Genomic DNA, 50,036 nt, shown 5'->3' on the forward strand with positions numbered 1-50,036 from the left:
ACCGCCGGTGCCATTTTATGCTTACCGAAGGCTTTACCGGCAAAGTAGGCACCGCTGTCGGCACACCACACCAACACAAACACCAGAAGTACCAGTTTCGCACCGTAATAGGTGGAAAATTGATAGTCTGCGGCGCGTAAAATCAACACGCTCCACATAAAGGGCAATAAGGTCAAAAGACCGAATAGTTGGCGCAATAAGCGACTGTGAGTCCAAAGCGCTCCGGATTTAGGAAAGGCTAAAACCAACCCGGTGGCAAACAACCACCATGCCGCGCCCGCTGCTGCTACCGAAAAGGGCGCCACTGCTAAATGGCTCAGCGCATAGGCACTAAAAGGGAGACTATAAATGGATAGCGCCACTGCCGCCGCCGGAACGATAAAGGTAAGCCATCTTGAAGAGTTGGACACAAACTGTGTCCACTCCCAATGACCGAGCAGCGTGACGGCAGCAATCACCGCAACAAACGCGGGAAAAGGCAAATAAAAGACAGCGGCGACCACCAAAGGGACTAACAAAGCCGCGGTTAATACACGTTGTTTGAGCAAACTGATTCCTCGTGGTTACTTATCAGTGGTTAGCATGGCTTTGATTTGCTCGCCGGTACAGCCAAAACGTCGTTCACGATTAACATACCAAGCGACCGCATCGAACAGACTTTGCTCGTTAAAATCGGGCCAATATTGTTCTGTAAAATACAACTCGGCATAGGCAGCTTGCCACAAGATGAAGTTACTAATGCGACATTCACCACTGGTACGGATCATTAAATCCACATCGGGTAAGTCGGATAGCATCAATTGACGAGCAATATCTTGCTCTGTGATATCGCTGGCTTGTAATTGACCAGCAGCGACCTGCTCTGCGACACGGCGTGCCGCTTGGGTAATATCCCATTGCCCACCATAGTTGGCCGCAATATTGAGCACGAGACGCTCATTACCTGCTGTTAATGCTTCGGCTTCGGCAATTTTTTGTTGTAGCGATGGATTAAATCGAGAGGTATCACCGATCACACGAAGTTGGACACCATTTTTGTTCAAGCGTTTAACTTCACGAGAAAGCACGCTGATGAACAACTCCATCAGAACACTGACTTCATCTTCTGGCCGACGCCAGTTTTCACTGCTGAACGCAAACAAGGTTAGGGCTTTTACCCCAAGCTCCGACGCCGCCTTCACCGTTTTACGCACTGCTTTAACACCGGCTTTATGCCCAAATACACGGGCTTTGCCTCGCGCCTTTGCCCAACGTCCGTTTCCATCCATGATAACGGCAATGTGCTGCGGTAGGGCGGCAGACTCGAGCTGCGCATCAAGAGACTGGGAACTCATGTTTCTCCTTGGCAAATAAAAAGCGCTGTACTGCACGCACAGCGCTTTGACATTGGTGGTAAAGTCTAATGAGATTTAGACTTCCATCAACTCTTTTTCTTTTGCATCAAGAAGCGCATCAACATTCTTAACCGCAGCATCCGTTAGCTTTTGGATCTCATCTTGTGCACGGCGCTCGTCATCTTCAGAGATTTCTTTGTCTTTCAACAGTGCTTTAAGGTCACTATTAGCATCACGGCGGATGTTACGTACCGCAACGCGGCCTTGTTCGCCTTCTGCGCGCACCAACTTGACCATGTCTTTACGACGCTCTTCCGTCAATGGAGGAAGCGGCACACGAATCACTGTCCCTGCTGATGCTGGGTTAAGACCCAAATCTGCAGTCATGATCGCTTTTTCAACCGCTTGTGCCACTTGCTTGTCAAAAACAGTAATCGCCAAGGTTCGTGCATCTTCAGCAACAATAGAGGCGAGTTGTTTCAACGGTGTTGGTGCACCGTAGTATTCAACCGTAATGCCTTCCAACAAGCTTGGGTGGGCACGACCGGTGCGAAGTTTTGAAAGATTGTGTTTAAGCGCTTCTACACTTTTATCCATACGCGCTTTGGCGTCTGCTTTAATATCGTTAATCACTGGAGGTATCCTTGCGATTGAATTTTACTGTCCGATTATGCCACTAAATCGGATTAGCTGTTAGTAATCAGAGTGCCTTCTGTTTCACCCATCACGACACGGCGTAAGGCGCCCGACTTATTCATATTAAACACACGGATCGGCATTTGGTGATCGCGTGCTAACGTAAATGCGGCCAAATCCATCACTTTCAACTCTTTTTCAAGTACATCTTGGTAACTTAAGGTTGAATAAAGCTCAGCATCTGGATTTTTGGTTGGGTCATCACTGTATACGCCGTCGACTTTCGTTGCCTTGATCACCACGTCAGATTCAATTTCAATGCCGCGTAAGCACGCTGCTGAATCCGTGGTAAAGAAAGGGTTGCCCGTTCCGGCAGAGAAAATCACCACACGGCCATTACGAAGCTGGCTAATCGCTTCAGCCCAGTTATAGCTGTCACACACACCATTGAGTGGAATGGCGGACATCACTCGTGCGTTCACATAGGCACGATGAAGTGCATCACGCATTGCCAAACCGTTCATCACGGTGGCCAGCATACCCATGTGATCGCCCACAACACGGTTCATTCCCGCTTCGGCAAGACCAGCGCCACGGAATAAATTACCGCCGCCAATGACTAATCCGACCTGAACACCTAACTCGACCAATTCTTTAATTTCTTGTGCCATACGGTCTAGCACAGTTGGATCGATACCGAATCCATCGTTGCCCTGCAGGGCTTCACCACTGAGTTTAAGTAAAATGCGTTGATATGCAGGCTTAGGATTTGTAGTCATGTCACTACCTTATATTAGGCACTAAGTTAGGGAAGAAGGTTATGGAAAGGCCGCGGCGAATACCGCGGCCTGAATCAGAAAAATTAGCCTTTTTGTGCAGCAGCTACTTCTGCAGCAAAGTCTACTTCTTCTTTCTCGATGCCTTCGCCCACTTCAAAGCGGATGAAGTTAGTCACTTCGGCACCTTTTTCTTTCAGCATTTGGCCCACAGTTTGCGCTGGGTCCATAACAAATGCTTGACCAGTCAGAGAGATTTCGCCGGTGAATTTCTTCATACGGCCAACAACCATTTTCTCTGCGATTTCAGCAGGCTTGCCTGACTGCATCGCGATATCAACCTGGATTTGTTTTTCTTTCTCAACCACGTCAGCTGGTACGTCTTCTGGGTTAACGTACTCAGGCTTAGATGCAGCAATGTGCATAGCAACGTGCTTGATGGTTTCTTCGTCAGCGTTTGCAGCTACAACCACACCGATGCGGTCGCCGTGACGGTAAGAACCTACTTTCGCGCCTTCGATGAATGAAACACGACGGATGTCCATGTTTTCACCGATTTTTGCAACCAGCTCAGCACGCTGCTGTTCGAATTTTTCTTTCAGCGCATCAATGGCTAGGCCTTCTGCCAAAGCCGTTTCAGCCACTTGGTTAGCAAATGCAGCAAAGTTAGCATCTTTAGCAACGAAGTCAGTTTCACAGTTGATCTCAACGATCGCTGCTTTGCCTTCGTTTTCTTTAACCAGAATCACGCCTTCAGCAGCAACACGGCCAGCTTTTTTCGCTGCTTTTGCCGCACCACTTTTACGCATGTTTTCGATCGCGACTTCGATGTCTGCGTTCGCTTCAACCAGTGCTTTTTTACATTCCATCATGCCAGCGCCGGTGCGCTCGCGCAGTTCTTTAACCAGGGCAGCGGTAACAGTTGCCATTGTTCAATCCTCGATTCGAAACTATTTGGGTAAAAAACAGGGGCCCGACTTCGGCCCCTGCTAACCATACTTAGCTTACAGCATGAAAGATGACACGCTGATGGCTAAGAACGCTCACAAGGAGCTGTTGTCTTACTCAGCGACTTCAACCAGCTCGTCTTCTGCTTGCGCAACGATGTCTTGGCTACGGCCTTCTTTGTATGCGTCAGACGCTGCGTTCAGGTAAAGTTGGATAGCGCGGATTGCGTCATCGTTACCTGGGATTACGTGGTCAACGCCGTCTGGGTTAGAGTTAGTATCTACTACCGCAAATACTGGGATACCCAGGTTGTTCGCTTCTTTGATAGCAATGTGCTCGTGATCCGCATCGATAACGAACATTGCATCAGGCAGGCCGTTCATGTTTTTGATACCACCCAGAGACTTCTCAAGTTTTTCCATCTCACGAGTGCGCATCAGCGCTTCTTTTTTGGTCAGCTTTTCAAACGTACCGTCGGTAGACTGGTTTTCCAGATCTTTCAGACGCTTGATAGACATACGAACGGTTTTCCAGTTGGTCAGCATGCCGCCCAACCAACGGTTGCTCACATAAAACTGCTCGCAGTTTTCTGCTGCCGCTTTTACCGCTTCGCTTGCTGCGCGCTTAGTACCAACGAACAGGACTTTACCTTTACGCTCACCGATTTTTGACAGTTCAGCCAAAGAATCGTTAAACATTGGTACAGTTTTCTCAAGGTTGATGATGTGTACTTTGTTGCGAGAACCGAAGATGAAAGGCTTCATCTTAGGGTTCCAGTAACGGGTTTGGTGACCGAAGTGTACGCCCGCCTTGAGCATGTCGCGCATTGAAACAGTAGCCATGATAATTTCCTCTTGGGGTTAGGCCTCCACATATCCCATTTGACCGACCCGCACAGGGCACCCCGGACAATGTGACGATWTGTGTGTGATTTAAAATAAAAAGTGTTTAGTGAAATGCCATCAAGATGAAACCTGACAAAAACAGATTGATCACAATGACGGATTTCGGCGCGCTTTATACCACATAAAGTAGGCAAAAATCCAGATAAATTGCCTAAGCGAAGGTCGGTTTGTCGTATTGCCACGCCACTGCCCAAACGGCGAAAGGTGTGGTTCTGGTTTCCAGAAACCGCCCAGCTTGATACCATGTGCCTACTTCAATGTGTCTGCCCCGCGCTACCGGTGACCAAAGCGTAGCAGGTCAAAGCAGCGCATGCCTGATTTATCAGGGTGTGAGGCCCCTCACGCTCTGACGCTCATTGCCTCGATGAGCGAGACGAATTAAGTGAGAAAGCAAAATGACGATCCCAATTAAAACAGCAGAAGAAATAGAAAAAATGCGCGTTGCCGGTCGGTTGGCCGCAGAAGTGCTGGAAATGCTGGCCCCACATGTAAAGCCAGGCGTTACCACGCGTGAACTGGATGACATCGCGCACAAATATATGACTGAGGTACAGGGCACCACACCCGCTACCTTGAATTACCACGGCTTCCCTAAGTCCATGTGTACGTCTATCAACCACGTGGTTTGTCACGGGATCCCTTGTGACGAAGATGTGCTACAAGATGGCGATATCGTCAATATCGACGTCACCGTCATTAAAGATGGCTATCACGGCGATACATCGAAAATGTTTTTGATTGGTGAGGTCTCTTTGGAAGACAAACGTCTATGCCGTGTGACCCAAGAAAGCCTTTATCATGCCATCAAAAAGGTGAAGCCAGGCGCCACCGTCGGTGACATTGGTACGGCTATCCAAAAATTCATCAAAAGCAGCAACACCCGCTACTCGATCGTAAAAGAGTACTGTGGACACGGTATTGGCGCGAGCTTCCATGAAGACCCACAAGTGGTGCACTACAAAAACAACGACCGAACCATCCTCAAACCTGGTATGTGTTTCACCATTGAGCCTATGATTAACGCAGGCAAATACGGTACCGTACTTGATGAAGACGATGGTTGGACGGTTTATACCATTGATGGCAAGAAGTCAGCGCAGTGGGAGCACACCCTGCTGGTGACCGAAACTGGGGTGGAAATCTTAACGCTTCGTGAAGAGGAAACCATCCCGCGCCATATCAACCACTAAGACTCTGATAAAGGCCGGGCTTGCTCCGGCTTTTTTATGCGCAAAGGAACGCCATGACAGACACAGTGATCACGCCACAAAGTTTGACCCAAGACCAATTGAGCCCAGCGGCACTCAAAGCCCAATTTCAGCACCTCCTTGAGCAACAGAAGCAAGACTTCCTCGCCAATGTCCCTGTGCCTGAGCTGGTCTATCAGCGTAGCGATTACATGGATGCGCTGATGCAGCGGCTTTGGCAGCATTTTGGTTTTGACCAGCACCCTCACCTCGCCTTGGTTGCCGTGGGTGGCTATGGTCGGCGTGAGCTCCACCCTCTGTCTGATATTGATCTGCTATTACTTTGCCAAGGGCCGTTAGACGCGCACCAGCAACAAAAACTCAGTGAATTACTGACCTTATTGTGGGATCTCAAACTTGAAGTAGGCCACAGCGTGCGCACGGTCGAGGAATGCATCAGTGTCGGACTTGACGATCTGACGGTAGCGACCAACCTGCAAGAAGCACGCTTGTTATGCGGCAGTGAGCGGCTATTCAATGCGCTAGAGCAGCGTGTTCATGCGGATGACTTTTGGCCCAGTGAGCGTTTTTATCGCGCGAAAGTGGAAGAACAGAAAGCCCGCCATCGCCGCTATCATGACACCGCCTATAAGCTGGAGCCAGATCTGAAATCAAGCCCCGGTGGACTGCGCGACATCCACACCCTCGCCTGGATCGCCCGACGCCATTTTGGTGCCACCAGCCTTCGTGAGATGAGTCACTATGGCTTTCTTACCGATGCCGAGTATCGCGAACTGAATGAGTGCCAAAACGTACTCTGGCGGATTCGCTTCGCGCTTCACTTAGAACTGCGCCGCTATGACAACCGACTGACCTTCGCGCATCAAACCTCCGTTGCCGAACTGCTGGGCTACCGTGGCGAGGGAAATCGTGCGGTAGAGCAAATGATGAAAGACTTCTTTCGCACGCTCGGTCGGATCGGCGAGCTTAACAAGATGTTGCTGCAAATCTTCGATCAAGTGATTATCGACAATGGCCGTCCGGGCCAAGTCGACATTCTGAGTGACGATTTTCAGCGCCAAGGCAATGCGATCGAAGCGCGCAAACCGGCACTATTTCAAGCACGCCCTGACACTATTCTCGATATGATGCTCCATGTGGCTGACGACACCACCATAGAGGCCATATCGGCGCCGACCCTTCGCCAACTGCGCACTGCACGTCGTCGACTGAATCATTTTTTGTGTCAGCAACAAGACGCTCGCGAAAAATTTATGGCCTTGGTGCGCCACCCCAATGCGCTGCATAAAGCCTTCAGTTTGATGCACCGCCACGGCATTATGTCTGCCTACCTGCCGCAGTGGAGTCAGATCGTCGGACAAATGCAGTTCGACCTGTTCCACGTTTATACCGTGGATGAGCACACCATTCGCTTGCTTAAACACATGCGCCTTTTTGACAATGAGGCCAACCGAGAACGCCACCCCATTTGTTGTGATATTTTCCCTAGACTCGCACGCCGCGAGTTACTGCTAATCGCAGCTATCTTTCATGACATCGGCAAAGGGCGCGGCGGCGATCACAGTGAAATTGGGGCCATCGAAGCCCATGACTTTTGCCTTGAGCACGGCTTATCTCGCCCTGAAGCGAATATAGTCAGTTGGCTGGTGCGAAATCACCTCCTGATGTCAGTGACTGCACAACGTCGCGATATTTACGATCCCGATGTGATCACCGATTTTGCCAAAGAAGTGCGCGATGAAGAGCGGCTTGACCTGTTAGTGTGTTTGACCGTCGCCGATATCAATGCCACCAACCCTGACTTGTGGAATAGCTGGAAACGCACCTTGATTGCAGAGCTCTATTACTCGACGCAAAAAGCCTTGCGCCGAGGGCTAGAGAATCCGCCGGATGTCCGTGAACGGATCCGCCATAACCAACACTTAGCAGCGGCTATGCTACGCAAGCAAGGGCATAGCCCGCGTGATATTGAGCTGCTTTGGCAACGCTTTAAAGCCGATTACTTTCTGCGTCATACACACAAGCAAATCGCTTGGCACAGTGAACATTTGCTCCACCATCCAAGTGATCAACCTTTGGTGTTGGTGAGTAAAAAGGCGACCCGAGGCGGAACCGAGATTTTTGTTTACTGCCCAGATAGGCCCAGTTTATTTGCGCGCGTGGTTGCCGCATTAGATAAGAAAAACCTGAGTGTCCATGATGCACAAGTCATGACTAGCAAAGACGGCCATGCACTCGATACCTTTATGGTCATGGATCAAAATGACGAGGCGATTCCCCTCGACCGTCACCCTCGGATCATCGAGGGAGTCGCCAAGGCCATTGAAGAAACGGGCAAGATCACCATTCCGCGTCGTCGAGCGCCGCAAAAACTCAAACACTTTACCGTCAAAACACAGGTGCTCTTCWTGCCAACTAAAAATGGCCGCCGTACCTTGATGGAGTTAGTGGCCCTGGATACTCCGGGGTTACTGGCTCGCGTTGGAGCTGTGTTTGCGCGACAAGGTGTCAGTGTTCATGCAGCGAAGATCACGACCATTGGTGAGCGGGCAGAAGACTTTTTTATTGTAACGGACGCCCAAAACCAAGCTCTGACATCTGAACACCAAGCGCAACTAAAAACCGCGCTAGAGAAGACGTTATCGCAAGCAAAATAGCCAAAGTGGTCACGGTAATTGGTGTGGCTGACGGGCTACACTGAGCCCTGTATCGAAACGCTGGCTCACAGCGTCTACGACGTCAACTTATGAGGTGGTTATGTACCAACAGTTAAAAAATATCGGCGTGGAGCATCCAGAGAAAATCGAGCGTTATTCACTGCGCCAAGAAGCCAGTTATGACACGCTGAAGATCTATTTTGAAAAGCAAAAAGGCGAATTGTTCGCCAAGAGCATGAAGTTTAAATATCCACGCCAGCGTAAAAATGTGGTCGTGGACAGTGGCACCGGGCGCTTTCGTGAAGTCACAGAGATCAATCGCAGCTTATCGCTGGTGATTGATGAACTGGACCAAATCGTCCAGCAAGAACAAGCCGAACATGATGTAAAACAGAAGATCCTGACCGATCTACGTCATCTTGAGAAAGTCGTCGCCAGTAAAATTGCTGAAATTGWATCTGAGCTGGAAAAACTCTAAATCACACCGACAACCCAAACGCTAAGAAAGTCCAACAATGCGTCGTGCTGTTCGGCACGACGCCCTGCTAATTTCCCATTAGATCCGCGTTATCAGGCCACTGCCACGCAAACGCCTCCATCAGCGCTTGCCACTGAGTGTCAATCGGCGCCGTCACCGTTAGAGACTCACCAGACACAGGGTGTTTAAAACGCATCTGGCTTGCGTGCAACAGTAGACGGTGACAATCAAAGTGGTGACGAAAAACTCGGTTGTGTCGTCCATCGCCATGAGTGGTGTCGCCAATGATCGGATGGCTGAGATGATGCATATGTCGACGTAACTGATGTTTGCGACCGGTATGCGGCTGTATCGCCACTAAACTATACCGGCTGGTCGCATAACGCCCCGTCGCAATGGGTAACTCTATCTTCGCTAATGGCTGATAGTCGGTGATCGCCGATTTCGCTTCCGGCGCTTGGCTGGCATGCTTATCGGCAATTTTGTCTTGCTCTTCCACCAGCGGATAGTCAAGCTGGCCGGCGTCTGCAATCCAGCCTCGGACGATGGCATGATAGCCCTTTTTAATCTGGTTATTGGCAAACTGTGGCATCATCGCCGAGGCAACATCACTGGATAGGGCAAACACCAAGACGCCAGAGGTGGGTTTATCGAGCCGGTGGAGTGGATAGACATGTTGACCAATTTGATCCCGTAAAGTTTGCATCACAAAACGGGTCTCACCTTTGTCCAACCAAGAGCGATGAACCAGCATGCCGGCAGGCTTATTGACCACCACCAAGTGATCGTCTTGATATAAAATACTAAGCGGTAGGTCTGTCATTGATCGGCAAACAAGCTATCAATCCGCACAACCACAGCGACCACCTCACGATGCCCGGCCTGCTCTTTCATTGCTTCTTCCACATAAGGTGAAATTTCAAAGTTACGCGGTAAGGTCTGCCCAGCGTCAATCAGTGCACGCATCTTAGGTACAAAAATCCATTGCAGCCATTCGTGACATGCCAAGGTATCGACAGCAAAAGGCTCAGTGCTCGCAAGACGCTCAGCCGACGGTGGCGTCGTTTGCCATAGCGCGTGATCATTTAGCACTTGCTCCAACTCATCAAGAAGTTGGATACATTGAAAGTGAAGACTCATTGATACCCTCATCACTTAGTGTTTATGGAAACCGCGAAGCATACCATGATCAAGCGAAAGACAACACGTACAAGGCAAGCATCTGCTGGGTGAAAACTGATATACTCCCGCCCATCAAGCGAAAACAGCGAGCGGATACCATGGAATCTTTTCACGCGCTGAGCACCCTTTTTGATCATGCCCAGTGTCAGTTTAGCGTCTACGACTTAGGCCGACGTGTTTGCCTTCTCGACGATGCAGAGTTTCGGGCCGTTGAGGCGAACCAACAACCTTACCCTTACCCACTGCGCCATCATGCGCATATGGCTGTCGCGTTCTGGCCAAAAGGCGGCGCACCTTGGGTATGGTTTTTGAAAATGCCACTGGATGAGCGAGGGCTACTCAGTCACACCGCGATGGGCGACTTTCTGCAATATGTCAGCGCGGCCATGGGGGAGAATTTAAGCGCAACGCCGAACAAAGCGCAGCGTGAGAAGCTGGCTAACAACCCTTACACCTTCACCCCAACAGATGACAAGATGGCGATGTTTCACGCTTCGCTCACCTACTCGCTCGGTCGTCCCGCTAGCCAATATTACGAACAGGCTCAACACTATTTAAACGGTGAACTCGGCTGGGATAACTGGCAAGGCGTTGGCCTACAAGGCTTGGCAGATATTTGCGTGCGTATGCACGAGCAAAACAATGCCACGCGAGTAAGAAAAGCGATCGCCAATATGCCAACCACGCCGCAATATGCATTGTTGGGATGCTTGGAGCACTGCGCCTTGAGCGACAAGCTTGCTGCCACCTTGCGCACGCTATTTAGCGATTTGTGTGTGAGCCAAGAAGTCGACCTCTTTTTCGTTAGCGCATTATTGCGCGCCCATGCGGGTGCACCAAAAGCACAGCGCGATCAATTGATCCGTGCCGTATTAGCTAAACGCGCACTCCACCATCAAGAGATCTTTGTCGCCATCGCGGGACGGTGCTGGGATGGATTAACCGATGATACGGTATTGGATGCCTTTTTAATTGCGATTGCCGACCAGCATGACCCGGCGCTATTCCAACAAATCTATGCCGATCTGGTGATGATGCCTGAGCTTCGCGGTGCATTATTAAGCCGCTTGCATGGCAATACCTCTCCGGCACTGACTCAGGCGATGGCTCGTCTGCAATCGGCAGTGAAACAACCCCATCATGATCACTGATCTTGTTACCCTGTTACTCGTCTTTGTCGTCGCGATGCTATTTTGGCAACAGCGCCGGCAAAGCGAGCACGCGCATCGATACATTCAGCATTATTGCCAACATATGGGACTTCAGGTGTTATCCATTGCGCGCGGTAAGCATCGGCTCACACACACCGATCAGGGCTGGCGCTGGGTGACACATTACTGGTTTGAATTCTCATCGACCGGGCAAGATAGCTATACTGGTCATGCGCAGTTGCGAGGATTTCGCTTAAAAAGCATCGACACGCCGGTCCATACCATGCCTGTACAATAAGGCCCATACCCACACAATCGCGCCATATTCGCGCAAGTGGATAAGCTGTACTAGAGTAACAGTATGATGCACACGTCGCGCGACACGCGAGTAGTACGTGACAGGGAGTCACCGGAAAAGATGGGGTAACCGCTCATGTTTACCGGCTACAAAAAGGAAGGGCGCAGCTTGCGCCGCGCCCGAGAGTTTTACTTGCAGCTATCCTGCTACTAAAAGGTGCTCCCTGCATCATTCCTTGATCAGTCGCCGATTCCTTCAGCGTCGTTCCATATCTCTCCGTCTTGGAGGTGTCCTTTCGTCATCCTGACAAACCGAAATTCCCGTTTTCGATAAGCTATCCATCCTGGATGGTGTCCATGACTTCGTCCTGAAGTGTTCCTTAAGCCCCCATCCTGGGTTGTCCTAAGTCTTCCTGACGTACAAGCTTCCTGCTTGTAGAGAACGGTTCCATCCGATATCCTTCTGCAATCCTTGCCAGCGCTTCATCCTGAAGTACTGCCTCATCCTGAGGTACCGAGTCCGTGGTGATTCCTGTTCCCTGTGTCAGTTCCCTTCCGACACCGATAAGATTACGCGACTGAGGATTTGGCACAAGGCATCACAACGTGCGCGATGTCTCAATTTTATCCCAATCATATAAAATAAAACATAAGCTATTGTTTTTATTGAATTAAAAACCAAACCCTTCTCGTTTAACCCGGTACGATTCTGCTTTTCTCCCACGCCCTTGTAAGAGATATCTCACAAGCGAACCAGCACTTTGCCCCTACCAGAGCACAAGGCAAGCTGTCTAGAGGATTGCTATAGTCAAATAACGGATGCATAGACTAGGTTTGAGGAGCAACAATGGAAACTTTCCAGCACGATTTAACGCACTTGTTTGAGCAATTAGGCCTAGCAAGCGATCAGCAGGCCATCGAGCAGTTCTTAACCAACCATTGTCTGGTCGATGGTCAATCTTTGGTAGATGCGCCGTTTTGGAACCCCGCGCAACGGGCTTTTATCCATGAGGCGTTACAAGAGGATGCCGATTGGGCCGAACAAGTCGACACCCTTGATGCTTTGTTGAGAAAATCTTAGATTACGACAAAGTCAGCGCGGCAGCGAGTTAGCCAAGCGCACGTATTAACGAGATTGAGAATCACGATGAGTTATCAAGCGGCACTAGAACGCGCAATCAACACCTTGGTCCAAAAAGGGCAATCTGTCACCGTGGCAAAGCTGAAAGCACAGCTTGATACCCCGGTGCCGTTGCCCCTCATTATTCAAGCGGTAAAAAGTGCCAAATCTCATTCACCGTTACCCGACATGGCCGAGGCTGAGACTGCTCCCTCAGAGGCAATGCGGATTACGGCGCTCGAACAGCAAGTCTCCCAGCTGACGGCTCGTCTGAGCGAACTGGAAGAGCGCTTAAGTGAGCTTGAAGTCCCACGAAAGGTTTGAGACCAGACGACAAGCCTCGCACTTGAACAGGAAAATATCGTGTAGTGGTGTTTCCAATCGCCACTGTCCACCACATTTAGGACAAGGGCGCGCTAACTCACTGTCCTTATCTTTGCCACCGACACGGTATTGATAGTAATACGTGGGAATACCCGTGAGGTATTCAATCCGTCCACGCAAATCCCAGCCACGTTGGAACAATCGAGTTTGCGGGTTTTCTAGCTCGTTGAGCCCGGCAAACTCCGCATCACTGGCACCCGCCATCTGCAATTCATCACACGCTTGCCATTCCGTTTGCCACTTGATCACTGACTTGTGGTCGCCATTGAAAGTTGCGGGTAAGCGATATAAAGGGATCGGCAATAAGGTATCGCCACACCGTAATGGCGAGCAGGTGTGCACAAAGGTGGTGTATAGCACCTGCCAGCTCGGCGAGGTGCTCGGCGCCGCTTGTTCGGAGTTAAGGTCTCGACCTAAAAGACGTACCTTAGGCTGAGTCAAACAGGCCTCGGACAGTTGATTCAATGCTCGCTTGACTTGAGGGCTATGAAATTTTGGCTGCAACGCATCTTCATCCGGACAAACAACCCGAAGCTGAAACTGCCCTTCTTGCATCAGTATCGGAAATTCACGCCCCAACACCTGACCGTTGTAACGCAACGCATCCATCAGGCCATTAATCGCTCGGTCAACCGCGCTTACCGTTGTATTGTCGAAGCACTCGAAGGTTAGCTCGGTGAGGATCATGATACATCAACCTCTAACGCCTCAATGAATTGCTCAACATCGTCTGCCAACACCTCTCGTGAGCCTTTATTGAGTACTTCTCTCACCACTTGGCCCGTCACATTATCAATAGCAACAATCGTCATTTCATCATCAGTGGTCGCAATAAATACACTCGGGGAGCATTTACGCTGACGCTGCATCATTAAATGCCCAAGAATGTTTTCTTGTAAGCGGGCCAAGTCATCTTCACTCCACACTTGCAGCAAATTGAAGTGCTCACCGCCAAAGTGCACCGGCAAATCCGCGCAGTACATAAAGTTATAAAAGTCTTTAATGTCGCTGTGCAGACGTAACTCAATCGCATTCTCCACGTTGGTGAAGTCTGCCAAGGTATCACGCTGAACCGGTTGCCATTGCACTTGGTGGGCATTTTCGCTCTCCACACACGGTGACGCTAAGCCTAAATACGCGTCCGTGCACGGCAAGCACTGCTGCACCTTTCGCCATTTGGCAACATATTTCTGGGCTAGCGCCCAAAGGGCGTTATGTAATGTGTTCTCCATTAGCAACCTATAGCAAGATTCAGTAAACTTTACCCATTCTACTTGAATCGATGGCAAATCCGTATGAGCAATTACCAAGATGCCGATGCCCTAGCCGGTCTGTCGCTAGGCCAACACACTGACTACCCGACGCAATACGACCCGTCACAGCTACGCGCGGTCCCGCGTGAGCTGAATCGTCAAGCCATTGGCCTGAGCAATGAGACTGTGCCCTTTACCGGCTATGACACCTGGACGCTTTATGAGCTGTCTTGGTTAAACCAAAACGGCCTTCCGCAAGTGGCTATCGGTGAGGTACGCCTACCCGCTTCGAGCCCAAACTTGATTGAGTCCAAATCGTTTAAACTGTATTTAAACAGCCTCAATCAAACCCGCTTCGAGAGCTGGCAAAAGGTCGCCGATGCTCTACAGAAGGATTTGTCTGCCTGTGCAGGCGAAGAGGTAGATGTGACCCTATCGCCACTGAGCGAGCTTGAAGGCGAGACCATTGCTGGAATGGCAGGTGAGTGCATTGATCATCAAGATATCAGTATTGATGATTATACTTTTAATCCTGATTGGCTCGATGGCGCCGCGCAAGGGGCGATTGTGTCAGAAACGCTGCACAGCCACTTGCTAAAATCCAATTGCCTGATCACCAACCAGCCTGATTGGGGGTCGGTGCGCATTGCCTATAAAGGGAAAAAGATTAACCGCGAGAAGCTACTGCGTTATCTAGTGTCCTTCCGTGAACACAACGAATTCCACGAACAATGTGTGGAACGTATTTTCATGGACATCATGCGTTTTTGTCAGCCAGAAAAGCTCACGGTTTACGCGCGTTATACACGTCGTGGCGGACTCGACATCAACCCTTATCGCACCAACATGGGTAAAACGCCGAGCGAAAATAACCGACTCGCCCGTCAATAACCATGATTCAGCGACGTCTCGTTGCGGCCTATGTGCCGCAACGTTGAGTCAGCGCGCAGACATGGCTGTCTCAAACTGGCAGCCTTCATTTTTGTTCAGACGCATTTTTGAGGATAGCGCATGCGCTTTAGCCGCCCCTTCCTAGGCCTGCTCTTATGGTTAACGTCGTCCATGGCGTTGGCTTCTATCCATTCCTCGCCTGTACTAACCAATGCAGAAGAACTGTTAGCCACCGCGCCTGAGCAATCGTTAGAGATCAGTAACCGTTTCTTAGCGCAGCGACGACTCACTACGGGTGCAAACCGCTCTCACGTCAATAACGATACCGATCGCTCAATTCGCACCCCCTTGCATACGGTGTACGCCTATTTGATCAGTGCTCGTGCTTACGCACACCTTGAGCAACCGCTAGAAGCCAAAGCGGCATTACAAAAAGCCTATCAAGTCGTCGAAGAGCACGAGCTCAAACACACACTGGTGCAAGTGATGCTGACCGAAGCGTCCCTCACTTGGCATTTAGTCGGCGATGATAAACAGGCATTGCATAAACTGGATGAAGTCGATGCGGCATTGAATGCGCTTCCTGATAACAGCCTCAACATCCACGACGTGCGTTTTAACAGCGCCTTGTTGCGCGCCAATATTCTCGCCGCCACGGCAGACAGTGAAACGGCGCTCATCGCTTATGAGCGTGCACGTAGCCAATTATCCACTCATCCGGAAAACCTGCGTGATAAAGTCGAGTTTCAACTTTCGTTGGGGACTTTCCTACTCGATGAAAAACAGCATGAAAGCGCATTGACCGAGTTGCTCAGTGCGTTTTGGATAGCCAGTGAAAATGAGTACACCGCGCTTATTGCTCGCGCTAACATGCAACTTGCGCAATTGTACTTTCAGCAAGGCGTGCTCAAACAAGCCCTCGAGCACGCGAACCAAGCAGCAGCGTTTTTTGAACACTTTTCACTGAGCCGTCAGCTTTCCGCCTCCCAACGTTTATTGGCCGCGATTTACGAACAACAAGCGCGTTATAACTTTGCGTTAGTGCATTACTTTAACGCGCTTGAAATTGAGCAAAACCTGTCCAGACCTAAGCCTCTGGCCGAGGTCCACTTTGCCATTGCAAGAACCTATTTCGAGTTATCTCACTACCCATTAAGCGACCGCTATATTCAAGATACGTTACGCTTAGCCGGTGCAATGCCCAACTCGCAGCTCACAACCCAAGCGATACTGTTGCAAGGGCAAATTCATTTAGCCCTGTCTAAACCCAAACTGGCAGAAAAAGAAATCCAAACTGCGCTTGAACAGGCCCAATCCCAGCAAGACTTCACCACCGTCACACGTGCGTATCAGGCTTTATCCGCGGCGTTGGAAGCACAGGGGCAGTATCAACAGGCACTCGCCATGCAACGCGAGTACGAACGCTTACGCGCACGTCAAACCGAAACAGAGCAACAAAGCCAAGCCGATACGTTCAAACAACAGCAACGTGTGGTCGAACGCCAATTACAAATGGACGAACTACAGCGCCAACTCGATGGTGCGCGTCAAGAGCAGATCCATTTGCAAAAAGTTAACTATTTCTTGCTCGGTAGCCTTGGTGTGCTGCTGGTCATCGTTTATTTGCGCCATCGCGCCGCCGTGATGCGCCAAATCGAGCTTGAGCAATTGCGTGACGATTTTTATGCTCACCCTCGTACTGGACTGCGCAACCTACGGATGCTCAATGCCAAGCTGCCCCGTTCGTTAGAAWAAAGTAATGCTAACTTTGAGCAATGGTACTTAAACGACATGATCCACCAGCCACTTAGTGACCGGCTGAGATTCGCAATGTTTGATGTCGCCTTTTTAAAGGATTTATTTTTGCACCATGGCTATCAATATGCGCAGGATATCGAACGTCAGCTGGGTGAATATCTCTCCGATAAAGTCACGGGAACCGGTCGCCTATACCACTTTGCCGATGCCCTATTTATTTATATTGAAACCAACTGGGAAGAAGATGCCCAACCCGACGCCCTTGCCCATTTTGTTCAATCTTTGATTGAAGATTTTGTCGCTCATTATCATCAGCAACCCGACGACAGTGATCAGGATGATACGCTATCAGCAAATATCAGCCTCTCAACTCAGGTTTGTGTCGGGCTGGCTGAATATCCTTTCTTGCCGCGAGCGTATACCTCGATCAACGATCAGGAATTGATTGAAATTCTCCTCACAGCTACCAATAAAGCATGTGAGCTCGCGGAGCAAAGTGGTGATAGCCATTGGGTACATTTAAGCGCCATTGATACCGCGCCTGCCGCCAGCTTCGTCAATACCAACTTACGACATGCCTGCCTGCGCGGTATTGACTCCGGGTTAGTGAAGGTTAAAACGTCAGCGAACACATCAATTAACTGGCAGACGGATCACGAATCTGATAAAAAGCGAGGGTTAATTATTGATGATCGAAGCAATAAGTCGGTATAGCTAGAGGCGTTTGGCTGGCGAATCCCGCCGCCTGTTGCGTCATCGCAAATGTTGTCAGGTGTATCCCCGAGAAATGAATAAGTCCAATCCACAGCCGGTAACGGCAGGCACCGCGTCTGCGGTCCAAGAAGATACGCCATACGCGTATCGGGACTTGGCCTTAAAATCACGTCGTGAGATCCATATTCTCAAACGCTTGGTGACTCGCTTTGTCGCGACCTGTACCGGAAAAAGCCCGCTACTCGATAAAAAGTTGGCTGAGTTCCGTGAGCTGTTACATGTTACGCAGGATGTCAGCCCTTTGATCCCGCGTTTAGCGATTATAGAACGCATGGTGGGTCAGCACGATATGACACAAAAGAAAGTCGAGTCGCATCTTAGTGAGCAATTTCATGCCAGTGGCGAAACGCTAAAGCGCGTGCCCGGCTTACCGGCACAACTGAAGCGCGACTTGCGCGATCTTTTATCTCAACCGGCGGGCGATCAAACCACCCGCACCCAACAGTTGGTCAAGTTACTCCAACTCTATGAGCGCGCTATCACCTTGCAAGCGGTACGTCCCAGCGCTCGACACTCAGAAACCACCCTCGAACAGGATCAAATTCGCCGTGTTGCCGACGAATTGCAAAACCTAATCACTGAACTTGATCTCGACGGAGAAGCGGGCCAACGCTTGCTCGATATTCGTCAACAGCTACTAGAAGCACTCTCGCCTGCGACCATCATTGCACTCACATTAGAATCGCTCAAGCTCATCCTAGAGGCGACACACGCCGAGCGGCGGGCCTCGCAAGCATTTTTGGCGCAAGTGAATGATAACCTGATTGCGATCAGCCAACAAAATACCCGCGCCTACGACCATGCCCACAGCCTACGCCAAGACCACCAGCGTATTGATACCTTGCTGGGCGGCACTATCGCTAACATTGAACGCGATCTGAGTGCACCTAGCGCCGATGCCACGGCACTGAGTCGCTCGTTAGCGCATGCGCTGGCCGATCTCAAAGCGCTCGCCGACGAGAATGAAGCACTAAAAAATCGCGAGCAGTCTTTGGTTGAGCAATTGGCGCACAATCAGAACCAACTGAACGCGGTTGCCGAGCAAACCATGGATCAAAGACGCCGCTTGGGCGACCAAGAGCGTAAGCTGTTACTCGATCCGCTCACCCGTGTATACAACCGCGCAGCGTTGCACGACCGTCTAGAGCATGAATACCGTCTATGGCGCAAATATCAGCATGATTTCTGTCTCGCGGTGATCGACATCGATCATTTCAAAGAGGTGAATGTCCAATTCGGTCACCTTGTTGGCGATAAAGCCCTCAAGATTATCGCGCGCAGTATTTATCAGTGTCTGCGTGATACCGACTTTATCGCTCGCTTTGGCGGCGAAGAGTTTGTGGTCTTACTGCCTGATGCGGATGAAACCACCCGAACCGACATTTTGGCGAATGTGAGTCATACCATTCGTCAGTTGCCACTGAAATTCAAAAATCAGCGCGTCTCTATTACGGCATCGATTGGTGCCACGCTGTTCTCCGGCTCAGACACCCCAACGCATGTGCTTGAGCGTGCCGACCAAGCCCTATATCAAGCGAAAAACGCCGGTCGCAACCAAATCATTTGGTGTTAATTTTTTCTGGTCAATCTGCCAACCTGTGTGTATTTTTAGTTAACACACTGATTTTTATAGCACCACTCTGCCCTTCCTAATTTGTCTTCAAGAGGTTGTCGCTATGATCACACACATTAGCCCTATCGGCACCATGGACCTGCTTTCACAAATTGAGGTCGATCGTCTTAAAGCGAGTGCAAGCAGCGACTTATATCGCCTTTATCGAAATTGCTCACTCGCCGTTCTGAACTCAGGCAGCCACACCGACAGCTCCAAAGCCTTGTTGGAGAAACATACCAACTTTGAGATCCGCGTATTGCGTCGAGAGCGGGGGATAAAACTAGAGCTGGTGAACCCACCCGACCATGCATTTGTCGATGGCAAAATTATTCGCGGTATTCAAGAACATATGTTTTCCGTCCTGCGCGATATTATCCATGTCAATGTTCAACTCGAGCACAGCCCGACCCTTAACCTTACCAGCTCACCCCATATCACCAACCTGATATTCGGCATTTTACGTAACGCAAAAACACTGCGGCCGCGGGTCGATCCTAACCTCGTGGTCTGCTGGGGCGGCCACTCAATCAATGACATTGAGTACCAATACACCCGAGAGGTTGGTCATGAGCTGGGGTTACGTGAACTAGACATCTGCACAGGATGTGGCCCCGGCGCAATGGAGGGGCCAATGAAAGGCGCCGCGATTGGACATGCGAAGCAGCGTATCTACGATAGTCGCTTCATCGGTCTCACCGAGCCATCTATCATTGCCGCCGAGCCACCGAACCCCATGGTCAACGAGCTGGTGATCATGCCTGACATCGAAAAACGCCTTGAAGCTTTTGTCCGTATCGCCCACGGCATTATTATCTTCCCTGGCGGGGCAGGGACCGCTGAAGAACTGCTCTACATTCTCGGTATCATGATGCACCCAGAGAACCGTGAACAACCACTACCCATTGTGCTAACTGGGCCAAAAGAAAGCGAAGACTATTTCCGCAATATCGACACCTTCATTCGTGAAGTCCTTGGCGACCAAGCGACCCAATATTATGAAATTGTGATTGACGATCCGGCCAAAGCCGCGCGTTTAATGAAAAATGCGATGCCAGCGGTAAAAGAACACCGTAAAGCCACTGGAGATGCATACTCCTACAACTGGTCACTCAAAATCGAGCCAGAATTCCAACTGCCTTTTGCACCGACCCATGCCAACATGGCAAATCTGAATCTGCATATGAACCAACGTCCTGAACTGCTGGCATCGGCATTGCGCCAAGCATTTTCAGGCATTGTGGCAGGTAACGTTAAAGATGAGGGGATCCGTAACATTGAGCAACATGGCCCGTTTAAAATTGACGGTGATAAAGTGCTGATGGCGAAAATGGATAAGCTGCTGCAAAGCTTTGTCGATCAGCAACGAATGAAATTACCGGGCACTGAGTATGTGCCTTGCTATCAAATCGTCTCTTAATCCCATCGGGCGGCTTTGCCCACCCGTGTAAACTGGTACAATGGGCAGCATGCTGCTCATTGTTACCGGTTAAGTCTATGTCCAAGCTTCACGTTGTTATCATTGATGCCATGAACCTCATTCGTCGCGTTCATGCCGCCCAACCCGATACTCATACCCTTGAGGCAACCACACAGACCTGCCTGAAAACACTCGATAAAATCATCAGTCACAGTGAGCCCAGCCATATTGTTGCGATTTTCGATCATACCGGCCAAGACAGAGGTTGGCGTGCCGATATCCTACCTGAGTACAAGCAGGGCCGGAAACCCATGCCCTCCGACCTCGAACAAGGGTTGGACACCATTCAAGATGCATTCTGGCAGCGTGGTGTTGACTCATTGCTCTCACAAGGAGATGAGGCTGATGACATGATCGCAACGCTCGCATTAAAAGTCGCGGCCCATCACGAGCAAGTCACCATTGTTTCCACCGATAAAGGCTATTGCCAACTCTTACAGCCCACATTGCGGGTACGGGATTACTTCCAACATCGCTGGCTTGATTTGGCATTTGTGGAAAAGAGTTTTGGCGTTCGCCCTGAGCAGTTGTGTGACTTCTGGGGGCTCGCTGGCATCAGCAGCAGTGAGATCAGCGGCGTGCCGGGTATTGGCCCGAAAAGCGCAGCCAATTTACTGTCCCAGTATGGCGATCTCGACGCCATACTTTCGGCTAATGATCTGGCTGAAAAGTGGGCGAAGAAGTTAGATGGTCACCACGATCTCGCACGCAAATGTAAGGCCGTGGCACAACTAAAAACGGATATCCCACTGGGCTTTAACCTACAGGATATCCGCTTTCAGCCAACTACAGTCAGTGCCTAACCATTCAGCGAGTGTTGACGTTTTACACGACGTAAGTACACGGTGATTTCTTCACGATCGTGATAAAGGTGTTTCGCCTTCATCTCGTAGGGAATGTTGTGTTGCTTTAAAAACTCACCCAAGGTGTCGAGGTTATAAGAAACCTGCTCATATCGACGGCTCATAGGCAGCTTCAAGTTGAACATGGCCTCTTTCGCCCATCCCGCAATCAACCACTCCCCCATGAGTTGAGCGACGCGGGAGGGTTTTTCGATCATGTCACAGACCAGCCAAGTCACATTTTTTCTCGTGGGCTCAAACTTAAAACCATCTTCGGCATGATGAAACACTTGGCCAGTTTCCATCAAGCTTTCATCCATCGCGCCGTTATCAACCGCATGCACAAACATCGAACGCTTCACCAGCTGGTAAGTCCAGCCGCCGGGACAAGCCCCCAAGTCGACTGCCCATAATCCGGGCGCGAGTCGCGTATCCCACTCCTCTTTAGGAATAAAATGATGGAACGCTTCTTCTAACTTCAAGGTCGAGCGACTCGGTGCATCAGCCGGAAATTTCATGCGCGGGATGCCCATGTAATGCGGTGAGTTATTGGTGGTCAATGAGTAACCCACAAAGCATGTCCCCGGCGCGATAAAGCAAAGATGAATAACTGGCTTTTTCGGATTGTCTTTTGCCAACATCACGCCCTGCTTACGCAGCGCCTGACGCAATGGAACGGTGAACTTACGACAAAATTTCAATAAGGCTTTCGCCTCGTCATTATCAGGCGTCTCCACCCGCAAGTCTCCCGCTTTGGGCAGCGCATCTGCAACAGCCAAAATCGGAGAAATTCGGTCGTCCGGATCCAGATCAGAGAGCGATGCGGTCACCGCAATCATTTGCCGGGCAAAGATCAGGGAGTCGAGCGGCAGATCACGAACAATCTGCTCAGCCTCACCGTCTTGGTAGCATTCAAACAGCACATAGGCGCTGTTGTTAATCACTCGCGGAAATCCGTAAATACCCAGCTCAGTGGTTTTTTGTTGAATTTCCGCCGCACAGTCTTTTTCAAACCCTGCACGACAGTAAAGCAAAACCTGATTCATGACTTCCTCTGGTTTGGGTCACCGTCACGATTACCGTGACAAAAAACAAGCTGCGCATTATATATGCCAAGCGGTTAGGAAAGAAATGCCAACCCTGACGATTTTGGTTTACTGGCGACCTGCGCGCCATGCCCCAAACGCCAATGCGCCCCAGCCGACTAAAAAGCTTAGCCCACCGAGCGGGGTGACAGGCCCGAGCCAAGTCATGTGTGTCAATGCCAAAAGATACAAGCTGCCACTAAAACAAATTATCCCGACCCACCATGCGATACCCGTTGTAACTACACAGCGCTCAGGCAGTTGAGGCGCAACCGCCCCAAGACACAACAACGCCAAACTGTGCCACATTTGATAATTGACGCCGGTTTTAAAAATCGCGAGCTCATAGTCGTTGAGCGTCGCTTTCAGGCCATGTGCGGCAAATGCGCCGAGCGCCACCGCTAATCCGGCACCGAGCGCCCCTGAAATAAGCCAATGCTGACGCCTCATCCGTTTGCTCCTTGTTGGTGAATAAACTGCCACAGATGCGAAACGGCGGTTTGGCGATTTTGCATCTCTGTCAGTCCCGAGGCTTTGCGAGGTTTAAAGCTATGATCGCCATCGGGCAAAAACGCGACATCGACACTGGACGAGAGTGAATAACTCGCCACCTCTTCTTGGCGGCCAAAGGTGTCGCGCTCACCTTGCAAAATCAATACTGGGCGAGTGACTGACGCTAAATGTTCGCCCTTGTATTTTTCAGGTTTGCCCGGCGGATGGAACGGAAAGCCCAGACAAATCACACCTGAGACACTTGGGTTTTCGGTTAAATGACTAGCCATTCTTCCCCCCATCGACTTACCGGCCAGCCATAAACGACTGGTCGCAGGTCGCAGACCGTTAACCTGCTCAATCACAGCTTCAAAACAGCTCAGCAATGCAGGCGCGCGGTCTGGCGGGCGTTTTTTACCATCGGCTTTTCGCTTATCCATGTAAGGGAAATTAAACCGTACCACACAAGTATGCTCGCTCAATCGTGCTGCCATATCGGCCATAAACTCATGATCTTTGTCCGCGCCCGCACCGTGAGCAAAAATAATCCAATCCATTGCAGTCTGCTCACCATCAACCAAAAGTTCTGTCATAAATTCATCTTCTCCTGCTCCTTCGCAGCCGTTTCTAGCATCCACTCTCGAAATGCCGCAATCCGACCGGTTTCCGCATCACGCTGTTGACTGACCAAATAAAAGCCATTGTCACTTTTAAGTACTTGTTCAAATGGATGCACAAGTCGTCCTGACGCCAATTCAGGTTGGGATAACACATTATTACCTAGCGCGACACCTTGGCCGTGGGCTGCCGCTTGTAACACCATGGAAGAGTGACTAAAGATAGGCCCATGTTCCAAATTGATATCCGTCAGTTGATGCGCCTTCGCAAATGCTTTCCACTCTTTGCGTGAGCGATCGTGCAGTAGCACATGGTGTTTGAGATCATCAGGACAAGTCAGTGGCTTACCGGACTCTAACAGTAAGGGCGAGCAAACCGGGAGTAGGCACTCTTGGTATAAAAGATCGCAACGCAACCCCGACCAATTCCCTCGGCCGTAGTAAATAGCCACATCCACATCATCCGTCAGTGATCCGTCTTCCAAATCAACTGCTTTTATCCGAACATCGATATCGGGATGCGCTTTATTGAAATCAGCTAAACGAGGCACCAACCATTGAATAGCAAAACTCGGCGGAAGACTAATGGTGAGCGCCCCTTTGGCACTCCGCTCCAATACTTTATCGGTCGCATAGGAAAGCTCGGAAAAAATATCTTTAATATCAAGAAAGTAACTCTGACCTTCTTCGGTTAGCAGCAAAGATCGATTGCGACGTCGAAAGAGCTTAAGGCCAAGGAACTCTTCCAGCGCTTTGATTTGGTGGCTAACTGCAGCCTGAGTCACAAAAAGCTCTTCGGCAGCCCGTGTAAAGCTTAAATGTCGCGCCGCGGCCTCAAACACTCGAAGCGCGTTCAGCGGTGGGAGACGCCTTGCCATAAACAGCTCACCTCTAGTTATTAGTTTTTCTAATCGTTGCCATTATAAATTGTCGATTGCTGATATACCAGCAACCTCCTATAGTGCACCCCGCATCCACAAGTGACGTCTCTCTATTTAAGACTGTTTCCGTGGTTGCGATGTTGTGTTTGCATTTGTCTAACACTGGTTAGACAGGTAGTCGTATCTACCACTTTTAACTTCCTGTATTTTGACATTGTCTGTCATTACATATTTGTTGGCACTGAGCTTTGCTCAGTGCTTTTTTTTGCCTGTTTGATAACGCCTATCCACGCGATGCGCCCTCTGAGCGATAAAGTTACTTGAGTTCCAGCCAAGAGATAGGGATCATAAGCAAGATTCAGTTTGGACAGCTCGTACTATGACGCAACATTTCGATATTCACGCACTACGCGCCCAATTTCCTGCCTGCGAAAATCCGGATTGGGTGTACCTCGACAGTGCCGCTACGGCACAAAAGCCCCAAGCAGTGATTGATGCCATCAGTGATTTTTATTCATCGCCGTTAGCTAATGTACATCGTGGCCAACATCAAGCTTCCCTCACTGCAACCGAGAAGTTCGAACAAGCACGTCGTGATGTCGCAACATTTATTGATGCCAAACCCAACGAGATCATCTGGACACGAGGCGCCACCGAATCGATCAATTTATTGGCTTACAGCCTGAGCCAACATTTCACTGCGCATGATGAGATCTTGGTCAGTGAAATGGAGCATCACGCCAACCTGGTTCCATGGCAATTAGCCTGTGAACGTACCGGCGCGACCTTAGTCAAAATCCCCTGCTGTCCACACACCGGTCAGCTCGATTTACATGCGTACCAACAAGCACTGAATACTCACACGCGGATTGTTGCCGTCAGCCATGTCAGCAATGTCACGGGCACCCGCCATCCTATCGAAAAGATGACCGCCATGGCGCATCGTTATGGTGCAATTGTGATCGTTGATGGTGCACAAGGTATAGTTCATGACCCCATCAGCATGGCTGAGCTTGATGCGGACTTTTATGCATTTTCCGGCCACAAGTTATACGGGCCAACGGGGATTGGCGTGCTTTATGGCAAACACGATAGTCTCGCCGCACTGCCCGCTTTTCACGGCGGTGGCAAAATGATCACTGACGTAAGCTTTGAGCAGCATACTCTCGCCCCGCTCCCTGCTCGCTTTGAGGCCGGTACCCCAAATGCGGCAGGAGCGATTGGACTTGCAGCCGCGATCAAATGGTTAACGCAATATGACTTGCGCGCGATAGACGCTCATCTCAGCACGTGTTATCAAGCCCTTGTCGAGGGTTTGCAACAACGCCCTGCCATTCAGCTTATCTGTCCACAACCGCATAGTACTATGGTGTCTTTCGTGGTGGATGGCGAGCACCACGCCGATATTGCTGAGCTACTCGGTCAACAAAATATCGCGGTGCGCTCGGGCCATCACTGCGCGCACCCGTTTATTAAGGCTCTCAATGTAGAAGGTACGGTCCGCGTGTCACTTGGTGCCTATAATAGCCAAGAAGACATTGACCGCTTCCTGATTGCACTGGATAAAACGTTATATTTACTCGGTACTTAATCGCTAATTAATAGGATTCACGATGGACTTACCCACTCACCCATTTGGTAGTGAGCTCGACCAACACACCGTTGCCGAGATGCTGGCACAACACACCAACTGGGAAGACAAGTATCGCCAGCTCATTATCTGGGGAAAGCGTTTACCGACCTTCACTGATGCCCAAAAACAGGCAGCCAGCCAAGTATCAGGTTGTGAAAGTGATGTGTGGTTTTTGCACCACAAAGACGCGGAGACGCACTACTTTGCCGCCGACTCCAATGCGCGTATTGTAAAAGGGCTGCTAGCCGTGGTTCTCGCCTGCGTGAACGGCCAAAACCACACACAAATCGCTCAGTTAGATTTAAATGCGGTCTTCTCGCAATCCGGGCTTGCGCACCACCTCAGTGAATCACGCACCAATGGCTTGCACGCCATCGTGCAACATATCCATTCCGAGATTAAATAATCAAGCGTAAACAGGCGGATAGCGACAATAAACACAGCAAAAAGCCTGTTTGCCCCACCCACCCAACTGCCTAATAATCTATTCACATCCGGCCACTAAGCTGTCCTAAGACCACCAAAATGCAATCGATAACATTGCCAATAATTGTGTCGTTATAACTGCTAATAATCGATCAAATAAAAAACCAAAAACAAACACATCATTTACATTTGATTTCATTTTTGCGGTTAATCATTGACATAGATCTCGAATAGATAAAAGAACGCGTTTTTACTTTGCGTAATTTCTCAGATTCGTTAGGTTAATTATCGGCGGTCATAAAAGGGTCACACCTTAACGATAGACTGCCCAGTAACAGTGACAGAAAGATATTAATCATTATTGGCATAGGTCTTGCTGTTACTCACAGACAATAAGGATGACTGTAATTCTGGCGTGAGTGGTTCCAGATGCGGCTTCAGGCATCTTGTTTAATTTGCTTGTTGTAGTGAATGGAGTCATACATGAAGAAACTGGCATTAGTTACCGGCGCGAAAGGCGGTATTGGTTCAGCGATCACAGAACAATTGGTTCAAGAAGGATACCGCGTGATTGCAACCCACTTCACCGGTGGCCAAAGCTGCGCGCAAGAGTGGTTTGAAGAAAAGAACTTTAATACCGAACAAGTACGCCTTTTTGAACTCGATGTCACAGATACTCAGCAGTGTGCCACACGTCTTGCCAAACTGCTTGAAGAAGAAGGCACTGTCGATGTGCTCGTGAATAACGCGGGCATCACGCGCGATAGCGTCTTTAAAAAGATGGATGCCACCCAATGGCATGACGTCATTAATACTAACCTCAATAGCCTCTTTAACGTCACCCAACCTTTGTTCGCCGCGATGTGTGAAAAAGGCGGTGGACGTATCATTAATATTTCATCGGTTAATGGCCAAAAAGGCCAGTTCGGCCAAGCCAACTATGCCGCAGCCAAAGCCGGTATGATGGGCTTTAGTAAGTCACTCGCTGCCGAAGGTGCGCGCGCCGGCGTAACCGTTAATGTGGTTGCCCCTGGCTATACCGCAACGCCTATGGTCACCGCCATGCGTGATGACGTTCTAGAATCCATCACCAATCAAATACCGATGAAACGTCTTGCTAAACCTGAAGAAATCGCCGCGGCTGTGACCTATCTTGCGAGTGACGCAGGTGCTTACATTACAGGTGAAACGCTGTCGGTAAACGGCGGCTTATACATGCAATAAATCAGGGAACGATGATGGAACGCATTTATATCGTAGCAGCAAAACGTACTGCTATTGGCGCCTTTTCAGGCGCGCTAAAAGATATCCCAGCAGGTCAACTGGCCGCTCATGCAATCAAAGGCGCATTGCAAGCTGGGTCGCTTAGCGGCGACGCTATCGATGAAGTCATCGTCGGTAACGTGGTCAGTGCAGGACAAGGCATGGGCATTGGCCGTCAAGCCGCCATTTACGCAGACATTCCAGCTAGCGTGCCCGCCTATTCTGTCAATATGGTTTGCGGCAGTGGCATGAAGTCTATTATGGATGCTGTGACACATATTCGCGCAGGTGACGCACAGGTTGTGGTCGCTGCGGGGGTAGAAAACATGTCACAGATCCCGTTTGCTGCGGCAGGAAATTTACGCACCGGACAAAAGATGGGCAATTTTGCGATGAAAGACTTACTCATCAATGATGGCCTTACCGATGTGTACAACCAATATCACATGGGCGTGACAGCCGAAAACGTTGCCAAAGAAGTCGGGATTACCCGTGAGCAACAAGACAGTTTCGCACTAAGCAGCCAGCAAAAAGCGATTGCCGCAATCGAAGCGGGCCATTTCAAGCAAGAAATTGTGCCCATCGAAGTCAAACAGCGTAAGCAAACACTCACCTTTGATACCGATGAATATCCAAAGGCTGATGCCACGTTAGAAGGACTCACCAAGCTGCGTCCAGCCTTTGATAAAGAAGGAACGGTAACCGCAGGCAATGCCTCTGGCATTAACGATGGAGCCAGTGCTGTTATTGTTGCCTCTGAATCTGCCGTCGCCAAACATGGCCTGATTCCGCTTGCTGAGATTACTGCTTATGCGCAGCACGGTATTGATCCAAGCATTATGGGGCTTGGTCCAGTCGGTGCGGTCAATGCCGCGCTCGATAAGGCCAACCTGACTATCGACAACATCGATTTGTTTGAGCTGAACGAAGCCTTTGCAGCCCAAGCGCTCGGTGTGGTTCATCAGTTAGCACAACACCATCAAATCACTCCGGATGCTTTATTGGAGCGTGCAAACGTGAATGGCGGTGCCATTGCACTCGGCCACCCTCTTGGCGCGTCTGGTAACCGGATTGTGGTCACACTGCTACACGAGCTGACCCGAAGAAGCGCCACCTATGGCGTCGCTTCTTTGTGTATTGGCGGCGGCATGGGTACGGCTTTGGTTATCAAGCGTACACAAGCGTAAATGGACATTTGCGACCTTGGGAACTATCCCAGACAACACTATCAGGAGATACACCATGTACACAGATATGTTTAAAGCGTTTTCTGAGCAATCTGAAAAAGCCTTGGCTCCATACGTTAACTTCAACAAATTGGTAGCCAAAAACGTAGAAACTCTTACCGAGCTGCAAATGAATGCCATGCGCACTTACAGCCAGCTAGGTCTCGAGCAAATGAAAGCGGCAAGCGAAGTGAAAGACGTATCAACACTGACGTCATTCAGCAGCCAGCAGCTTTCTGCGCTGACAAAACTGTCTCAGCAAATGATGGACGACAGCACCAAGCTGCAAAATATCGCCAAAGAGTTCAAAGAAGATATCGACAAGTTGACTGCCGAAAACATGAAAACTGGCACCCCAGCATAAGGGCAAGGCCACTACAACAGCGCCTGCTGCCTTGCGGGTAGCAGGCCTTTGTGGTGTTTATCCGTTTAAGAGGGCAAGACTATGTTTCATCACTTCTTTTCGGACTACCTTGCCAGGCTGCAAGAACAAAACCAGCAATGGTGGCAGGATCTTGAGCAGGGCAAGGCAGCCGTAAACACACCGTTCAACCAAGCCATGCAGGAAATTAGCCTGCAAGACACTGCTCAGTTGCTGGAAGGTGCGGCTCAACAACCCGCTGCACTTTTACAGGTACAAATGCAGTGGTGGGAACAACAACTTCAAATTTGGCAAAACGCCATGCTCGCGCGCGACAATACCGAAGAGGTCGTCAGCGAAGAGCGAGATGACAAGCGTTTCAAAGACAAAGCATGGCAAGAAGACGTCTTGTACAACTTTATCAAGCAGTCTTACTTGCTGTTCGGGCGCACCTACATGCAAACCATCGATGCCATTGAAGGCCTCGATGAAAAATCCCGTGAGCGCCTCTCTTTCTTTTCACGTCAAGCGATTAACGCTATGGCGCCAAGCAACTATATCGCGACCAACCCTGAACTGTTGAAAATGACACTGGAGTCTCAGGGCGAAAACCTACTTCGTGGTATGGAGCAGCTAAAACAAGACATGGAGTCAAGCGCCGATATTTTGAAAGTGCGCATGACCAACAACAATGCCTTCCGTGTCGGTGACGATGTAGCGAACACCCCAGGGGATGTGGTGTTTAAGAATGAGGTGTTTGAACTCATTCAATATCGTCCTGTGACGGAGAAAGTACACGCGACACCCATCTTGGTGGTGCCTCCGTTTATTAATAAGTATTATATTCTCGATTTACGTGAGAAAAACTCACTAGTGCGCTGGCTGGTCGAACAAGGCCATACCGTGTTCTTGATGTCATGGCGTAACCCTTCTGCAGAGCAAGCGGAGATCGGGTTTGAAGACTATGTGACCCAAGGCACTGTCAAAGCGGTCAGTGCTATCGAAGAAATTACAGGACAGTCGCAGATTAACGGTGTAGGTTACTGTATCGGCGGTACCGTGCTGGCCTGTACGATTGCATACTATGCCGCGAAGCGCATGAAAGCACGTATCAAGTCGGCGAGCTTCTTTACCACCTTACTCGACTTCTCTCAGCCGGGTGAAATTGGCGCCTATATCAATGACAGCTTGATCCGAGCGATTGAAGCGCAAAATACAGCGCGTGGTTATATGGATGGCCGCTCACTCAGCGTCACCTTCAGCTTGCTTCGCGAAAACAGCTTGTACTGGAACTATTACATTGAGAACTATCTCAAGGGAAATAGTCCTGTCGATTTTGACTTGCTGTATTGGAATAGCGATAGCACCAACGTGGCGGCGAAAACCCACAACTTTATCCTGCGCGATTTGTATCTTGAAAACAAATTGGTGCAAGACAAAGGGGTCAAAGTCGGTGGCGTCTGGATTGATCTCAACAAGATCAAAGTGCCAAGCTACTTCATCTCGACCAAAGAAGATCACATTGCCCTGTGGCAAGGCACCTATCGCGGTGCACTGAATGTCGGTGGCAATAAAACCTTTGTGTTGGGTGAGTCTGGTCACATTGCGGGGATTGTTAACCACCCTGTGAAGAAAAAGTACGGTTTCTGGACCAACGATAGTCTGCCTGATTCAGCCGATGAGTGGCTCGATAATGCGTCACATCACACAGGCTCTTGGTGGACGCATTGGGAGAAATGGCTTTGTAGCTATAGTCCAGAGGAGCAGGTAGAGCCTTATGCGATCGGCTCTGAGAACTATCCGGTTCTTTATGCGGCACCGGGTGAATACGTTCGTCAGGTTTTGCCAATTCACACAGAGGCAAAAACCGAACCTGAGCCTGAAGAAGCTAACGCGTAACAAACTGTCTCAATAATAAGAATGGCGGCGCAATTGTGGCTCATAGAGCACGACGGCGCCGCCGCTTTATTTCTCCTGCACTATACTCGTCTCATAGTCACGAAAACGATTAGGAGGCAGTATGAGGCTGATGGTGCAATGGGGATGTGCATTGTTGCTGCTCCTCCCAATGCTCACGCATGCGCAATCAATCCGCCTAGCATCAGGTGAATACCCTCCTTTTATTTCGCAACACCTCCCCAACCAAGGCCCATTAACTGAAATTATTGTGTTGGCCGCCGAAGAAGCCAATCTCGATATAACTTTTGGTTACTTTCCTTGGCATGAGTCGATGGCACTGGCTCAGCAAGGTCAGTGGGACGGTACGGTTGGATGGGCTTTCACCAAAGAGCGCGCACTGGATTTTATCTATTCGGATGCCATTTATACCGAAAGTGCCGTTTTCTTTCATCACAGAGATAAAGCATTCGATTGGTCAACGCCCGAGGACTTAGACGGTCTTGCGGTTGGTGTCGGCCTTGGATACATCGACGTCAACACACTGAGTCAGTTGCAAAAATCCGGTGTCGATGTGAAGTTACAAGAATTTGCCAAAGAAGAGGATAAACTCCACGCCTTATTGAATAATCAGATTGATCTTGCACTAGGCAACAAAGATGTTTTGCAGCACATCATTAAAACGACTCTCAGTGCAGAGCAGGCTCGTCAGTTAACACATCATCCCCATCCCTTTCGCGTGACTCCCTTACATGTGCTGTTTAGTCGTCAGATTGAACAAGGGTACGACCATTCCCGCACATTTAACAAAGGGTTACGACGTATAAAAATGGATGGTCGGTATCAAGCAGTTTGGAATCAATTTCGACGGCAAAAATTGCCTGAATAGTTTCAGTTAAAGACCCATCGATACTGGTTTTGGTAAACGTCCGTTGACTCTGGAGTTGTTATGTGGCGATGGCTAATCATTTTATTCGCGTTCAGTCTCCCGGTAGTTAGTGGTGCCACGCCTAGCCTGATACTAACATCTGGCGACTACCGCCCGTTTATTTCTGATCAATTAGCACATCAAGGGGTGTTAGCGCATATTGTCAAAGAAGCTGGCAAGCAACAGGGCATGGAGATAGAGATCAAGTTTGTCCTTTGGCCGCAAGCAAAAGAAGACGCAAAAACCGGTAAAGTACACGGCACGGTTGGTTGGGGCTATACCCCAGAAAGAGAGCACGACTTTATCTATTCAGCCCCCATTTATACTGAGTCTGTGGTCTTTTTCCACCTCAAAAATCGTTACTTCGATTGGCAGTCTTTAGACAGTCTCAATGGCCTGAATGTGGGAATTAGCGAAGACTATATTGAAGACAACATGTTGGAAACCTTTAACCAAGAAGGTGGTAACGTCATCATCCATAAATATCCGAGCGAGCTTGAGAAGGTGAAAAGCTTACTGACAGGTCAAAGTGATGTGATTATCGGCAATCAATATGTCATCCATGACGTGGTGCGCAATCAACTTCTCAGCGATGAAAGTCGTCACATCACATTTCATCCCAAACCGCTTCGTGTCACGCCTTTACATGTTTTATTCAGTCGTCAACACCCCCAAAGCGCGCTGTGGGTCAGTCAGTTTAATCGAGGATTACGCCAGTTAAAGATGAGCGGTGACTACCAGCGCGCTTGGAGTGCATTTCGTATGGGCGAGTATGGGCTGATCGGCATCTCCGCCGAGCAGCCGTAGTTAATCGGCTTGGCGTCGTTTATCCGCCTCGATCAATTTGTGTAAAATGCGCGACACCGCGACGAACCCAAAACTGGCCGTCACCATAGTTGCCGCACCAAAACCACTGGCACAATCCATTCGCTTCGGCCCTTGTGCAGATGCCTTGCTTTCACAGACACTGCCATCAGGTTGTGGGTATTTGAGTTGCTCGCTTGAAAAGACACAGTCAATCCCAAACTTTCGTCCTTGAGTCTTAGTAAAACCGTAAAAGCGACGCAAATTGTTACGCAGCTTCGCCGCGAGTGGGTCTTGAATCGTTTTGGTTAAATCCGCCACTTGGATCTGGGTGGGGTCGATCTGTCCACCCGCGCCACCCACGGTAATGACTTTAATTTTGTGCCGCTTGCAGTGAGCCAATAAAGCCGTTTTGGGCTTGATGCTATCTATTGCATCAAGCACATAATCAAAGCGCGTGTCGATGTACTCAGCAATATTATCCGGCGAGATAAAGTCATCAATCACAGTCACTTGGCATTCTGGATTGATCGCCGCTACACGCTCGGCCATCATCTCGCTTTTGCTTTGGCCGATAGTCTCTTTCAAAGCATGAATTTGTCGATTGGTGTTGGTAACACACACATCATCCATATCAATCAATGTGATTGCGCCAATCCCTGTCCGAGCCAGCGATTCCACTGCCCATGATCCCACGCCACCAATACCAATGACACAAATATGGCTCTGGTGAAACACCTCAAGCGCACGGCGTCCATATAAACGAGCCGTACCGCCAAAACGTTGCAGATAGGATTCTGATAGGGAATGTGTCATAACTATAGTCTTCGTTGATCGCGCTGACAGGCGTTATACCGACTTGCTGATGGGATGTCTAGCCGGATCCATATTGAGGGCATCATACAACCAATTGATCACGTGCATAACCGCTGGCGAGCGCTGCTTATACCGCGCGCTGTAAAGATAATAGCCATAGCCGCTGTCGATACTTAACCCCAAGGGATTCACAATCTGATCGTTTGACAAGGCCGCTGAGGCCATAAAGGTGGGGATTAACGCCATCCCCATCTGTTGTTTTACGCCTTCAAGCGCCATAAAAAAGTGCTCAAAGCCCGCTCCGTATTGCGGATTGCTGTCAGCCAGCCCGAATTGTTGCCAAAATTGCTCCCACAGTGAAGGGCGCGTTAGATGAGATAAAACCGGCACTTCCGATAACAACGCGGCCCGATCCAAAGGTTCTGGCAGCAAGGTCACTGATGCGACAAGCGATAAGTGTTCGTGAATTAAACAGACTCCTTGCGCGCCTGCCTGCTGATGAGGCTGACAGCGGATTAAAATATCCAGTTCGCTCTCTTTCCCTTGGGGCACGTAGTCACTGGCACTGACCACCACAGAAATATCAGGATGCTGCGATTTAAACGCTGGCAGCTGAGGGATCAACCAAAGGCTGGCAAACGAGGGCGGCACCAATAAGCTGACGGACTCTTGCCTTGCACTTTGCTGACGCGCTTGCGCCGTGGCATTGGCAATATCATTGACGCTGGCCGATATTATAGTTAAATAAGGCTCTCCGACTCGGTTTAGCCTTACTCCCCCAGCATGTCGCTCAAAGAGTGGTTGACCAATTCCTTCTTCGAGCTGCTGTATTTGCTTACTCACCGTACTTTGGCTGACATGCAATACCTTCGCGGCTTCTGAAAAACTTCCTGTTTGAGCGACCGCAATCAGTGTTTGTAGCGAGCGCATCGACGGCAAACGCACATTCATCATCCCATTCCTTTTTTGCATACCTGGTGAAAATATATCCTTTGCGGTTTAAAACACAAGTTCACCATACTGAGTTATCACGCTTGCATTGAGGCCCTCGTATGAGTCATGTCTTTCACCGTCACTGTCATCATCTTCCCCCCACTATTGCCAGTGGCAATGGGATGTATTTAACCGACACTCAGGGTAATGAATATCTCGATGCATGCGGAGGTGCTGCCGTCTCTTGCCTTGGACACAATCATCCTGCCGTGTTAGAGGCTATCCACCGTCAACTGGATGCTATTCCTTATGCGCATACTGGCTTTTTTACCTCCGTCACGAGTGAAGCACTTGCCGAGAAGCTGGCTGATATTGCCCCCTCTTCTATCAACCATGTTTATTTGGTCAGTGGTGGATCTGAGGCGATGGAAACCGCCCTCAAGCTCGCTCGCCAGTACTGGGTTGAAGTCGGCGAACCCCAGCGCCAACATTTTATTGCTCGGCGACAGAGTTATCATGGCAACACCTTGGGCGCCTTGTCTGTGGGAGGGAATGCGTGGCGACGAGCTCCATTTGCTCCTTTATTGATGGATACCAGTCTGATTGCCCCTTGTTACGCCTATCGCGATCAAGGTCCCGATGAAACCGCTTACGAGTACGGTCAACGTGTGGCCAATGAGCTTGAAGCCAAGCTGTTAGAAAAAGGGCCGGATACCGTCATTGGGTTTGTCGCAGAACCTGTGGTGGGCGCGACAGCCGGTGCATTGACCGCAGAGGCTGGCTATTTTTCTCGTATCCGTGAGATCTGCGACCAATACAATATTTTGCTGATCCTCGATGAAGTCATGTGCGGTACGGGACGCACTGGGCGTTTTTTCGCCTTTGAGCATGAAGACATCGTTCCGGATATTGTCGCTATCGCTAAAGGATTGGCTGCCGGTTATCAACCCATTGGCGCGACCTTAGTCACGGATCGTCTCTATGAAGCGATTGCATCTGGTTCAGGCTTTTTCCAACATGGTCACACCTTTATGGCTCATCCAACGGCATGTGCCGCTGCCTTAGCCACGCTCACCACGCTTGAGCAAGAAGGATTAGTTGCCGCGGCGGAAAAACAAGGTAAGGCGCTTAAAACGGCGCTACATCATCAGTTTGATTCACACCCTTTTGTCGGCGACATTCGCGGACGTGGACTGTTTATCGCGTTGGAGCTCGTAGCAGACAAAACCAGTAAGCGCCCCTTTTCATCTGATCTCGCGCTCCATCAAACGATAAAACAAACCGCCATGCATAACGGACTAATGTGTTATCCCATGGGCGGTACCATTGATGGTAAGCAGGGGCACCATATCTTACTCGCACCGCCCTATATCATTGAATCAACTCATATCTCGGCCATCATCGACAAGCTAGCACTAACATTAGAGATGTGCTTGCCTTCTCAATAACGATACATTGATAGACGAGGGGAAAAGAATGCAAGATGCAAGGACGATCATGGTTGCCCCCAATGGTGCACGCTTACAGCCCACACACCACCCGAGTGTGCCTGTCACCAGCGAACAGCTGATCCACTGCCTGCACGAATGTGCAGAGGCAGGCGCAACCATGGCACATATCCACGCCCGAGATCTACAGGGGGCGCATAGCCTTGATCCCGCGCTAAACCAAACGCTATATCAGCAAGTGATGGATGCCGTCGGCGATCGCATGGTGATTCAACTCACCACCGAGGCCGTAGGCCGCTATTCTCCCCAGCAACAAATGGCTCTGATCCGAGCCGTCAAACCGGAAGCCGCTTCCTTTGCGCTCAGAGAGCTTGCTCCTGACCATCAACCGACTCACCAAGCTGTAAAAGATTTTTTTGCCTGGACGGTGGAGGCGCGCATCTACAGCCAGTTTATTCTCTATCACCCTCAAGAATTGGTACGCTATTACGCGTTACGAGAACAAGGCATTCTTCCCTCGCAAGGTCATCACCTGCTTTTTGTTGCGGGCCGCGACCGAACGCCTCCCAGAGGCGCACCGGAAGATATCGTCGCCATGTATCAAGCTCGTCACTTAGATGACACTGTTCCGTGGTCTGTCTGTGCATTTGGCCAGCGTGAGCTTTCCTGTTTAACCACGGCCGCCTTGCTAGGAGGAGATATGAGGATTGGTTTTGAAAACAACACCTTCGATGTCCATGGTCGCGCAGCCCCCAATAACGCATACCAGATCACACAACTGCGCAACACGCTGGAAAAGCTGGGATATTGTACTAAACCTGTACAAGCATTGAGGCAAACCATGACCCAGTCGTTTTAACCCAATACTATTGCTTGCAAATATTGTTAAAAGATTGAAAAAATAGCGCGGTGACACTTTTTTGTCATATTTGCATCGAGTGTCATACCATCTTCGAGGGTGCGCCCGGATAGCAACCTCTAACTAAAAAGGAATCTTAAGCATGAAAGCGATGAAACCTACTCTGATTGCGCTCAGCTTTTCCGCTGCACTAGGAACCGCAGCAACCGCTCAAGCAAATCAGTTTGTGACCATTGGTACCGGTGGTGTTACTGGTGTTTATTACCCTACGGGTGGTGCAATCTGCCGTCTGGTCAATAAAAGCAAAGATGACCATGGTATTCGCTGCTCAGTAGAGAGTACGGGCGGTTCTATCTACAACATCAATACTATCCGTGCTGGCGAGCTAGATATGGGTATCGCCCAGTCTGACTGGCAATATCACGCTTACAAAGGCACCAGCAAGTTTAAAGACCAAGGCGAGTTCAAAGATCTGCGCGCGGTCTTCTCGATCCATCCTGAACCCTTTACTGTGGTCGCACGTGCGGACGCAGGGATTAAAACCTTTGATGATCTGGCTGGCAAACGCGTCAACATTGGTAACCCGGGCTCAGGTCAACGCGGTACCATCGAAGTATTGATGGACCAAATGGGTTGGGATATGGACAAGTTCGGCCAAATTTCTGAGCTAAAAGCGGCGGAACAATCTAAGGCATTGTGTGACAACAAAATTGATGCCATGGTCTACACAGTTGGTCACCCGAGTGGCGCAATCCAAGAAGCGACCACCGCCTGCGATAGCGTGCTAGTGGAAGTGGCGAACGATGCAGCTAAACAGCTGATTGCTGACCGTGATTACTATCGTAAAGCCGTGATCCCAGGTGGCATGTACCGTGGTAACGATGGTGATGTCACGACTTTCGGGGTCGGTGCGACCTTTGTGTCATCTACCCAAGTACCAGACGACGTAATTTACAATGTGGTGAAAGCGGTATTTGAGAACTTCGATGATTTCCGCCGTTTGCACCCTGCCTTTGCGAATCTGAAGAAAGAAGAAATGGTAAAAGATGGCTTGTCTGCACCGCTTCACCCCGGCGCGGCACGCTACTATCGTGAAGCAGGTTTGATTGAATAATCAATCACGCTCAAAGGAAAAGCGAGCATTCAATGCTCGCTTTTTTATCGCTTCAAGTCGCGGAATGACACTCTCTAAGGCTGACTCGCAAGCTGTGGCGACAACGCTTCAAGCTTCCAAACTCGGCCAAAGTGTTTGTAATGCCCCGCTCGCTCTCCAGCGTCATTGCCCATACCGTGGTACAAATCAAGATGATTTTCTTTGACTGCGCCACCAGTATCCAATGCCATCAAAAGCTTTAATACATGCTCTCCAGTCCAGTTACCTTGCTCATCCAACTGAGGAACTTCAGCAAGTAACACACTGCCCATCGGTAAATAACGACGATCCGCTGCGACAGAGGCGCCCGCTTTCAACGGAATACCTGCGGTACCGCTCACGGGATCTGCGGCCTTAGGCGTGAAGAAAACATAAGAGGGATTTTGCTCCAGTAACTCACGTACTTCCTCTTCACCGTGCGCCGCTACCCAGTCTTTGATCGCTTTCAGCGACATTTTTTCACGCGGCACTTCACCATTTTCAATCAAGACTTTACCGATGCTGACGTAAGGGTGGCCATTCTTGCCGCCGTAGGCAAAATACTCGAGTTGGTCGTTATCGCCAAAGTGGACAAAACCACTGCCCTGAACTTCCATAATAAAGTTATCAATCAAAGAAGCGCTGTAACCCAGCTCTAACCCCAAGCCATCTAAGGCTCCATCGTAAATCGCTTTGCGATCCGGGCAGCTGTCATCGCAAAAGGGTTTGGCATAAACCGGATAGCGGAACAAAGCATCAGGTTGATGGCGCATCTCAATCACTGGCGAGAAATAGCCGGTAAACATCACGTTGCCAAAGTCATCACCACCGCCCATTTGGTCGACGCCAAGCCCAAACTCAGCGAGTGTTTCCACATTGCCTCCCGCATCCAGCCACGCTTGCAGGCGCTGGTATACGGCTTGGTGCTTGGCCACCAGCGAGGGAGATTTCGCTTTCACTTCGGCTAACTGATCATTAAACAGACTAAAGTCACGTGGGCTATCAGACACCACGTGTGGCACTGGAGTTAAAATTGATTCAAACCGTCCATCAACATATTGTTGACCTCGGTCAGTGGGACGTACACACCCTGCGAGTGCAACCACACACCCCATCACGACTAACGCTTTTTTCACACTGTAATCCAATCAGTTAGTTTGTAGCGCTAAGGCTCGCAAAAAGACCTACACTTCGCAATCACTTCTCATCGTCAAGTTGTAACTGCCTGCAAATCAATACACAACGAATGTGATCAAATCTATCTTACCTGTCTGAAGTACACGACATTCATGAAAGTGTCATATACTTGTTATGTACTGTGTCTGAAACAAAATTGCATAATAAATGCAACATCAAGGGAGTACAGGTTGCTATGGATCTGAAAGTTGGGCGTTCAACGCTTCTTGATACCGATGCAGTGGAATACCAATGGATTCGAATGATGGCCAGTGAGGGCTGCACTCGAAACACTATCAATACCAGCATTCAACGTTGTCTTGGTGGCGATGAAACCACCGCCGATATTCTTCGCCGTGTGGCCATGAAGCAGTGTTCGGTTAACGAGCTGCTTTCATCTCTCGACGCGGTTAAATACTAGCGTGTAAAGTGGCGCCATATTGCCATTGATCGCAATTGGCGCCTCTTCACTAGCAGCAGCGCTGCGCGCAAACTTAATTCGCCTTACCGAACATAGACGTATAGTGCGCTGGCGATAGCCTTTCTAGCGTTGATTTATTCTCTACGCGATACAGATACTCTTGTGTGCCAATCGTGTACGAAAGCTCATCGCCATCAAACGTATAAGCGGTAGTCGCACGACTGCCATTGGTATAAATGCCATCCGGGCGCACCTCAAAACGGTCAGCCGCATAAGGGGCTACTTCCAGCTCCACCCACTCACCGTATAACTGTTTTTTGGTCATCTCAGGGGCAAAAAACTCGGGGCGAGTTGCCACCAAAAAACTGGCGCCACCAGCTAGAATAATAAACACCAGTAGAAATATTTGTTTGGTCAACCGCACGCTACAACCTCACTCACTGATAATCAGGACATTTTAACCAATCCCATTGTCTACTTTAGACGCAGTTTGCAAATCTTGTGAGTTTGGTTCCCAAACAGACGCTAATTTGCCCCGTCACCTTGCCTCTTTATCGCTTAAGCGTGCAGACGACAGCGCATAGTAAACTGACTAAAGGCTTGACACTTGTTACCCAAAGAGAATAAAAAGGCACTATAAGTGAATATTTAGACGGACTAGCTCGTGAAGATAAGAAGTACCGCACTGGTTAAAGGATTTCGCCAATCGGCGCCGTATGTCAATGCTCACCGAGATAAAACCGCGGTGATCATGCTGGGTGGCGAAGCCATGGCGGATGAGAACTTTCAGAATATCGTCAATGATATCGCGCTACTCAATAGCCTAGGCATGAAGCTGGTCTTGGTCTTCGGCGCCCGCCCGCAAATCAATCGCACCTTAAATCAGTACGGCCTGGAAACACCATATCACAAAGGAATACGCATCACCGACAGCCACGCGCTTGAAGTGGTCAAACAAGCCGCCGGCCAAGTGCAGCTCGACATTACGGCGCGTTTATCCATGGGACTCAACAATACGCCCATGGCGGGCGCTCAAATTAATGTGATCAGTGGCAATTTTGTCATCGCGCAACCGTTGGGCGTCGATGAAGGGATTGATTACTGCCATAGTGGCAAAATTCGCCGCATCGACATTGACGGCATTCAGCGCCAGCTTGATCAAAACGCGATCGTACTGATGGGGCCGGTTGCCAGCTCAGTGACGGGGGAATGCTTTAACCTCACCTCCGAAGAAGTAGCGACTCAAGTCGCGATTCGGTTACGCGCAGACAAGTTGATTGGCTTTTGCTCCGAACAAGGGGTCTTAAACCAAGACAATGAGGTGATTTCTGAGTTACTCCCTACCCAAGCCCAACCGCTTTTAGAAGCCAGAGAAGCCGCTGGCGATACTGGCTCTGGCACCAGTCGCTTTTTACGAGGCGCGATTGCTGCGTGTCGGGCGGGGGTTACGCGTAGCCATTTGATCAGCTATAAAAAAGACGGCGCCTTGATCCAAGAGCTGTTCTCGATTGAGGGGATCGGCACCCAGATCGTGATGGAGCGTGCCGAAAAAGTGCGCCAAGCCCAGATTGACGATATCGGTGGGATCTTGGATTTGATCCGCCCGTTGGAGCAACAAGGGATCCTAGTGCGCCGCTCACGAGAACAATTGGAGCAAGAAATCCCCCGCTTTACCATCATCGAACGGGATGGATTAGTGATAGGCTGCGCTGCCCTCTACCCATTTAGTGAAGCGCGCACCGGCGAGATGGCATGCGTCGCCATTCATCCGGATTATCGTGATGGTGACCGCGGCGTCATGCTCCTCAATCACCTCAAGCAACGTGCCAAAGCCAAAGGGCTCGAAACCATTTTTGTGCTCACCACCCACAGTCTGCATTGGTTTTTGGAACAAGGCTTTTTGCTCTCCGATGTATCAGCACTCCCCAACACTCGCCAAGAGCTGTACAACTATCAGCGTCGCTCTAAGGTGCTGACTTTAGCGCTTTAGCGGGTTTCGCCACGCTCAAGGGGCCAATAAGGCATCCGGCAAACCACTATAACGGGCGGTGCGTGCCCCCACACCGTGGCGCAGCACCGGCCAAGACGCGTAAAGATCAAGCTGGCGCTTCGCCCGCGTGATGCCGGTGTAAATGAGCTCGCGGGTGATCACCGGTGAAATGGCAGGCGGACACACCAGCACTGTGTGCGCAAACTCAGAGCCCTGTGATTTATGCACCGTCATCGCAAACGCGGTTTGATGGGCGGGCAGACGGCTGGCAAGCAAATAGCGCACCTCGCCATCGTGGGTTTCAAACGCCACACGCGTGATCCCTTCATGCTGCACCGCAATCCCAATATCACCGTTATACAACCCCAGAGCATGATCGTTTTGCAAAATCATGATTGGTCGGCCGTGATACCAGGTGTCACGCTCTTTGGCGATCAGCCCTGCCGACGCCAAGTGCTGCTCAATGGCTTGGTTGAGCCCAGCGACGCCAAACGGACCTTCAGTCAATGCGCATAACAATCGAAATTGGCTAAAGGCACTCAGCACATCCACCATTGATGACGGGGTTTCGAGCCTCGCATTATCGAGTGTCGTTAAGTAATCGCGATATCCTGCCACCGCTTGTTGCATCAAGGTCTGATAACTGTCATCACTCAGTACATGGTGAGTAATATCGCCATAGCCGCGTTTTAACACCGCCCCCACCTCGGCCATCTCTCCTCGGTTCACCGCAAAGGCGAGCTGGCCAATGCCGGATTGGGCATCAAAACGATAACTTTTGCGCAGCAAACACAAGGCACTGGCAATCGCTGGCGCGTGCGGATTTTCGGGTACGTCAAAGCCTGTTAACTGCCTTAAACGCGCCGCCTGCGCCGCAGGATAGCCGGCCTCGGCGTACTGACAAATATCCCCTAGCACCGCCCCCGCTTCCACAGAGGCAAGCTGATCTTTATCCCCCAGCAAAATAATGCGTGTTGAGGGCGCCAAGGCATCGAACAGCTGTGCCATCAAGGGCAAGTCCACCATCGAGGCTTCATCGACAATCAACACATCCGCATGCACGGGGTTATTTTTATGATGGCGAAACGCCACCCGCTGCGGAATCGCCCCTAATAATCGGTGAATGGTACTGGCTTGGGTCGGCAGCGCCGCTTTTACGTCATGATCAACAGGCAAGGCGGCAATCGCCCGCCCTAGTGATTCAGTCAATCGGTTAGCGGCTTTACCGGTCGGAGCGACCAGTTTGATGGTGAGCGCTGCAGACGTTGCGCGTTCAGCGTGGTGCGACGCCACCAGCGCCGCCAACAAACGGGCGACGGTGGTGGTTTTCCCCGTGCCCGGCCCTCCCGAAATCACCGCAAACGGCTGGGTCAACGCGGTGGCTGCCGCCACTTTTTGCCAATCAATCTCCGCCTGTGAGGCGGCAAATAAGCTATCTAGGGTTTGTCTAGCCTCATCCGGTACCGATAGCGCCGTGAGACGCTGGCGAATATGCCCCGCCACTTGCTGCTCGGCATGCCAGTAGCGATGCAAATACAATCGATGCCCGGCAAGCACCAAGGGCGTTGACTGCATCCCATCGGACACGACTGCGGCCTGCGCCAATTGCTCGCTTGGCGCTTGGCTATCAATATGTTCCAGCAAGGGCTGCCACGCGACATCGCTGGGTGGCTGCCACTGGTGCAAGTCAAGGCAGACATGGCCTTTGCCCACTTCGCGACTCAACAGTGCCGCCCATACTGTGATAGCGGCCTTGTCTAACTGAGTTTCTTCTTCACCCATCAAACAAGCAAATTGCACATCAATCGCCCGCAATTCCCCACGCTGGTAAAGTGCCATTAATGCTTGCTTCATACCGACTCTCCAGCAAAGAGGTTGTCCAAGGCGTCAATCAGTGCCTTATCGGGACGGTGCGCGAATACGCCGGTCTCGCCGCTATCGCTGGCGCCCCGTAAAAAGAAATAAAACACGCCCCCCACATGGGTGTCGTAGTCATAATCTGGGATCCGCTGGCGCAAAAAGCGGTGCAACGCCAAGGTATAGATCTGGTACTGAAAGTCGTATCGGTGCGCGATCATCGCCTCTTTGAGCGCCTCAGGATGGTAATCGGCCACGCTATCCCCCAAATGGTTCGACTTCCAATCCAGCACGTAATACTTGCCATCGGCGCGGAAGGTTAAATCGATAAAGCCTTTTAGCATCCCGCGCGCCGTGTCAAAGGTGAGCTGGCCAGCGCGGGCAGACAATGCATCATACCGTGCGGCGAGTCGGTTCAGTCGCTGGCAGTCCAGTGCGGCCAAAGGCATCACGAACTCCATCTCCGTTAATCGACTGGCATTATCAATTTGGTTCAGCCTCAGCCCTTGCTCATTGAGCGGGTGTTTCAATACCTGTGTCATCCACTGCTGCAATATCGGGCACCACTGTGGGTCATAGTTTTCCAAGCTAAGATGATGGGTAATAAGCTCAGCGATTTCTTCACTCATCAAATCGGAGGTAAAGTCCACTTCTTCAAATAGGGTGTGTAAAAAGGTACCGGCTCGCGCGCCTTTGGGAAACGCAAAAACTGACCAAGGCTCCACCGCCACATCCAGTGTCTCCTCATCGGCGAGGTCATCGTCCGCGTCCAAGTCGTAACTGGCTAATGTTGGTAAAGCGCTGATATGATGGCTTTGTTTTAACAGCCCTGAGTAACTGGTTAAGCGCCACTGACGGTCAATCTTGCCGTCAAACTGACGCGCGCTTAGCGCCTCATGCGCCCCCGTTTGAGGGGCATAACGGCTATCATCTGGCTCAGGTGGCGCGACCACAGCCACCGCATCGCTCGCGCTCGCTAATCCAGCCAAACTCTCGGCCAGAAGGCTAGCATCACCGGCTTCTCCATGCTGGAGCAAATACCCAAGGGCCGTTAGGTGCAAGGCCGAATCTTTTTGCCGACTGTTACCTTGTTTAAGAGGCGCACAGCCGATAAAACACCCATACACAGCGCGCGTGACCGCCACGTACAGCAAGCGGATATCTTCAGCCAGCCGCTCTTTTTCAGCCCGTTCTTTGCCTTCATCGACATTATCCAACGCCAGCACCGGCTGATACTGTTCATCATGATAAAACGGTTGGCTGCTTTCGCGATACTGACAAGCGAACGGCAAGTAAACCAGATCGTATTCCAAGCCTTTCGATTTATGGATGGTGACGATTTGCACCAAATCACGCTCCGACTCCAACCGCACCTGCTGCTCTTCCGATTGTTGAGCCGGCTCGGCCATTCGCTCTTGTAGCCAGCGGATCAGCGCGTGTGGGTTGTCCAATTGCTGGCTGGCACTTTGCAGCAACTCCGCGATATGCAAAAAGTCGGTCACACAGCGCTCGCCTTGCGGCATCGCCAACCAGTTTTCTGCCACTTGGCGAGCACTGGCGACTTGGCGAAGCATCGGCATCACCCCTCGGCGCTGCCAAGTGTCACGGTAATGGCTAAAGGCCACCACCTCTTGCTCCCACAAGGCTTCGTCTTGATTGAGTAACGCCAGCTGCTCGGCGGTCAAGCCAAATAAGGGGCTGGCTAGTGCCGCCCGCAACTTACGCTCGTTTTCAGGCTGCATCACCGCCACTAAGATGCGCTCAATATCACTGGCGACAGGGCTGGCGAACACATTATCACGGTTAGAAAGATAGACAGACGCCACGCCTTTTTCGGCCAGCGCTTGCTTGACCAGCTGTGCCTCGCGTCCGGTGCGCACCAACACAGCGATATTGTGCGGCTGAATTTCGGCTTGGCCGGAAGGAGTTTGTAGATAACTATTGCCCGCCACCGATTGATTGAGTACCTGAGTGATATGCTGTGCGGTACTCACCGCTAAGGTCTGTTCAAAATCTTGCTTGCCACACAATTCATCCGGGCTGTGATGCCAAAAGGTGAGCGCGGGCTGCTCGTTTCCCTCCACCACCAGCGCTTTTTGTTTGGCACTAGGCGAAGAGGCCACCGCTAAAAAGGGAATGCTGTCTTGATAAACGAACGGCGCCTTAGCACGTGAGAACAAGGCATTGACCCCGCTCACCATACCATCTGTCGAGCGCCAGTTAGTGGCAAGGTTGTAGTGATCACTCACCTGCGCACGGGCATGAATATAGGTGAAGATGTCGGCACCACGGAAGGCATAAATCGCCTGCTTAGGGTCGCCAATCATCATTAAACCGGTACGCTCCCCCCCTTCTTCTTGATCTTCGAATACAGGGGCATCGTCCGCCACTGGCGGCTGATAGACAGTGCTAAAAATCTGATATTGCAGTGGGTCGGTGTCTTGGAATTCATCAATCATTGCCACCGGATATAAGCTGCGAATACGTGCAGCCAACTGACCTTGGCTATCTTGGTCAAGTGCGCTGGCAAGTTGAGAAAGGAGATCGTCAAACGAGAGCCACCCTTGGCGACGTTTTTCTTGGCGGAGCAGCTGCCGCACTTCTTTAATCGCCAGTGCGGTCAATCCCGGTTTTAACGTCGGCGGCTGATCAACCAATGCCTGAATTTGGTCAAATAGCGCCAGACTCGGTGGCTCAGCTTTACTCTTGGCCGCTAATGTCTGTTGGGCGAATTTTTCCAATTTGTCGGGCAATTGGTAATCAAGCGTCTCGGCATTGGCCCATTGTTCCATCGCATTAAGCCAGTTCGCCAAATGATCTTTACGGTAGCTACGGCCATCGAGCTTGGCGGCGCTGAGCTGGTCGGTGATCTGCTCCCCCGCCTCGCGCCATGCGCGCTTCACCGCATCAATATTGGCAATCGCCGCTTGGTGTGCCGCCATGAGATCTTCGCCGAGCTCAGGCGCCTTGACCATCACTTCCGGCCCGGATAAATAGGGCACAATCTCTTTTAATAAGGCCTCTGGCGCGGGCCAGTAGCTGCTCACCACACCGGCTAACGATTTAGGCAACGGATAAAAACGACGACGCCAAAAATCGGCCGCCGCGCGCGCTTTAATTTGTCGCTCGTCGGTGACAAATTCATGACTGAACAGGCTGCCCGATTCAAACGCATTTTGGGTCAGCATCCGCTGACAAAAACCGTGAATGGTATAGATAGCCGCTTCGTCCATCTGACGCTCGGCCTCTAACAGTCGCTGCGCCGCGGTTTTATGATCGCTTACCTCTGCAAGCAAAGGCTCAATGATAGGGTCGCCACTCTCTCCGCGCATAAAGGCAAAACGCGCCTCATGAATGCGACGCCGAATACGGTCTTTCAGCTCTTGGGTTGCCGCTTCGGTAAAAGTCACCACCAGTATTTGCTCGACCCGACACGGCGCTGCGCGGCCATGCCCAAGCAACAATCGCAGGTACAAGCCAGCAATAGTAAATGTTTTGCCGGTGCCGGCGGAGGCTTCGATCAATCGGACGCCATCAAGTGGCAAGGTGAGCGGGTTGAGGATCTGCGGTTCCATATCATTATTTCATCGCCTAGTCTGCTCGCTATTGTAGCAACCCCTTGGGGGAAAACATATTCTGGCCGAGACAATCAAGCGGAGCCTACTAACGTCACGATCAAAAAAGGCCAGCATGGCTGGCCTTGGTTCATTGATTGAGACGTAACGCTTACGACTGAAGCCAAACTGGGTTGGTCCATGCCGTGCTGCCGTCTTTGTCTTCCACTTCTAGGTTGATCCAACCTTCTGCATCCGCAGGAATAGGCAGTGATAGCTCAAGGCGCTGTGTACTCTCTTCGGGGTTAATGGTGATGCTGTTTAGCACCTCACCACCTTGACCGATTAAACGTACTTCTTTGAGACCATCCGCGGCGACCACGTTAATATCCCATTTATCACCTGCCTTGGCGGTTTCACCAAACATGATGTTTTGTGGGTACAAGATTGGTCCCTGTGTGGCATAGCCGTAACCGGCTTTTAACGCTTTGGCAAAGGCGAGCGGCGTCAATTCGCCGTCAACGTGCGCCATCATACGAATACGACCGGTAAGCTGGTTCCACGCATCATGGGTATCGGTACCGGCTGTGAGGTACATGGCTTCGCCGCTATCCCACATATCATGCGCTTTCTTCAAGGTCGGCTCGTTATCGACACGTGCGTTGAGCTCCATCAGGTCGAAACGGTCGGTCTTACCACCCGGCACCGCATCCTTAGCGATATTGGTGAAGTAGCCATAATCGTTATATGGGTGGTTCATCGGCACCACTTCTGCGCCCATCTCATGCGCGGCATCAATCAAGGTGTGCACGTCATCAGTACCCGGATCGACCGTCAGCGCGGCGCCATTGTCGATGGGGAATGGGTTCATGTGTCCCCACGATGGTGAGATCTCAATCGATGGAATGAAAGGTACGCCACGTTTTGCTGATAAGTCAGCAAACACTTTGTGATTAATGGTGGAATCGTGATCGCTGATAAAGGTCAGATCCAAGTCAGTTGCCAACTGAGCACGCACTACGATTTCTGGAGGTGTTACCCCTTCCAGCACATTGCCGTGGTGGTGCAAATCAGCGCCATACCAATGGTTACGGTTCGGGAAAGTCACCTGAGGCACTTTCACCACTTGTTGGTTGGTTTTGCCCGACTCGAGCGTTACATCCAAAGTTTGTGATTCTGCAGTAAAGCCCGCACCGGCGTTAATGCCTAACTTGTATTCACCCGGTGCCAGTTTTAGCTCGGCATGGCCTGCAGGCAGCAAATCAGTGAAGAAGGTACGCTTACCCAAAAATTCAACCGGTGGCGCTTGGCCTTCAATGATAGTCACACGCGCATCCTTGGCTACACCAGAGGTCGCTTCTTCCACGTTAAGCGCAAGCGTTGCTGGGCTTTTCAGCGATGTGAAGTCCAATGTTTGTTCACTGTCAGCACTCACGGTAATAGATTGCGGTTGGCTATTCGCATGTCCTGTTGCCGTGCCATACACTTGGTACTTACCTTCTGGCAATGCCATGTTGTATTGACCCTCTTTGGCAAGCGTCCACGCGTAAGGGTGACCGTCTTTCTCAATCATCACAATCGCATCGGCAGGCACGTTACCGTTGTCGGCACGCAATTGGCCGCTAATGGTGCCCGTCGCTTCGCCATGACGCTCAGCTTCCGCTTTAACAATCGGTGCCATATCGCCGTTGGGAACAACCTGGAGCTTTGAGTCAAAGGTACGGGTCTCGCCCGCTTTAAGCGTGTGACCCAAATACATATCGCGGCCGTTATATTTGATGCGATCAAAATAAGGCGCATGCAGTGCGAAGGCCCAATCACGGTCATACGCCACCATGCGATCGGCAAGGGCGTCATCCGCCATCGCTTCTTCATTGCCTTCAAGGCCCGGCACTGCGAACTGATAACCCGTATCCGGCCAAATCGTGTGGCCTGATTCCAGCTCAAGATCGTCTTCGCCTTGGTTGGTCATCACGGTTTTCAGCCCAATCGAATCAGAGCCTGCTTCCAAGGTATACCAAGTGGTAATGTCGACCTTGTCGAAGTTACGGCTCACTTTGATCACCGCTTTTTCATCGCTGTCTTCCACAATCTCAATCGACTTGCGATCGTTCGGCCAAGCCGACCAGCTATTAGGGATGAAATCTGCAAAAGCGACTCGGTCTAGATCAATTTTGCTATTTTTCACCGCCGCGAGGTCCACCAAGGTACCACGTGGCACGCCCCATGGTGGCGCAGACTCAACCGCCAATGCGAACGCGACATGCTCGTTTTTTACCGTGATATCTTGGGCGTGTGTTGCCTCGCCATCGGGAATCGCCGTTTTACCCTGTGTAATGCTGACGTCGGCGTGCGCTGAGGCACCCAACAATAGGCCGGACACTAGGGTCGCCACTGCACTTTTTGAGAATTTATGCATGAAGGCACATCCTTTTTTTCATGATTTGTTATATGAATTTTCGATGACATTGTGCGTTAACTTAATTACACGTTCAAATAAAAAACCATCAAAAACCACGAAACAAACCCCAAAAACATACGCACACTAATCT

General features: G+C 50.5%; 46 protein-coding genes (1 of these 46 cut by a window edge). 25 read left to right on the plus strand and 21 right to left on the minus strand.

Annotated elements, in window-relative coordinates; all coding sequences use genetic code 11:
• The 6 genes from BZJ19_RS07650 to rpsB all read right to left on the minus strand — a co-directional run.
• Positions 1-548: the 5' portion of a phosphatidate cytidylyltransferase gene (locus BZJ19_RS07650; protein ID WP_077675159.1), read on the minus strand. 304 nt of this gene lie to the left of the window's left edge; only the first 548 of its 852 coding nucleotides appear in the window; it begins with the start codon at positions 546-548; the stop codon falls past the left edge of the window.
• A gap of 15 nt (positions 549-563) precedes the next feature.
• Positions 564-1,334, minus strand: coding sequence for an isoprenyl transferase (locus BZJ19_RS07655; protein WP_077675160.1), 771 nt, complete (start codon positions 1,332-1,334; stop codon positions 564-566).
• 75 nt (positions 1,335-1,409) lie between these two features.
• A complete protein-coding gene (gene frr / locus BZJ19_RS07660; RefSeq protein WP_077641104.1) occupies positions 1,410-1,967 on the minus strand; it encodes a ribosome recycling factor in 558 nt (185 codons plus the stop codon).
• A 53-nt stretch (positions 1,968-2,020) separates the two neighbouring features.
• Positions 2,021-2,749, minus strand: coding sequence for a UMP kinase (pyrH, locus tag BZJ19_RS07665; RefSeq protein WP_077675161.1), 729 nt, complete (start codon positions 2,747-2,749; stop codon positions 2,021-2,023).
• 83 nt (positions 2,750-2,832) lie between these two features.
• Positions 2,833-3,675 carry a translation elongation factor Ts gene (gene tsf / locus BZJ19_RS07670; RefSeq protein WP_077675162.1) on the minus strand — a complete coding sequence of 281 codons (843 nt, stop codon included), beginning with the start codon at positions 3,673-3,675 and terminating at the stop codon, positions 2,833-2,835.
• 132 nt (positions 3,676-3,807) lie between these two features.
• A complete protein-coding gene (gene rpsB, locus BZJ19_RS07675) occupies positions 3,808-4,536 on the minus strand; it encodes a 30S ribosomal protein S2 (protein ID WP_077675163.1) in 729 nt (242 codons plus the stop codon).
• A 458-nt stretch (positions 4,537-4,994) separates the two neighbouring features.
• Between rpsB and map the strand changes: the two genes are divergently transcribed.
• The 3 genes from map to BZJ19_RS07690 all read left to right on the plus strand — a co-directional run bounded on the left by map (position 4,995) and on the right by BZJ19_RS07690 (position 8,942).
• On the plus strand, positions 4,995-5,789 hold the full coding sequence (gene map, locus BZJ19_RS07680; RefSeq protein WP_069588600.1) for a type I methionyl aminopeptidase: 795 nt from the start codon (positions 4,995-4,997) through the stop codon (positions 5,787-5,789).
• A gap of 53 nt (positions 5,790-5,842) precedes the next feature.
• Positions 5,843-8,464: a bifunctional uridylyltransferase/uridylyl-removing protein GlnD gene (glnD, locus tag BZJ19_RS07685; RefSeq protein ID WP_077675164.1), complete on the plus strand. Its 2,622-nt coding sequence runs from the start codon at positions 5,843-5,845 to the stop codon at positions 8,462-8,464.
• Between the two features lie 100 nt (positions 8,465-8,564).
• A complete protein-coding gene (locus BZJ19_RS07690; protein ID WP_077675165.1) occupies positions 8,565-8,942 on the plus strand; it encodes a DUF3461 family protein in 378 nt (125 codons plus the stop codon).
• Between the two features lie 67 nt (positions 8,943-9,009).
• Here BZJ19_RS07690 and truC read toward each other — a convergent pair whose 3' ends face one another.
• Positions 9,010-9,765, minus strand: a complete 756-nt coding sequence (gene truC / locus BZJ19_RS07695; protein WP_077675166.1) for a tRNA pseudouridine(65) synthase TruC — start codon at positions 9,763-9,765, stop codon at positions 9,010-9,012.
• The gene (locus BZJ19_RS07700; RefSeq protein WP_069588592.1) at positions 9,762-10,082 is read right to left on the minus strand and encodes a YqcC family protein; all 321 of its coding nucleotides are present in this window, start codon (positions 10,080-10,082) and stop codon (positions 9,762-9,764) included. The genes truC and BZJ19_RS07700 overlap by 4 nt, the downstream gene beginning before the upstream one ends.
• Before the next feature lie 140 nt (positions 10,083-10,222).
• On the opposite strand from BZJ19_RS07700, the gene BZJ19_RS07705 reads away from it, so the two are divergent.
• The 4 genes from BZJ19_RS07705 (at position 10,223) to BZJ19_RS07720 (ending at position 13,016) form a co-directional block, all read left to right on the plus strand.
• Positions 10,223-11,275 (plus strand): DUF3549 family protein, encoded by a 1,053-nt coding sequence (locus BZJ19_RS07705; RefSeq protein ID WP_077675197.1) that lies wholly within the window; start codon positions 10,223-10,225, stop codon positions 11,273-11,275.
• Complete coding sequence (locus tag BZJ19_RS07710; RefSeq protein ID WP_069588591.1) at positions 11,265-11,573, plus strand: DUF3301 domain-containing protein; 309 nt, start codon at positions 11,265-11,267, stop codon at positions 11,571-11,573. The genes BZJ19_RS07705 and BZJ19_RS07710 overlap by 11 nt, the downstream gene beginning before the upstream one ends.
• A gap of 846 nt (positions 11,574-12,419) precedes the next feature.
• Positions 12,420-12,653: a DUF2789 domain-containing protein gene (locus BZJ19_RS07715; protein ID WP_077675167.1), complete on the plus strand. Its 234-nt coding sequence runs from the start codon at positions 12,420-12,422 to the stop codon at positions 12,651-12,653.
• A gap of 66 nt (positions 12,654-12,719) precedes the next feature.
• Entirely contained in the window at positions 12,720-13,016 is a 297-nt protein-coding gene (locus BZJ19_RS07720) for a hypothetical protein (protein WP_077675168.1), read from the plus strand.
• Here the strand turns inward: BZJ19_RS07720 and BZJ19_RS07725 are convergent.
• Complete coding sequence (locus tag BZJ19_RS07725; protein WP_077675169.1) at positions 12,984-13,763, minus strand: Zn-ribbon-containing protein; 780 nt, start codon at positions 13,761-13,763, stop codon at positions 12,984-12,986. The two genes, BZJ19_RS07720 and BZJ19_RS07725, sit on opposite strands and share 33 nt — an antisense overlap.
• Entirely contained in the window at positions 13,760-14,308 is a 549-nt protein-coding gene (syd, locus tag BZJ19_RS07730) for a SecY-interacting protein (protein ID WP_077675170.1), read from the minus strand. Before syd ends, BZJ19_RS07725 begins: the two co-directional genes overlap by 4 nt.
• A 63-nt stretch (positions 14,309-14,371) precedes the next feature.
• Here syd and queF point away from each other — a divergent pair, with 63 nt between their 5' ends.
• The 5 genes from queF to xni all read left to right on the plus strand — a co-directional run bounded on the left by queF (position 14,372) and on the right by xni (position 21,647).
• A complete protein-coding gene (gene queF, locus BZJ19_RS07735) occupies positions 14,372-15,220 on the plus strand; it encodes an NADPH-dependent 7-cyano-7-deazaguanine reductase QueF (protein ID WP_069588581.1) in 849 nt (282 codons plus the stop codon).
• A gap of 120 nt (positions 15,221-15,340) precedes the next feature.
• Positions 15,341-17,692, plus strand: coding sequence for a tetratricopeptide repeat protein (locus tag BZJ19_RS07740; protein ID WP_077675171.1), 2,352 nt, complete (start codon positions 15,341-15,343; stop codon positions 17,690-17,692).
• 73 nt (positions 17,693-17,765) lie between these two features.
• A complete protein-coding gene (locus BZJ19_RS07745; protein WP_077675172.1) occupies positions 17,766-19,325 on the plus strand; it encodes a GGDEF domain-containing protein in 1,560 nt (519 codons plus the stop codon).
• Between the two features lie 103 nt (positions 19,326-19,428).
• Positions 19,429-20,784 (plus strand): nucleotide 5'-monophosphate nucleosidase PpnN, encoded by a 1,356-nt coding sequence (gene ppnN, locus BZJ19_RS07750; RefSeq protein WP_077675173.1) that lies wholly within the window; start codon positions 19,429-19,431, stop codon positions 20,782-20,784.
• 77 nt (positions 20,785-20,861) lie between these two features.
• Complete coding sequence (xni, locus tag BZJ19_RS07755) at positions 20,862-21,647, plus strand: flap endonuclease Xni (protein ID WP_077675174.1); 786 nt, start codon at positions 20,862-20,864, stop codon at positions 21,645-21,647.
• On the opposite strand, the gene rlmM is transcribed toward xni, so the two are convergent.
• The 4 genes from rlmM to BZJ19_RS07775 form a co-directional block, all read right to left on the minus strand.
• Positions 21,644-22,732: a 23S rRNA (cytidine(2498)-2'-O)-methyltransferase RlmM gene (gene rlmM / locus BZJ19_RS07760; RefSeq protein WP_077639479.1), complete on the minus strand. Its 1,089-nt coding sequence runs from the start codon at positions 22,730-22,732 to the stop codon at positions 21,644-21,646. The two genes, xni and rlmM, sit on opposite strands and share 4 nt — an antisense overlap.
• A gap of 108 nt (positions 22,733-22,840) precedes the next feature.
• Positions 22,841-23,221, minus strand: a complete 381-nt coding sequence (locus BZJ19_RS07765; RefSeq protein ID WP_077675175.1) for a DUF423 domain-containing protein — start codon at positions 23,219-23,221, stop codon at positions 22,841-22,843.
• The gene (locus BZJ19_RS07770) at positions 23,218-23,856 is read right to left on the minus strand and encodes an alpha/beta family hydrolase (protein ID WP_077675176.1); all 639 of its coding nucleotides are present in this window, start codon (positions 23,854-23,856) and stop codon (positions 23,218-23,220) included. Before BZJ19_RS07770 ends, BZJ19_RS07765 begins: the two co-directional genes overlap by 4 nt.
• Positions 23,853-24,758 carry a transcriptional regulator GcvA gene (locus BZJ19_RS07775; protein ID WP_069588567.1) on the minus strand — a complete coding sequence of 302 codons (906 nt, stop codon included), beginning with the start codon at positions 24,756-24,758 and terminating at the stop codon, positions 23,853-23,855. Before BZJ19_RS07775 ends, BZJ19_RS07770 begins: the two co-directional genes overlap by 4 nt.
• A gap of 382 nt (positions 24,759-25,140) precedes the next feature.
• Here BZJ19_RS07775 and BZJ19_RS07780 point away from each other — a divergent pair, with 382 nt between their 5' ends.
• The 8 genes from BZJ19_RS07780 to BZJ19_RS07815 all read left to right on the plus strand — a co-directional run bounded on the left by BZJ19_RS07780 (position 25,141) and on the right by BZJ19_RS07815 (position 33,301).
• Positions 25,141-26,352, plus strand: coding sequence for an aminotransferase class V-fold PLP-dependent enzyme (locus BZJ19_RS07780; RefSeq protein WP_077675177.1), 1,212 nt, complete (start codon positions 25,141-25,143; stop codon positions 26,350-26,352).
• A gap of 22 nt (positions 26,353-26,374) precedes the next feature.
• Positions 26,375-26,800: a cysteine desulfurase sulfur acceptor subunit CsdE gene (gene csdE, locus BZJ19_RS07785; protein ID WP_077675178.1), complete on the plus strand. Its 426-nt coding sequence runs from the start codon at positions 26,375-26,377 to the stop codon at positions 26,798-26,800.
• Between the two features lie 503 nt (positions 26,801-27,303).
• A complete protein-coding gene (locus BZJ19_RS07790; protein ID WP_077675179.1) occupies positions 27,304-28,044 on the plus strand; it encodes an SDR family oxidoreductase in 741 nt (246 codons plus the stop codon).
• 14 nt (positions 28,045-28,058) lie between these two features.
• On the plus strand, positions 28,059-29,270 hold the full coding sequence (locus BZJ19_RS07795; RefSeq protein ID WP_077675180.1) for an acetyl-CoA C-acetyltransferase: 1,212 nt from the start codon (positions 28,059-28,061) through the stop codon (positions 29,268-29,270).
• Between the two features lie 55 nt (positions 29,271-29,325).
• Positions 29,326-29,673 carry a phasin family protein gene (locus BZJ19_RS07800; protein ID WP_069588559.1) on the plus strand — a complete coding sequence of 116 codons (348 nt, stop codon included), beginning with the start codon at positions 29,326-29,328 and terminating at the stop codon, positions 29,671-29,673.
• A gap of 81 nt (positions 29,674-29,754) precedes the next feature.
• Complete coding sequence (locus BZJ19_RS07805; RefSeq protein WP_077675181.1) at positions 29,755-31,569, plus strand: class I poly(R)-hydroxyalkanoic acid synthase; 1,815 nt, start codon at positions 29,755-29,757, stop codon at positions 31,567-31,569.
• A 121-nt stretch (positions 31,570-31,690) separates the two neighbouring features.
• Entirely contained in the window at positions 31,691-32,455 is a 765-nt protein-coding gene (locus BZJ19_RS07810) for a substrate-binding periplasmic protein (RefSeq protein ID WP_077675182.1), read from the plus strand.
• A 60-nt stretch (positions 32,456-32,515) separates the two neighbouring features.
• Positions 32,516-33,301 (plus strand): substrate-binding periplasmic protein, encoded by a 786-nt coding sequence (locus BZJ19_RS07815; RefSeq protein ID WP_077675183.1) that lies wholly within the window; start codon positions 32,516-32,518, stop codon positions 33,299-33,301.
• Here BZJ19_RS07815 and tcdA read toward each other — a convergent pair whose 3' ends face one another.
• Together tcdA and BZJ19_RS07825 are read right to left on the minus strand one after the other, a co-directional pair.
• Positions 33,302-34,114 carry a tRNA cyclic N6-threonylcarbamoyladenosine(37) synthase TcdA gene (tcdA, locus tag BZJ19_RS07820; RefSeq protein WP_077675184.1) on the minus strand — a complete coding sequence of 271 codons (813 nt, stop codon included), beginning with the start codon at positions 34,112-34,114 and terminating at the stop codon, positions 33,302-33,304.
• Between the two features lie 33 nt (positions 34,115-34,147).
• A complete protein-coding gene (locus BZJ19_RS07825) occupies positions 34,148-35,068 on the minus strand; it encodes a LysR family transcriptional regulator (protein WP_162274215.1) in 921 nt (306 codons plus the stop codon).
• A 98-nt stretch (positions 35,069-35,166) separates the two neighbouring features.
• Here BZJ19_RS07825 and BZJ19_RS07830 point away from each other — a divergent pair, with 98 nt between their 5' ends.
• The 3 genes from BZJ19_RS07830 (at position 35,167) to BZJ19_RS07840 (ending at position 38,468) form a co-directional block, all read left to right on the plus strand.
• A complete protein-coding gene (locus BZJ19_RS07830) occupies positions 35,167-36,495 on the plus strand; it encodes an aspartate aminotransferase family protein (RefSeq protein WP_077675186.1) in 1,329 nt (442 codons plus the stop codon).
• A 28-nt stretch (positions 36,496-36,523) separates the two neighbouring features.
• Positions 36,524-37,354 (plus strand): beta-keto acid cleavage family enzyme, encoded by an 831-nt coding sequence (locus BZJ19_RS07835; RefSeq protein WP_077675187.1) that lies wholly within the window; start codon positions 36,524-36,526, stop codon positions 37,352-37,354.
• 142 nt (positions 37,355-37,496) lie between these two features.
• The gene (locus tag BZJ19_RS07840) at positions 37,497-38,468 is read left to right on the plus strand and encodes a TAXI family TRAP transporter solute-binding subunit (protein ID WP_069588547.1); all 972 of its coding nucleotides are present in this window, start codon (positions 37,497-37,499) and stop codon (positions 38,466-38,468) included.
• 74 nt (positions 38,469-38,542) lie between these two features.
• Here BZJ19_RS07840 and mltA read toward each other — a convergent pair whose 3' ends face one another.
• Positions 38,543-39,622, minus strand: coding sequence for a murein transglycosylase A (mltA, locus tag BZJ19_RS07845; protein ID WP_077675188.1), 1,080 nt, complete (start codon positions 39,620-39,622; stop codon positions 38,543-38,545).
• Between the two features lie 236 nt (positions 39,623-39,858).
• Here mltA and BZJ19_RS07850 point away from each other — a divergent pair, with 236 nt between their 5' ends.
• Complete coding sequence (locus BZJ19_RS07850) at positions 39,859-40,083, plus strand: hypothetical protein (RefSeq protein ID WP_069586647.1); 225 nt, start codon at positions 39,859-39,861, stop codon at positions 40,081-40,083.
• Between the two features lie 73 nt (positions 40,084-40,156).
• Here BZJ19_RS07850 and BZJ19_RS07855 read toward each other — a convergent pair whose 3' ends face one another.
• Positions 40,157-40,507, minus strand: coding sequence for a DUF2850 domain-containing protein (locus BZJ19_RS07855; protein WP_102136118.1), 351 nt, complete (start codon positions 40,505-40,507; stop codon positions 40,157-40,159).
• 240 nt (positions 40,508-40,747) lie between these two features.
• On the opposite strand from BZJ19_RS07855, the gene argA reads away from it, so the two are divergent.
• Complete coding sequence (gene argA, locus BZJ19_RS07860; protein WP_046074142.1) at positions 40,748-42,073, plus strand: amino-acid N-acetyltransferase; 1,326 nt, start codon at positions 40,748-40,750, stop codon at positions 42,071-42,073.
• A 15-nt stretch (positions 42,074-42,088) separates the two neighbouring features.
• On the opposite strand, the gene recD is transcribed toward argA, so the two are convergent.
• From recD to BZJ19_RS07875, 3 genes are all read right to left on the minus strand, one after another.
• Positions 42,089-43,927 (minus strand): exodeoxyribonuclease V subunit alpha, encoded by a 1,839-nt coding sequence (gene recD / locus BZJ19_RS07865; RefSeq protein ID WP_077675189.1) that lies wholly within the window; start codon positions 43,925-43,927, stop codon positions 42,089-42,091.
• Positions 43,924-47,505 carry an exodeoxyribonuclease V subunit beta gene (gene recB, locus BZJ19_RS07870; protein ID WP_077675190.1) on the minus strand — a complete coding sequence of 1,194 codons (3,582 nt, stop codon included), beginning with the start codon at positions 47,503-47,505 and terminating at the stop codon, positions 43,924-43,926. Before recB ends, recD begins: the two co-directional genes overlap by 4 nt.
• 151 nt (positions 47,506-47,656) lie before the next feature.
• The gene (locus tag BZJ19_RS07875) at positions 47,657-49,903 is read right to left on the minus strand and encodes a CehA/McbA family metallohydrolase (RefSeq protein WP_077675191.1); all 2,247 of its coding nucleotides are present in this window, start codon (positions 49,901-49,903) and stop codon (positions 47,657-47,659) included.
• Positions 49,904-50,036 lie beyond the last annotated feature (133 nt).

Source organism: Salinivibrio proteolyticus (genome assembly GCF_001996165.1).
Taxonomy (GTDB): Bacteria; Pseudomonadota; Gammaproteobacteria; order Enterobacterales; family Vibrionaceae; genus Salinivibrio; species Salinivibrio proteolyticus.

Excerpts from the sequence above, each read along its gene's own strand:
- rpsB (WP_077675163.1), bottom strand. The coding sequence starts at position 4,536 with ATGGCTACTGTTTCAATGCGCGACATGCTCAAGGCGGGCGTACACTTC.
- BZJ19_RS07765 (WP_077675175.1), bottom strand. The coding sequence starts at position 23,221 with ATGAGGCGTCAGCATTGGCTTATTTCAGGGGCGCTCGGTGCCGGATTA.
- BZJ19_RS07715 (WP_077675167.1), top strand. The coding sequence starts at position 12,420 with ATGGAAACTTTCCAGCACGATTTAACGCACTTGTTTGAGCAATTAGGC.
- ppnN (WP_077675173.1), top strand. The coding sequence starts at position 19,429 with ATGATCACACACATTAGCCCTATCGGCACCATGGACCTGCTTTCACAA.
- csdE (WP_077675178.1), top strand. The coding sequence starts at position 26,375 with ATGGACTTACCCACTCACCCATTTGGTAGTGAGCTCGACCAACACACC.
- BZJ19_RS07875 (WP_077675191.1), bottom strand. The coding sequence starts at position 49,903 with ATGCATAAATTCTCAAAAAGTGCAGTGGCGACCCTAGTGTCCGGCCTA.
- map (WP_069588600.1), top strand. The coding sequence starts at position 4,995 with ATGACGATCCCAATTAAAACAGCAGAAGAAATAGAAAAAATGCGCGTT.
- xni (WP_077675174.1), top strand. The coding sequence starts at position 20,862 with ATGTCCAAGCTTCACGTTGTTATCATTGATGCCATGAACCTCATTCGT.
- tsf (WP_077675162.1), bottom strand. The coding sequence starts at position 3,675 with ATGGCAACTGTTACCGCTGCCCTGGTTAAAGAACTGCGCGAGCGCACC.
- tcdA (WP_077675184.1), bottom strand. The coding sequence starts at position 34,114 with ATGACACATTCCCTATCAGAATCCTATCTGCAACGTTTTGGCGGTACG.
- BZJ19_RS07805 (WP_077675181.1), top strand. The coding sequence starts at position 29,755 with ATGTTTCATCACTTCTTTTCGGACTACCTTGCCAGGCTGCAAGAACAA.
- BZJ19_RS07655 (WP_077675160.1), bottom strand. The coding sequence starts at position 1,334 with ATGAGTTCCCAGTCTCTTGATGCGCAGCTCGAGTCTGCCGCCCTACCG.
- BZJ19_RS07795 (WP_077675180.1), top strand. The coding sequence starts at position 28,059 with ATGGAACGCATTTATATCGTAGCAGCAAAACGTACTGCTATTGGCGCC.
- BZJ19_RS07825 (WP_162274215.1), bottom strand. The coding sequence starts at position 35,068 with ATGATGAATGTGCGTTTGCCGTCGATGCGCTCGCTACAAACACTGATT.
- BZJ19_RS07800 (WP_069588559.1), top strand. The coding sequence starts at position 29,326 with ATGTACACAGATATGTTTAAAGCGTTTTCTGAGCAATCTGAAAAAGCC.
- BZJ19_RS07720 (WP_077675168.1), top strand. The coding sequence starts at position 12,720 with ATGAGTTATCAAGCGGCACTAGAACGCGCAATCAACACCTTGGTCCAA.
- BZJ19_RS07725 (WP_077675169.1), bottom strand. The coding sequence starts at position 13,763 with ATGATCCTCACCGAGCTAACCTTCGAGTGCTTCGACAATACAACGGTA.
- BZJ19_RS07745 (WP_077675172.1), top strand. The coding sequence starts at position 17,766 with ATGAATAAGTCCAATCCACAGCCGGTAACGGCAGGCACCGCGTCTGCG.
- syd (WP_077675170.1), bottom strand. The coding sequence starts at position 14,308 with ATGGAGAACACATTACATAACGCCCTTTGGGCGCTAGCCCAGAAATAT.
- BZJ19_RS07710 (WP_069588591.1), top strand. The coding sequence starts at position 11,265 with ATGATCACTGATCTTGTTACCCTGTTACTCGTCTTTGTCGTCGCGATG.
- BZJ19_RS07835 (WP_077675187.1), top strand. The coding sequence starts at position 36,524 with ATGCAAGATGCAAGGACGATCATGGTTGCCCCCAATGGTGCACGCTTA.
- pyrH (WP_077675161.1), bottom strand. The coding sequence starts at position 2,749 with ATGACTACAAATCCTAAGCCTGCATATCAACGCATTTTACTTAAACTC.
- BZJ19_RS07705 (WP_077675197.1), top strand. The coding sequence starts at position 10,223 with ATGGAATCTTTTCACGCGCTGAGCACCCTTTTTGATCATGCCCAGTGT.
- BZJ19_RS07850 (WP_069586647.1), top strand. The coding sequence starts at position 39,859 with ATGGATCTGAAAGTTGGGCGTTCAACGCTTCTTGATACCGATGCAGTG.
- BZJ19_RS07770 (WP_077675176.1), bottom strand. The coding sequence starts at position 23,856 with ATGACAGAACTTTTGGTTGATGGTGAGCAGACTGCAATGGATTGGATT.
- BZJ19_RS07810 (WP_077675182.1), top strand. The coding sequence starts at position 31,691 with ATGAGGCTGATGGTGCAATGGGGATGTGCATTGTTGCTGCTCCTCCCA.
- rlmM (WP_077639479.1), bottom strand. The coding sequence starts at position 22,732 with ATGAATCAGGTTTTGCTTTACTGTCGTGCAGGGTTTGAAAAAGACTGT.
- recB (WP_077675190.1), bottom strand. The coding sequence starts at position 47,505 with ATGGAACCGCAGATCCTCAACCCGCTCACCTTGCCACTTGATGGCGTC.
- truC (WP_077675166.1), bottom strand. The coding sequence starts at position 9,765 with ATGACAGACCTACCGCTTAGTATTTTATATCAAGACGATCACTTGGTG.
- BZJ19_RS07790 (WP_077675179.1), top strand. The coding sequence starts at position 27,304 with ATGAAGAAACTGGCATTAGTTACCGGCGCGAAAGGCGGTATTGGTTCA.
- BZJ19_RS07775 (WP_069588567.1), bottom strand. The coding sequence starts at position 24,758 with ATGGCAAGGCGTCTCCCACCGCTGAACGCGCTTCGAGTGTTTGAGGCC.
- BZJ19_RS07780 (WP_077675177.1), top strand. The coding sequence starts at position 25,141 with ATGACGCAACATTTCGATATTCACGCACTACGCGCCCAATTTCCTGCC.
- BZJ19_RS07840 (WP_069588547.1), top strand. The coding sequence starts at position 37,497 with ATGAAAGCGATGAAACCTACTCTGATTGCGCTCAGCTTTTCCGCTGCA.
- recD (WP_077675189.1), bottom strand. The coding sequence starts at position 43,927 with ATGAAGCAAGCATTAATGGCACTTTACCAGCGTGGGGAATTGCGGGCG.
- queF (WP_069588581.1), top strand. The coding sequence starts at position 14,372 with ATGAGCAATTACCAAGATGCCGATGCCCTAGCCGGTCTGTCGCTAGGC.
- BZJ19_RS07815 (WP_077675183.1), top strand. The coding sequence starts at position 32,516 with ATGTGGCGATGGCTAATCATTTTATTCGCGTTCAGTCTCCCGGTAGTT.
- BZJ19_RS07830 (WP_077675186.1), top strand. The coding sequence starts at position 35,167 with ATGAGTCATGTCTTTCACCGTCACTGTCATCATCTTCCCCCCACTATT.
- BZJ19_RS07700 (WP_069588592.1), bottom strand. The coding sequence starts at position 10,082 with ATGAGTCTTCACTTTCAATGTATCCAACTTCTTGATGAGTTGGAGCAA.